The sequence below is a fragment of the Methylobacterium amylolyticum genome (assembly GCF_030700245.1).
Taxonomy (GTDB): domain Bacteria; phylum Pseudomonadota; class Alphaproteobacteria; order Rhizobiales; family Beijerinckiaceae; genus Methylobacterium.
Genome location: NZ_JAUYZI010000013.1, coordinates 1 through 55,950, shown reverse-complemented (window position 1 = coordinate 55,950; position 55,950 = coordinate 1). Strand labels below are relative to the sequence as shown.

The 55,950-nt window shown below is 71.6% G+C and carries 50 protein-coding genes (1 of these 50 only partly in view); 29 read left to right on the top strand and 21 right to left on the bottom strand.

From position 1 onward, the window contains the following. Together Q8W71_RS11575 and Q8W71_RS11570 are read left to right on the top strand one after the other, a co-directional pair. Nucleotides 1–1,156, top strand: partial view of an LTA synthase family protein gene (locus tag Q8W71_RS11575; RefSeq protein ID WP_305525520.1) — the 3' portion only. The gene continues 341 nt to the left of window position 1, outside the view; the window shows 1,156 of its 1,497 coding nt (coding positions 342–1,497); its start codon lies off the left edge, out of view; its stop codon occupies nt 1,154–1,156. Between the two features lie 190 nt (nt 1,157–1,346). After that, nucleotides 1,347–2,531: a polysaccharide biosynthesis/export family protein gene (locus Q8W71_RS11570; protein WP_305525585.1), complete on the top strand. Its 1,185-nt coding sequence runs from the start codon at nt 1,347–1,349 to the stop codon at nt 2,529–2,531. A 123-nt stretch (nt 2,532–2,654) separates the two neighbouring features. Here Q8W71_RS11570 and Q8W71_RS11565 read toward each other — a convergent pair whose 3' ends face one another. The 3 genes from Q8W71_RS11565 to Q8W71_RS11555 all read right to left on the bottom strand — a co-directional run bounded on the left by Q8W71_RS11565 (nt 2,655) and on the right by Q8W71_RS11555 (nt 13,162). Then, nucleotides 2,655–4,019 (bottom strand): aminotransferase class I/II-fold pyridoxal phosphate-dependent enzyme, encoded by a 1,365-nt coding sequence (locus Q8W71_RS11565; protein WP_305525519.1) that lies wholly within the window; start codon nt 4,017–4,019, stop codon nt 2,655–2,657. Continuing rightward, entirely contained in the window at nt 4,016–11,455 is a 7,440-nt protein-coding gene (locus tag Q8W71_RS11560; protein WP_305525518.1) for a type I polyketide synthase, read from the bottom strand. The genes Q8W71_RS11565 and Q8W71_RS11560 overlap by 4 nt, the downstream gene beginning before the upstream one ends. A gap of 375 nt (nt 11,456–11,830) precedes the next feature. Next, nucleotides 11,831–13,162: a UDP-glucose dehydrogenase family protein gene (locus Q8W71_RS11555; protein WP_305525517.1), complete on the bottom strand. Its 1,332-nt coding sequence runs from the start codon at nt 13,160–13,162 to the stop codon at nt 11,831–11,833. A gap of 375 nt (nt 13,163–13,537) precedes the next feature. On the opposite strand from Q8W71_RS11555, the gene argB reads away from it, so the two are divergent. The 6 genes from argB (at nt 13,538) to cuyB (ending at nt 18,010) form a co-directional block, all read left to right on the top strand. After that, complete coding sequence (gene argB / locus Q8W71_RS11550; protein WP_305525516.1) at nt 13,538–14,431, top strand: acetylglutamate kinase; 894 nt, start codon at nt 13,538–13,540, stop codon at nt 14,429–14,431. Between the two features lie 220 nt (nt 14,432–14,651). Beyond that, entirely contained in the window at nt 14,652–15,329 is a 678-nt protein-coding gene (locus Q8W71_RS11545; protein ID WP_305525584.1) for a pyrimidine 5'-nucleotidase, read from the top strand. Next, entirely contained in the window at nt 15,299–15,736 is a 438-nt protein-coding gene (locus Q8W71_RS11540; protein ID WP_370875390.1) for a metallopeptidase family protein, read from the top strand. Before Q8W71_RS11545 ends, Q8W71_RS11540 begins: the two co-directional genes overlap by 31 nt. Nucleotides 15,737–15,858: 122 nt before the next feature. Beyond that, on the top strand, nt 15,859–16,257 hold the full coding sequence (gene rplS / locus Q8W71_RS11535; RefSeq protein WP_305525514.1) for a 50S ribosomal protein L19: 399 nt from the start codon (nt 15,859–15,861) through the stop codon (nt 16,255–16,257). 95 nt (nt 16,258–16,352) lie between these two features. Next, nucleotides 16,353–17,240: a LysR family transcriptional regulator gene (locus tag Q8W71_RS11530; RefSeq protein ID WP_305525513.1), complete on the top strand. Its 888-nt coding sequence runs from the start codon at nt 16,353–16,355 to the stop codon at nt 17,238–17,240. Between the two features lie 59 nt (nt 17,241–17,299). Beyond that, on the top strand, nt 17,300–18,010 hold the full coding sequence (gene cuyB / locus Q8W71_RS11525) for a cysteate racemase (protein ID WP_305525512.1): 711 nt from the start codon (nt 17,300–17,302) through the stop codon (nt 18,008–18,010). Between the two features lie 9 nt (nt 18,011–18,019). Here cuyB and Q8W71_RS11520 read toward each other — a convergent pair whose 3' ends face one another. The 4 genes from Q8W71_RS11520 to Q8W71_RS11505 form a co-directional block, all read right to left on the bottom strand. Next, the gene (locus Q8W71_RS11520) at nt 18,020–18,622 is read right to left on the bottom strand and encodes a LysE family translocator (RefSeq protein ID WP_305525511.1); all 603 of its coding nucleotides are present in this window, start codon (nt 18,620–18,622) and stop codon (nt 18,020–18,022) included. Nucleotides 18,623–18,683: 61 nt separating this feature from the next. Further along, nucleotides 18,684–19,886, bottom strand: a complete 1,203-nt coding sequence (locus Q8W71_RS11515) for a lytic murein transglycosylase (protein WP_305525510.1) — start codon at nt 19,884–19,886, stop codon at nt 18,684–18,686. A gap of 222 nt (nt 19,887–20,108) precedes the next feature. Beyond that, the gene (leuD, locus tag Q8W71_RS11510) at nt 20,109–20,711 is read right to left on the bottom strand and encodes a 3-isopropylmalate dehydratase small subunit (RefSeq protein WP_305525509.1); all 603 of its coding nucleotides are present in this window, start codon (nt 20,709–20,711) and stop codon (nt 20,109–20,111) included. A gap of 68 nt (nt 20,712–20,779) precedes the next feature. Next, entirely contained in the window at nt 20,780–21,520 is a 741-nt protein-coding gene (locus tag Q8W71_RS11505) for a HisA/HisF-related TIM barrel protein (protein ID WP_305525508.1), read from the bottom strand. A 6-nt stretch (nt 21,521–21,526) separates the two neighbouring features. Here Q8W71_RS11505 and Q8W71_RS11500 point away from each other — a divergent pair, with 6 nt between their 5' ends. Together Q8W71_RS11500 and Q8W71_RS11495 are read left to right on the top strand one after the other, a co-directional pair. Then, nucleotides 21,527–22,570, top strand: coding sequence for a hydantoinase/oxoprolinase family protein (locus tag Q8W71_RS11500; protein ID WP_305525507.1), 1,044 nt, complete (start codon nt 21,527–21,529; stop codon nt 22,568–22,570). Beyond that, nucleotides 22,567–22,767 carry a hypothetical protein gene (locus Q8W71_RS11495; protein ID WP_305525506.1) on the top strand — a complete coding sequence of 67 codons (201 nt, stop codon included), beginning with the start codon at nt 22,567–22,569 and terminating at the stop codon, nt 22,765–22,767. The genes Q8W71_RS11500 and Q8W71_RS11495 overlap by 4 nt, the downstream gene beginning before the upstream one ends. A 58-nt stretch (nt 22,768–22,825) precedes the next feature. Here the strand turns inward: Q8W71_RS11495 and hpnH are convergent, their stop codons facing one another. Continuing rightward, complete coding sequence (gene hpnH, locus Q8W71_RS11490; RefSeq protein WP_305525505.1) at nt 22,826–23,989, bottom strand: adenosyl-hopene transferase HpnH; 1,164 nt, start codon at nt 23,987–23,989, stop codon at nt 22,826–22,828. A 539-nt stretch (nt 23,990–24,528) separates the two neighbouring features. Here hpnH and Q8W71_RS11485 point away from each other — a divergent pair. From Q8W71_RS11485 to Q8W71_RS11475, 3 genes are read left to right on the top strand one after another with little or no spacing between them, the layout of a single operon-like run. Further along, entirely contained in the window at nt 24,529–27,195 is a 2,667-nt protein-coding gene (locus Q8W71_RS11485; protein ID WP_305525504.1) for an MMPL family transporter, read from the top strand. 47 nt (nt 27,196–27,242) lie between these two features. Beyond that, the gene (locus tag Q8W71_RS11480) at nt 27,243–27,509 is read left to right on the top strand and encodes a type II toxin-antitoxin system Phd/YefM family antitoxin (RefSeq protein ID WP_305525503.1); all 267 of its coding nucleotides are present in this window, start codon (nt 27,243–27,245) and stop codon (nt 27,507–27,509) included. Further along, a complete protein-coding gene (locus Q8W71_RS11475) occupies nt 27,506–27,895 on the top strand; it encodes a type II toxin-antitoxin system VapC family toxin (RefSeq protein ID WP_305525502.1) in 390 nt (129 codons plus the stop codon). The genes Q8W71_RS11480 and Q8W71_RS11475 overlap by 4 nt, the downstream gene beginning before the upstream one ends. 12 nt (nt 27,896–27,907) lie before the next feature. Here Q8W71_RS11475 and hpnK read toward each other — a convergent pair whose 3' ends face one another. The 5 genes from hpnK to Q8W71_RS11450 all read right to left on the bottom strand — a co-directional run bounded on the left by hpnK (nt 27,908) and on the right by Q8W71_RS11450 (nt 33,407). After that, entirely contained in the window at nt 27,908–28,750 is an 843-nt protein-coding gene (gene hpnK / locus Q8W71_RS11470) for a hopanoid biosynthesis-associated protein HpnK (RefSeq protein ID WP_305525501.1), read from the bottom strand. Between the two features lie 121 nt (nt 28,751–28,871). Next, nucleotides 28,872–30,296 (bottom strand): hopanoid biosynthesis associated radical SAM protein HpnJ, encoded by a 1,425-nt coding sequence (gene hpnJ / locus Q8W71_RS11465; protein WP_305525500.1) that lies wholly within the window; start codon nt 30,294–30,296, stop codon nt 28,872–28,874. 45 nt (nt 30,297–30,341) lie between these two features. After that, nucleotides 30,342–31,550, bottom strand: coding sequence for a bacteriohopanetetrol glucosamine biosynthesis glycosyltransferase HpnI (gene hpnI, locus Q8W71_RS11460; RefSeq protein ID WP_305525499.1), 1,209 nt, complete (start codon nt 31,548–31,550; stop codon nt 30,342–30,344). A 163-nt stretch (nt 31,551–31,713) separates the two neighbouring features. Beyond that, nucleotides 31,714–32,322 carry an MlaC/ttg2D family ABC transporter substrate-binding protein gene (locus Q8W71_RS11455; RefSeq protein WP_370875389.1) on the bottom strand — a complete coding sequence of 203 codons (609 nt, stop codon included), beginning with the start codon at nt 32,320–32,322 and terminating at the stop codon, nt 31,714–31,716. Then, nucleotides 32,313–33,407 (bottom strand): flippase-like domain-containing protein, encoded by a 1,095-nt coding sequence (locus Q8W71_RS11450; protein ID WP_305525497.1) that lies wholly within the window; start codon nt 33,405–33,407, stop codon nt 32,313–32,315. The genes Q8W71_RS11455 and Q8W71_RS11450 overlap by 10 nt, the downstream gene beginning before the upstream one ends. A 211-nt stretch (nt 33,408–33,618) precedes the next feature. On the opposite strand from Q8W71_RS11450, the gene Q8W71_RS11445 reads away from it, so the two are divergent. Beyond that, nucleotides 33,619–34,791 (top strand): amidinotransferase, encoded by a 1,173-nt coding sequence (locus tag Q8W71_RS11445; protein WP_305525496.1) that lies wholly within the window; start codon nt 33,619–33,621, stop codon nt 34,789–34,791. A 76-nt stretch (nt 34,792–34,867) separates the two neighbouring features. Here Q8W71_RS11445 and Q8W71_RS11440 read toward each other — a convergent pair whose 3' ends face one another. Further along, nucleotides 34,868–35,890, bottom strand: coding sequence for an alpha/beta fold hydrolase (locus Q8W71_RS11440; protein ID WP_305525495.1), 1,023 nt, complete (start codon nt 35,888–35,890; stop codon nt 34,868–34,870). 150 nt (nt 35,891–36,040) lie between these two features. Here Q8W71_RS11440 and Q8W71_RS11435 point away from each other — a divergent pair, with 150 nt between their 5' ends. Together Q8W71_RS11435 and kdsA are read left to right on the top strand one after the other, a co-directional pair. Continuing rightward, nucleotides 36,041–36,532: a hypothetical protein gene (locus tag Q8W71_RS11435; protein ID WP_305525494.1), complete on the top strand. Its 492-nt coding sequence runs from the start codon at nt 36,041–36,043 to the stop codon at nt 36,530–36,532. A gap of 10 nt (nt 36,533–36,542) precedes the next feature. Continuing rightward, nucleotides 36,543–37,397, top strand: a complete 855-nt coding sequence (kdsA, locus tag Q8W71_RS11430; protein ID WP_305525493.1) for a 3-deoxy-8-phosphooctulonate synthase — start codon at nt 36,543–36,545, stop codon at nt 37,395–37,397. Nucleotides 37,398–37,403: 6 nt separating this feature from the next. Here the strand turns inward: kdsA and Q8W71_RS11425 are convergent, their stop codons facing one another. Next, nucleotides 37,404–38,075: a class I SAM-dependent methyltransferase gene (locus Q8W71_RS11425; RefSeq protein WP_305525492.1), complete on the bottom strand. Its 672-nt coding sequence runs from the start codon at nt 38,073–38,075 to the stop codon at nt 37,404–37,406. 382 nt (nt 38,076–38,457) lie between these two features. On the opposite strand from Q8W71_RS11425, the gene Q8W71_RS11420 reads away from it, so the two are divergent. Beyond that, entirely contained in the window at nt 38,458–38,766 is a 309-nt protein-coding gene (locus Q8W71_RS11420; protein ID WP_305525491.1) for a hypothetical protein, read from the top strand. A gap of 63 nt (nt 38,767–38,829) precedes the next feature. On the opposite strand, the gene queF is transcribed toward Q8W71_RS11420, so the two are convergent. Next, nucleotides 38,830–39,297: a preQ(1) synthase gene (gene queF, locus Q8W71_RS11415; RefSeq protein ID WP_370875388.1), complete on the bottom strand. Its 468-nt coding sequence runs from the start codon at nt 39,295–39,297 to the stop codon at nt 38,830–38,832. A gap of 221 nt (nt 39,298–39,518) precedes the next feature. Between queF and eno the strand changes: the two genes are divergently transcribed. Beyond that, nucleotides 39,519–40,808, top strand: a complete 1,290-nt coding sequence (gene eno / locus Q8W71_RS11410) for a phosphopyruvate hydratase (protein ID WP_305525489.1) — start codon at nt 39,519–39,521, stop codon at nt 40,806–40,808. 44 nt (nt 40,809–40,852) lie between these two features. Here the strand turns inward: eno and Q8W71_RS11405 are convergent, their stop codons facing one another. Next, nucleotides 40,853–42,037, bottom strand: a complete 1,185-nt coding sequence (locus tag Q8W71_RS11405) for an adenylate/guanylate cyclase domain-containing protein (protein ID WP_305525488.1) — start codon at nt 42,035–42,037, stop codon at nt 40,853–40,855. Between the two features lie 101 nt (nt 42,038–42,138). Between Q8W71_RS11405 and Q8W71_RS11400 the strand changes: the two genes are divergently transcribed. The 8 genes from Q8W71_RS11400 to lpdA all read left to right on the top strand — a co-directional run bounded on the left by Q8W71_RS11400 (nt 42,139) and on the right by lpdA (nt 49,641). After that, on the top strand, nt 42,139–42,450 hold the full coding sequence (locus Q8W71_RS11400; protein WP_305525487.1) for an FtsB family cell division protein: 312 nt from the start codon (nt 42,139–42,141) through the stop codon (nt 42,448–42,450). A 139-nt stretch (nt 42,451–42,589) separates the two neighbouring features. Continuing rightward, entirely contained in the window at nt 42,590–43,645 is a 1,056-nt protein-coding gene (pdhA, locus tag Q8W71_RS11395) for a pyruvate dehydrogenase (acetyl-transferring) E1 component subunit alpha (protein WP_305525486.1), read from the top strand. A 64-nt stretch (nt 43,646–43,709) separates the two neighbouring features. Continuing rightward, a complete protein-coding gene (locus tag Q8W71_RS11390; RefSeq protein WP_305525485.1) occupies nt 43,710–45,167 on the top strand; it encodes a pyruvate dehydrogenase complex E1 component subunit beta in 1,458 nt (485 codons plus the stop codon). A gap of 67 nt (nt 45,168–45,234) precedes the next feature. Beyond that, nucleotides 45,235–45,510, top strand: coding sequence for a DUF5076 domain-containing protein (locus tag Q8W71_RS11385; protein WP_305525484.1), 276 nt, complete (start codon nt 45,235–45,237; stop codon nt 45,508–45,510). Between the two features lie 13 nt (nt 45,511–45,523). After that, on the top strand, nt 45,524–46,141 hold the full coding sequence (locus Q8W71_RS11380) for a Uma2 family endonuclease (RefSeq protein ID WP_305525483.1): 618 nt from the start codon (nt 45,524–45,526) through the stop codon (nt 46,139–46,141). A gap of 17 nt (nt 46,142–46,158) precedes the next feature. Continuing rightward, nucleotides 46,159–47,589 (top strand): pyruvate dehydrogenase complex dihydrolipoamide acetyltransferase, encoded by a 1,431-nt coding sequence (locus tag Q8W71_RS11375; protein ID WP_305525482.1) that lies wholly within the window; start codon nt 46,159–46,161, stop codon nt 47,587–47,589. A gap of 123 nt (nt 47,590–47,712) precedes the next feature. After that, nucleotides 47,713–48,201, top strand: coding sequence for an endonuclease domain-containing protein (locus tag Q8W71_RS11370; protein WP_305525481.1), 489 nt, complete (start codon nt 47,713–47,715; stop codon nt 48,199–48,201). Then, nucleotides 48,202–49,641, top strand: coding sequence for a dihydrolipoyl dehydrogenase (gene lpdA / locus Q8W71_RS11365; RefSeq protein WP_305525480.1), 1,440 nt, complete (start codon nt 48,202–48,204; stop codon nt 49,639–49,641). It abuts the gene before it with no gap. Nucleotides 49,642–49,731: 90 nt separating this feature from the next. Here lpdA and Q8W71_RS11360 read toward each other — a convergent pair whose 3' ends face one another. After that, nucleotides 49,732–49,956, bottom strand: coding sequence for a hypothetical protein (locus Q8W71_RS11360; protein WP_305525479.1), 225 nt, complete (start codon nt 49,954–49,956; stop codon nt 49,732–49,734). 182 nt (nt 49,957–50,138) lie between these two features. On the opposite strand from Q8W71_RS11360, the gene Q8W71_RS11355 reads away from it, so the two are divergent. After that, a complete protein-coding gene (locus tag Q8W71_RS11355) occupies nt 50,139–51,128 on the top strand; it encodes a threo-3-hydroxy-L-aspartate ammonia-lyase (RefSeq protein ID WP_305525478.1) in 990 nt (329 codons plus the stop codon). A gap of 118 nt (nt 51,129–51,246) precedes the next feature. Then, on the top strand, nt 51,247–51,624 hold the full coding sequence (locus tag Q8W71_RS11350) for a HesB/IscA family protein (RefSeq protein ID WP_305525477.1): 378 nt from the start codon (nt 51,247–51,249) through the stop codon (nt 51,622–51,624). Between the two features lie 126 nt (nt 51,625–51,750). Here Q8W71_RS11350 and Q8W71_RS11345 read toward each other — a convergent pair whose 3' ends face one another. The 3 genes from Q8W71_RS11345 to Q8W71_RS11335 form a co-directional block, all read right to left on the bottom strand. After that, entirely contained in the window at nt 51,751–52,809 is a 1,059-nt protein-coding gene (locus tag Q8W71_RS11345) for a GGDEF domain-containing protein (protein WP_305525476.1), read from the bottom strand. A 106-nt stretch (nt 52,810–52,915) separates the two neighbouring features. Beyond that, nucleotides 52,916–54,451: a DEAD/DEAH box helicase gene (locus Q8W71_RS11340; protein WP_305525475.1), complete on the bottom strand. Its 1,536-nt coding sequence runs from the start codon at nt 54,449–54,451 to the stop codon at nt 52,916–52,918. Between the two features lie 191 nt (nt 54,452–54,642). Continuing rightward, entirely contained in the window at nt 54,643–54,975 is a 333-nt protein-coding gene (locus Q8W71_RS11335) for a hypothetical protein (RefSeq protein WP_305525474.1), read from the bottom strand. Nucleotides 54,976–55,394: 419 nt separating this feature from the next. Between Q8W71_RS11335 and Q8W71_RS11330 the strand changes: the two genes are divergently transcribed. After that, a partial coding sequence (locus tag Q8W71_RS11330; protein WP_305525473.1) for an outer membrane protein occupies nt 55,395–55,950 on the top strand: 556 nt, incomplete at its 3' end.

Below are 55,950 nucleotides of genomic sequence, written 5' to 3'. Positions count from 1 at the left end.
CTCGGTGCCGGTCCTGCTCACGCTCGCCGGCACCGTGCTCTGGTACCGCACCGAGCCGACCGTGCTGCCCGCCGCACACGGTCCCCGGATCGCGGCGCTGCTCGTCCTGCCCCTCGGGCTCGCGGCCCTCGCGCTGGCGTCGGTCCGGCCGCCGCTCGCGGGTCTTCTGGCGCGGGCCTTCCCGCGGGCGGACCTGGAGGCGGACGTGGCCCGGGTCGGATTGCCCGCGAGCCTGATGGCCTACGCGGCCCGCAGCTTCGTCGACGGCGCCCGCGCGCCCGAGGTCCCGGCCCTGCCGCCGGGCCCGGGCGACGACGTGCTGGTGCTGATCCAGCTCGAATCCTTCGTCGACCCGGAGCGCCTCGGCGGGGCGCCGCTGCCGCTGATGGACCTGATCCGCGCGCGGGCCGACCAGCACGGCCGCCTGCGCGTGCCCGCCCACGGCGCCTACACGATGCGCAGCGAGCACGCGGTGCTCACCGGCCGCCCGGCGGAGGATCTCGGCTTCGGCGTCTTCGATCCCTACCTCGCCCGCAGCGGCGACGAGCCGACGAGCCTCGCCCGCCTCGCCGGCGCGCGGGGCTACGCGACGCTGTTCCTGCACCCGTTCCACCGCGACTTCTTCCGCCGCGCGCGGGTGATGGAGGCGCAGGGGTTCGCCGATCTCGCGATGGGCGAAACCTTCGACGGGGCGGAGCGGGTCGGTCCCTATGTCGGCGACGTGGCGCTCGGGCGGCGCCTGCTCGCCGAGGTCGCCGCGCGGCCGGGGCCGCTGTTCCTGTTCAGCGTCACCATGGAGAATCACGGCCCCTGGAAGCCCGGCCGGCTTCCGGGCATCGACGACCCGCTCGCGCAGTACCTCCACCACGTGGTCAACACCGGCCGGATGGTGGAGGAACTGGTCGCGGGGCTCGAAGCCCATGCCCGGACCACGGGGCGGAGCGTCACGCTGTGCGTGTTCGGCGACCACGCCCCCGCGCTGCCGAGTTGCAAGCCGGGCTTCGGCGGCACCGCGACCGACTACGCCCTGTTCCGGTTCGGCGGGCCCCGCGCGGCCCCGCGCCGGGTCGATCTCGCGGCCGACGCCCTCGGACGACAGTTGCGCACGCACCTCACCGCCGCATCCTCGTCCCAGGCCGCCCCAACGCGGGCTTGAGTCGCCAAGCGTGGCCGTGCCACGGTGGTGACGCATTGGCGGCCGATGGTCCCGGCAGCGGACGTGCCGGCTCGGAGGGGGTCGCCCCGTCGGCGCGCCGTTAAAGCGATCGCAGCGTTTAGCGGCCACCATCGAGGCCCGGACCGAGCCGGCGATGGCGCGGCACCCGGCGAGGAGAGAGTTTCACGTGATGCTGCGTAAGACGGCGCTCGCTGGGCTGATGGCCGCGCTGGCGGCCGGATCGATGGCGGGCTGCACGGCGCTGCCGGCGGCGGGCCCGACCGCTTCGGCGATCGAGGCCGGGGCCGAGGTCGCCACCGCCGACGGCGCCCTGCTCGCCCGCTACGAGATCATCGACGTCTCCCCCGCCGCCGTCGAGGCCCTGCGCGGCCGGCCCCTCGACAGCCTGCTCGCCTCCTTCGGCGACCACAGACCCTCCACCGAGCCCGTCATCGGCGTCGGCGACATGGTCTCCGTCTCCGTCTGGGAAGCCGGGTCCGGCGGCCTGTTCTCCGGGCCGCTCGTCGCCGACCGCTTCTCCGCCGGATCCAAGTCCGCCCTCATCCCCGAGCAGCCGGTCGGGCGCGACGGCGCCATCTCCGTGCCCTACGCCGGCCGCATCCACGTCGCCGGACGCCGGCCCCAGGACGTGCAGGCGCTCATCGAGAGCGAACTCGCCGGCAAGGCCATCCAGCCCCAGGTGCTCGTCTCGGTCACCCGCCCGATCAGCCAGGCGGTCACCGTCACCGGCGAGGGCGCGGCCGGCGCCCGCCTGCCGCTGTCGGGCCACGGCGACCGCATCCTCGACGTGGTCGCCGCCGCCGGCGGCGTGCGCTCGCCGGTGTCGGAGACGTTCGTGCGGCTGTCGCGCGGCAAGGTCACGGCGACCGTGCCGATGACCACGGTGGTGTCGAACCCCAAAGAGAACATCTACCTGCGGCCCAACGACGTGCTCACGCTGGTGCGCGATCCGCAGACGTTCATCGCGGTCGGCGCGCTGGGCAACACCACCGAGCTGCCGTTCGCCGCCGACGGCATCACCCTGGCGCAGGCGCTGGCCAAGGCGCGCGGGCTGTCGGACTTCCAGGCGGACCCGGCGGGCACGTTCATCTTCCGGTTCGAGCCGGCCGCCGTGGTGCGGCGTCTGGCGCCGGACTCGAAGCTGCTGGGCACGCCTCTGGTGCCGGTGGTGTACCGGATCAACATGCGCGACCCCAACAGCCTGTTCACCAGCCAGGCGTTCCGGATGCGCAACCGGGATCTGGTCTACGTCTCGAACGCCCCCTTCACCGAGGTGCAGAAGGTCATCGGCGTCTTCTCCAGCGTCACCGGGCCCGTCTCGTCCGCGGCCCTCGCGTACAGCTACGCCAAGTAACGCTCCGGCTTCCCGGGCGGCTGCCGCCGTCCGGGGCCGCGCCGGGGGATGCGATACGACGAAAAGAAAGGGGCGCCGACCCGGTGGTCGGCGCCCCTTGTTCGATTCCGCGGCAGCGGAGTGTCAGCGCTTGGCGAGCAACTGCTCGATCAGCGAGCCGCCCTTGTCGATCGCCGAGAGTTCCTCGGCGACCGCGTTGACGGTGTCGCGGATCTGGTCGGCGGTGTGCTCGGAGGTCAGGAAGAAGCGCAGCCGGGAGGCCCGCTCCGGCACCGCCGGGTGGATGATCGGCTGCACGTTGATACCGCGGCGGAACAGCCGGTCCGAGAGCGTCACCGCCTTCAGCGAATCGCCGACGATGATCGGGATCACCGCAAGACCGAGGCTGAAGCCGGTATCGAGGCCGAGCTTCTTGGCGGTCGTCAGGAACAGGTTGCCGTTCTGGCGCAGGCGCTCGACCCGCTCCGGCTCGGCGTGCATCACCCCCAGCGCCGCCTCGGCGGCGGCGGCGAGCGGCGGCGACATGCCGACGCTGTACACGAAACCGCCGGCCGAGTGCTTCAGGTACTCGATCAGCGCGATCGGGCCGCAGATGTAGCCGCCGCAGGTCGAGAGCGTCTTCGACAGCGTGCCCATCCAGATGTCGACCTCCTTCGGGTCGACGCCGCAATGCTCGAACAGGCCCGCGCCGGTGCGGCCGGTGACGCCGAGGCCGTGGGCCTCGTCCACCATCAGCCACGCGTCGTAGCGCTTCTTGAGAGCGACGAAGCCGGCGAGATCCGGCGCGTCGCCGTCCATGCTGTACAGGCCCTCGATCACGATCAGCGCCCGGCGGTGCTCGTGCCGGGTCTGCTGGAGGAGGGTCTCCAGGGCGTCGAGGTCGTTGTGCGCGAACGAGCGGCGCTGCGCCCCGGAGAGCTGCACGCCGGTGACGATGCTGTTGTGGGACAGCGCGTCGTGGAACACCACGTCGCCCGGCTCCAGCAGGGCGCCGATGGTCGTGACGTTGGTGGCGTGCCCGCTCACCATCACCACGCAGCCCTGCGTGCGGTAGTGCTTGGCCAGCGCCTGCTCCAGGCTGATGTGGCCCGGCCGCTCGCCCGCCACCACCCGGCTCGCCGACGCGGAGGTTCCGTAGTTCTCGATCGCCTCGCGCGCCGCGTTGCTGACCCGCGGATGGCCGTTCAGGCCGAGATAGTCGTAAGAGGAGAAGTTGGTGAAGCTGCGCTGGTCGATGCGCGTCGTCGCGCCGGCCTTCGCGTCGTGGACGCGGAAGAACGGGTTGCCGAGGCCGATCAGCTCGGCCGCCGAGCGCTGGAGCTTCAGTTCCCGGTAGCCGGGGAGGTTCTCGAAGTTCTGGGCCGCGCTGGAGGCGGAAGCCTCCGGCGCCTTCACCGGGATCGGGCGCGGCGTGCTGCGCCCGAGTCGATTGGTCACGAAGCCGGCGAGCGCCGCGCGCCCGCCGTCAGGCCGTGCCGTCTGCGTCATTGCAAGGTCTCTTTGAACGCGTTGTCACCTGCCTCGATGAGATCCTTGAGCGGCGCAATCACCGCCGCATCGACCTCACCGCCGACGTGCTTCGCCACGAGACTCATCGCAACGCCGGCCGTCTCGTCCATGGGCGCCGAAACCGCCTGAATTAAGGACTCCGACAGTTCGTTCACCGTCATACCGGAGGAGAGTCCGGCGGGCGGCGAGTCGAGGCCGAAGCGCTCCTGCAGGCTCGCCCCCAGCTCCACGCCCATCAGGGAGTCGAGGCCGATCTCCGAGAGCTGGCGCACGCGGCTGATGTCGTCCTTGGGCAGGCGCAGGATCCGGGCGATGTCCTCGACGATCGCGTCGGCGACGGTCTTGCGGACCGCGTCGACGTCGCCGCCCTTGAGGAGCGCGGCGATGTTGATCGCCTGGACGCCGCCGGCCTCCGCCTGCTGGTCGGAGCCGAGTTCCGCGTAGCTCGGCGAGCGCATGGTGGCCAGCCGCTCGCGCGCCTTGCCCCAGTGCATCGCGGCGATGGCGATCACCGCCTCGTCCGGCGACGAGCCCTGGCCGGACAGCGCCTCCGCCATCAGGTCGAGGCAGCGGCGGGCCTCCATCGGCGTGACGCCGACGCGGCCGGCCAGACCCTCCATGACCGCCTTGTTGCGGGCGAGCATGCCGACATCGCCGATCGCGCCCCAGGCGACCGCGAGGGCCGGAAGACCGCGGCGGCGGCGCTGGCGGGCGAGGCCCTCCATGAAGCCGTTGGCGGCGACGTAGGAGCCCTGGCCCGGGTTGCCGATGAAGGTGGTCGCCGAGGAGAACACGACGAAGTAGTCGAGGCTCCGGTCGCGGGTGGCGGCGTCCAGGTGCTGGGCGCCGATCACCTTCGGCCCGATCACCGCGTCGAGCGCCGCGCCGTCGAGGTTGGCGATCAGGCCGTCCTGGAGCACCGCCGCCGCGTGGATCACGCCGGCGAGCTTCTTGCCGCCCTGCTCGATCTCCGCGAGCATCCGGTCGACCGCCGAGCGGCTGGTGATGTCCACCGCCTTGGCCTGCGCCTCCACGCCGCGCGCCGTCAGTTCCGCGAGGATCGCCTTGGCCTCGTCGCTCGCCGCACCCTTGCGGCCGGCGAGGACGATGCGCTTGGCGCCCTTGTCGGCGAGCCAGCGCGCCGCCTCCAGGCCGAAGCCGCCGAGGCCGCCGGTGACGAGGTGGACCCCGTCCGACGACACCGCGAAGGGCCGGTCGCGGTCGCGCAGGATCGTGCCGGCCTTGGGCGGGCTGATCACGATCTTGCCGACGTGGCCGGACTGCTGCATCAGCCGGAACGCGTCCGAGGTCTCGGCCGCGGTGAAGGGCTGGTACGGCAGCGGCTTGAGACCGCCGTCGTTGAACAGCGCCATCACCTCGCGGAACATCCGCGCGCCGTCGTCGCCCTGGTGCTGGATCACCTGATCGAGGTCGACGCCGAAGTAGCTGAGGTTCCGCCGGAACGGCCGCAGGCCGATATGGGTGTTGGCGACGTAGTCGCGCTTGCCGAGCTCCACGAACCGGCCGAACGGCCGCAGCGCGTTCAGCGAGCGCTCCATCGCCTCGCCGAACAGGCTGTTGAGGACGATGTCGACGCCGTCGCCGGTGATGGCGCGGACCTCGTCGACGAAGGCGAGCGAGCGGGAATCGAGCACGTGCTCGGCACCCAGCGCCTTGACCAGCGCCCGCTTCTCGCGGGAGCCCGCCGTGGCGATGACCCGAGCGCCCTTGAGCTTGGCGATCTGGAGCGCGGCCAAGCCGACGCCGCCCGCACCGCCGTGGACGAGCACCCACTCGCCGCGCCGCATCCGGGCGCAGCTCACGAGGCCGTAATAGGCGGTGAGGAAGGCGACCGGCACGGTGGCCGCCGCCATCGGATCGAGCCCGTTCGGCCGCGGGGCGACCACGAGGTCGGGCACGACGATGTGGGTCGCGAAACCCGACTGGGCGAAGGCGACGACGGGGTCGCCGACCTTGAAGCCCTTCACGCCCGGACCGACCGCGGTGATCGTGCCGGCGCATTCGAGGCCCAGTCGGGGACCGGCGAAGCCGTCCTCGAGGATCTCCTCGGGGAGCATCGACAGCGCCCAGAGCACGTCGCGGAAGTTGAGGCCGGTGGCCTCCACCGCGATCTCCATCTCGCCCTGGCCCGGCTGCCGGCGCTCGGCCGGCCCCCACACCATCTCGTTGAGGCCGCCGGTGTTGCTGCGCTCCAGCCGCGCGGCCTCGGCCGGCACGGCGTCGGCCGGATCGCGGTGCTTCGGCCGGCCGGCGTGGAAGCGGATCACCTGCGTGCGCTCGTCGTCGAGCACGATCTCGGTCTCCGGCGTGCCGGAGAGGATGAGATCGCGCAGGCGCTCCGAGGCGCGCTTCGAGGACATCTCGGGCGAGAGGTCGATGCGGCGCACGTCGAGGTTCGGGGCCTCGTTGGCCAGCGTGCGAGTGAAGGCCCACACGCCCGCCTCGACGTTGGTCGCCTGGCCGCCGCGGTCGCGGGTCGCGCCCGGGGCGACGACCCACAGGCGGGTCTGGCGTGCGCCGAGATGCTCGGTGCAGCGCTTGAGGCTCATGCAGCGGTCGCGCAGGCGCTCGGCCGCCTCGCCGCCCCGGGAGAAGGCGCCGGCCAGGAACACCACCGTGTCCGGCGTCTCCTTCTCCAGCTCCATCAGCGAGGTCTCGGAGTCGAGGATGATCGACACGTGGACCCCGCCCGCCACCAGCAGGGTGGCGAGCGACGAGGCGGTCTCGGCGGCGAACTCGTCGTCCGAGCCGATGACGAAGGCGAAGCTCTGGGCCGGGGCCGGGCCCGGACGCACCGGGGCCTCGGCGACCAGGAGCAGGTCGTCGCCGTTGGCGGAGGCGGCGCGCTCGACCGCGACGCTGACGAGACCGGTGGCGCTCAGGGAGCGCTGCCAGCCCTCGATGTCGTCGAGGCGGCCGACGGGCAGGCCGCCGACGCCCTCCTCGAACCACGCGGGGGTCAGGCCGAACACGAGGTCGCGGAACAGCGACGCGCCGGGCTCGACGGCGATCATCAGGCCGCCGGTGGCGAGCACGGCCGCGAGTTGACCGGTCAGGGCGCGGTCGCCGCGATGCAGGCTCCCGGCCGCGAGGATCAGGTCGAAGCTCGCGGAGGCCAGCTCCTCCGCCGTCTCCGCCACGGCCGTGCCGCGGGCGAGCGACAGGCGGGCGCGCTCGGCGAGGCGCCGGTCGGTCTCGAACACGGTCAGCCGCGCCTCCGCGGCGGCCGCGAACGCCGCGGCCTGGGAGGAGAGCGGGCCGAACCCGACCTGGAGCACGCGCAGGGCGCGCTCCTTCGGGAGCTGCTTGCGGGCCCGGTCGATCAGGCCCGCCACCACGTCTGCCGTGTGGCGCGCCGTTGCCGAGCGCAGCACGAAGGCGTCCACGGCGCCCTGCGGCAGGCTCGGCGCGGCTGTCAGCTCGCCGGCGAGCAGGCGGTCGACGGTCGCGCCGATATCGGCGATCAGCACCAGCTCGGCCGAGAGGTCGGGGTGGTCGCCCGCGATCCAGCGCATGATCTCGTCCGGCGCCGGCAGGGCCGAGCCGTCGCCCAGCGCCCAGCCGTCTCCGACGCGCTCGGCGAGGCCGCTGCTCTCCAGAGCGGAGAGGGCGTTGGTGAGCCAGAGGCGCAGATCGTCCGGCACCCGCTCGTCGGAGATGCGGACGGTGCCGCCATCGGCGAGGCCCGACGCCAGCCGGAAGGCCAGCGAGGTCGCCCAGCCCTCCAGCAGGAGGTGGCCCGGCGACAGCGCGGCGTCGCCCGAGGTCTTCGCGGTCTCGACGAGCGGCCGCAGGCGCGCGGCCACGCTCGGGCGGCGCTCCATCGGGATCGCGGTCGGCTCGGTGGCGAGTTCCGGCACCTGCGAGATCGCGTAGGCCGAGAGGTCGCCGCCGCCCTTGGCGCGCAGGGCCTGGAAGCGGCCCTCGCGGATCGTGGCGACCACCTCGCCCTCGGCGTCGAGGAGCGTGAAGTCGGCCAGGATCGAGCGCTCGTTGCAGCGGCGCGTGCGGATCACCGAGCGGGCGATGACGGCGCCGGGGCGCACGAGGCGGACCTCGCCGAACCGGACCGGGATGTAGGCCTTGCCCGCGCCTTCGCCGAGCAGGTCGGCGAACAGCAGGATCAGGCCGTGGAAGCAGGCATCGAGCCGCGCCGGCGACAGGGCGTAGCGCGGGTCGGCCTCGCCGGGGAGGAGATCGGAGACGATCGTCGCCTCGTCGAGGCGGGCGCTCATCGCGACCTGCCGGAAGCTCGGGCCGAAGTTGAGGCCGGAGGCCAGGGCGTTGGCGTAGAGCGCCTCGCCGGCCATCACGTGGTCGCCGGCGGAGTCGAAGTCGAAACCGTTCAGGTCCGGCTTCTTCGGCGGCGAGAACGTGCCCTCGACGATCTTGGCCTGGGCGTGGAGCTGCCAGGGGGCCTGGGTCAGGCGCGGGCGGCTGAGCACCTGGATGCCGTTGCCGCTGCCGGCGAGCCGCACCGTCACCTCGCGCAGGGCGTCCTCGGCGAACACCATCGGCGAGAGGATCTCGAACTCGGACAGCACGACGTGGTCGTCGTCCAGCGCGGCGCGGGCGGCCGACAGCACCATCTCGACGAAGCCGGCGCCGGGCATGATCACCTGCCCGTCGACGCGGTGGTCGTCGAGCTCGGGCACCGTGTCCGCGTCGACGTAGCCGTGCCAGTCGAGGCCGTCCGCCTCCTGGCGCGAGCCGATCAGCGGGTGGTAGGGGCGGGGGCTGGTGGCGCCGATGCTCTCGGTGGTGTCGGCGAGCTTGAAGGCCCGGCGCTGCCAGGGGTAGCTCGGCAGGCGCACGTCGCCGCGCGGGGCGGCTCCGAACAGCAGCGCCTCGTCGACCGCCGCGCCCTGCACCAGGGCCGCGCTCACGGCCTTGGCGATCGGGTCGCCGCCCGAGGCCTTGCGGTGCATGACGCCGACGGTGGCGGTCTCGATGCCGAGCGGCTCCACCGCGTCGCCGACGTGGGACATCAGGGTCGCGCGCGGGCCGACCTCGACGAACACCCGGGCGCCCTGGCGGGTCGCCTCCTGCACGGCGTCGCAGAAGCGGACCGGCTCGCGGATGTTGCGCCACCAGTAGGTCGGGCCGAAGGCGGCGCCGTCCAGCGCCTTGCCGGTCACGGTAGAGACCATCTTCGTGGTGCCGCCCCGCGGCTTCAGGCCGGCGAGATCGCGCAGCAGCGGCTTCTCGGTCGGGTCCATCAGCCGCCCGTGGAAGGCGTAGGCGAGGTCGAGCTTGCGGCCGCGGCGGCGGCGGCGCGACAGGGCCTTGAGCGCCGCGTCGACATCCTCCACCGGCCCGGCGACGGTGACCGCCTTCGGGCTGTTGATCGCGGCGACGTCGAGGGTCGGGAAGTCCTTCAGGAAGGCGCCGACCTCGTCGGCCGGCATCAGCAGCACCGCCATGGTGCCCTGGCCGTGGGTCGTCTCCTGGTGGTGGCTGCGGTAGTAGATGACCTTGACCGCGTCCTCGAGGCTGAGGATGCCGGCGGCCTCGGCGGCGGCGATCTCGCCGACGCTGTGGCCCAGCACGTAGGCCGGCGCGAGGCCCCGGGCGCGCAGCGCCGCCGTCGAGGCGCTCTCGATCGCGAAGATCAGCGGCTGCGAGACGCTGGTGAGCGCGAGCCGCTCGTCGAGGTCCTCGGCGTAGAGCGCGTCTTTCAGCGACCAGCCGGAGAGCGGGCGGAACAGCGCGTCGATCCGGTCGAAGGCCGCGCGGAAGATCGCGTTCTCCTCGTAGGCCTCGCGGCCCATGCCGGCCCACTGGCTGCCGTTGCCGGAATAGACGAAGGCCACCTCGGCGGCGCGGTCGACCGCCGTGCCGGTGAAGGCGTCCTGCGCGTCCTCGCCTTCGCCGACGGCCCGCAGCGTCGCGGCCACGTCGGCCTTGCCGTCGAGTGCGATCGCGAGGCGGGCCGGCATGCGCTCGCGGCGATGCGCGACCGCCGCGGCGACGGCGCCGACCTCGGCGGGCTTGCCCTCGAAGCGCTCGGCGTAGTCGAGGGCCAGCTCGTTGAGGGCGGCCCGGGTCTGGGCCGAGAGCAGCAGCACCTGCGCGGGCGCGCCGTCGGCCTTCGCGGCCGCCGGGGCGAGATCCGGGTCGGTGACGACGACGTGGGCGTTGGTGCCGCCGAAGCCGAACGAGTTGACGCCGGCGAAGCGCTGGCGCGCGCCCCGCGCGATCGGGCGGCCCTCGCGGACGACGTCAAGGTTCAGCTCGCCGAACGGGATGTCGGGGTTGAGCTCGGCCGCGTGGAGCGAGGGCGGCACGAGGTCGTGCTCCAGGGCCAGCGTCGCCTTCATCAGGCCGGCGAGGCCGGAGACCGGCTCGGTGTGGCCGATATTGGTCTTGATCGAGCCGATCGGCAGCGGCGCCTTGCGGCCCTTGCCGAGCTTCGTGCCGATGGCCGAGGCCTCGATCGGGTCGCCGACCGGCGTGCCGGTGCCGTGCGCCTCCATGAAGGCGAGGTCGTCGACGGAGATCTCGGCCTCGCGGTAGACCTTCTCCAGCAGGGCGGCCTGGGCGTAGCCGGAGGGCAGGGAGATGCCGGTGGTGCGCCCGTCCGAGTTGACGCCGGAGGCGGCGACCACGGCGCGCACGGTCGAGCCGGCGCGGCGCGCGGCCTCGGCCGATTGCAGCACCAGAACGACGCCGCCCTCGGAGCGGACGTAGCCGTCCGCGTTCGCCGAGAACGCCTGGCACAGGCCGGTGCGCGACAGCATCTGCGCGGCGGAGAAGCAGATGAAGTTGAACGGGCTCGCGAGCACGTTGACGCCGGCCACCACCGCGGTGTCGACGCGGCCCGAGCGAATCGCCTGCACGGCGTTGTCGAAGGCGACCAGCGAGGACGAGCAAGCGGTGTCGACCGTGAAGCTCGGACCCTTGAGGTCGTAGATGTAGGAGATGCGGTTCGAGAGGATCGAGAGCGTGTTGCCGGTCGCCGTGTAGGCATCGCCCGACGGCGCATCGAGGATGCGCAGGTTGCCGTAATCCAGCGACGAGGCGCCGACGAACACGCCGATGTGATTGCCGGCCACGTTCGACGGGCGCAGGCCCGCGTCCTCCAGCGCCTCCCAGGTCAGCTCGAGCAGGAGCCGCTGCTGCGGATCCATCTGCTCGGCCTCGCGCGGCGAGATGCCGAACACCGCCGGGTCGAACGCCCAGACGTCGTCGAGGACGCCCGCGGCGAAGGTGTAGCTCTTGCCGCGCTCATGGGCGCGCGGGTGGGAGAACCGTTCGAGCGAGAACCGATCGCCCGGCACGCGGCTCACGGCGCAACGTCCCTCGGAGAGGAGTTGCCACAGCCCGTCGACGCTCGGCGCCCCGGGGAGTCGGCACGCACGACCGACGATCGCGATGTCTGTACGTTGTGTCACGTTCGGTTCGCACACGCTCGTTAACGGGAGTCGCCCCGGCTTGCGCCGGACGGATACCGTATCGTCTCACCCCCTTAGTATGGCACCATTGCGGTGTCCAACCCGGTCCCGGCCCGCATCATCCCTGCACGCCGAGATTGTGGGAGGCTGTGACATGTATTCATCAGCGCCAACGGCAGTGCCTGTCCGCCTAACGCCAAGATAGTTCGGCTCAAGCGACCATCGAAAAGGCCGCGCTACCATGACAAAGCCACAATTGCGCAACCGCTGATCGCGGCGACCTGAAGACTCGGCCCTTGATCTTGCACGCGACTCGCGGTCACGTTCGCAGATCTGGCCGTATAATTCACCTGCTCTGCGAGCTCGGGCCCAGGCTCAAGATGCCTGCCCGGCTGTGCAATCCTTCACCCGGCCGATGCCTTGGTATGTAAAACCGTGGCGTTCGGCGCTGGCCGCGTCGTAGATGTTGCGCAGGTCGACGAGGACGGGCGTGCGCATCGCCGCCCGCAGCCGGTCGAGATCCAGCGCCCGGAACGCGTTCCATTCCGTCACGATCACGAGAGCGTCCGCCCCCTCCGCGCAATCGTAGGCGTCGCCGGTGAACGCCACGCCCGGCAGCAGCGCCCGCGCCTGGTCCATCCCCTCCGGATCGTAGGCCCTCACCCGCGCGCCGGCGTCCTGCAGGCCCGCGATCACCGCCAGGGCAGGCGCCTCGCGCATGTCGTCGGTGTCCGGCTTGAACGTCAGGCCCAGCACCGCCACCGTCTTGTCGCGCACGTTGCCCCCGCAGGCGCGGATCACCTTGCGCGCCATCGCCCGCTTGCGGCTGTCGTTGACCGCCACCACCGTCTCGACGATCCGCAGCGGGCTGGCCGCGTCCTGCGCCGTCTTGACCAGCGCCAGCGTGTCCTTGGGGAAGCACGAGCCGCCGTAGCCCGGACCGGCGTGCAGGAACTTCGTGCCGATGCGCCCGTCGAGCCCGATGCCGCGGGCCACCTGCTGCACGTCGGCCCCCACCGCCTCGCACAGGTCCGCGATCTCGTTGATGAAGGTGATCTTGGTGGCCAGGAAGGCGTTGGCGGCGTACTTGGTCAGCTCGGCCGTGCGCCGGCCTGTCACAAGGATCGGCGCGGCGTTGAGGTAGAGCGGCCGGTAGATCTCCCGCAGCACGGCCTCGGCGCGGGGATCCTCGGTGCCGACCACGATGCGGTCGGGGCGCTTGAAGTCGGCGATGGCCGCGCCCTCGCGCAGGAACTCGGGGTTCGACACCACCGCGACGTCGGCGTCGGGCGCGGTCTCGCGAATGATCCGCTCGACCTCGTCGCCCGTGCCGACCGGCACGGTCGACTTGGTGATCACGACCGTGTGGCCGGTCAGCGCCGCGGCGATCTCGCGGGCGGCGGCGAAGACGAAGCTGAGGTCGGCGAAGCCGTCGCCGCGGCGGGACGGGGTGCCGACCGCGATGAACACCGCGTCGGCCTCGGCCACCGCCTCGTGCAGGCGGGTGCGGAAGGCCAGCCGGCCCTGGCGGACGTTCTCGGCGACCAGCGCGTCGAGCCCCGGCTCGTAGATCGGCATGCGGCCGGCTTCGAGGGCGGCGATCTTGTCGGGATCGCGATCGACGCAGGTCACCGCGTGGCCGAAATCCGCGAGGCACGCCCCCGAGACGAGACCGACATACCCGGCCCCAACCATCACGATCCGCATCGGCATCTCCCGGTGTCGCGCCGAGCGGCTTGCTGCGTTGCAACATGAGCCGCGCGCCGATGGGTTTCAACCCGGGCCGCGCCGCGCGGCGCCGGGCGTGTCGCATCGCTGCAACACCGCGAAATCGCGACCCAATTTTGACGGCGCGGCCGTGGACGGGCCCGCATCCGCCCGAACCGGGTGCGGGGCCCGCGCCACGGCTTCGCAGGGGACGCGGCATCCTGTAGAAGCGCGCCGCCCGCTGGGCACGAAGTCCCGCATCTGCCGGGGAGCCGGTCGCGCCGCGGCGCCGCGCCGGAATCCCGATTTGTCGCGCCGCCCGCACGACCCGACACCCTGTCGCCGGGCCGCGCCGAAGAGGACAGCCGAAGGACGATGACCGAACTGCCGAACGTGCACGTGCGCGCCGAGATCCTCGCCCAGGCGCTGCCCCACATGCAGCGCTACGACCAGGAGATCGTGGTCATCAAGTACGGCGGCCACGCGATGGGCGATCCGGCGGCGGCCGAGACCTTCGCGCAGGACGTGGTGCTGCTGGAGCAGTCGGGCCTGAAGCCCCTGGTCGTCCACGGGGGCGGACCGCAGATCGGGCGGATGCTCGACCGGCTCGGCATCCAGTCCGAGTTCCGCGGCGGCCTGCGCGTCACCGACGCCGCCACCGTCGAGGTGGTCGAGATGGTTCTGGCCGGCTCGATCAACAAGCAGATCGTCGGCTGGATCTCGGGGCAGGGCGGCCGGGCGATCGGCCTGTGCGGCAAGGACGGCAACATGGTCCGCGCGCGGCGCGCCCTGAAGACCTACCGCGACCCCGACAGCCAGGTGGAGCAGGTGCTCGACCTCGGCCTCGTGGGCGAGCCCGAGCACGTCGAGCGCGGCGTCCTCGACGCGGTGCTGAAGGCCGAGCTGATCCCGGTGCTCGCCCCCGTGGCCTACGGGGCGGACGGGCAGACCTACAACGTCAACGCCGACACCTTCTCCGGGGCGATCGCCGGGGCGGTGCGGGCCAAGCGCCTGCTGCTGCTCACCGACGTGCCCGGCGTGCTCGACAAGGACAAGAAGCTGATCCCCGAGCTGACCGTGGAGGATTGCCGGCGGCTGATCGCCGACGGCACCATCACCGGCGGGATGATCCCGAAGATCGAGACCTGCATGTACGCCATAGACCGCGGCGTCGAGGCGGTGGTCATCCTCGACGGCAAGGTCAACCACGCGGTGCTGCTGGAGCTGTTCACCAATTACGGCGCTGGCACGCTGATTCGGCGGGCCTGACCGCGCCGCGGCAACCGCCGCGGGTCTCGCGCATTGTCGTCGCCCGGTCGTCACGATCGGGTGCGACACCCGCCGGCTCGGCCGCCCGGCCCCCACGGAACCTGAGAAGGGTACGGTGTACCGCTCCAGTCCAGATCCAAGCCCAAACCCGGATCGCGACCCGAATCCGGATCGCGGCCGGGACCACTTCACCACCCCCGCCGCCCGCGGCTTCGCCAAGGTGGACACCTGGGTGTTCGACCTCGACAATACGCTCTACCCGAGCGACGCGCGGGTCTGGCCACAGGTCGACGAGCGCATCACCCTCTACGTGATGCGCCTCTACGGCCTCGACGCGATCTCGGCCCGCGCCCTGCAGAAGTATTTCTACCACCGCTACGGCACCACCCTGAAGGCGCTGATGGTGGAGGAGGGCGTCGATCCGCACGACTTCCTCGACTTCGCCCACGACATCGACCACTCGGCGATCCGGCTCGACGCGAGCCTCGGCGCGGCGATCGAGCGGCTGCCCGGCCGCAAGCTGATCCTCACCAACGGCTCTCGCCGCCACGCCGAGAACGTCGCGGGCAAGCTCGGCATCCTCGACCATTTCGAGGACGTGTTCGACATCGCCGCCGCCGATTTCGTCCCGAAGCCCGAGCGCGCGACCTACGAGCTGTTCCTGCGCGTCCACGGGGTCGAGCCCGCCCGCGCGGCGCTGTTCGAGGACATCGCCCGCAACCTCACCGTGCCGCACGAACTCGGCATGGCCACCGTCCTTGTCGTGCCGCGGATCGCCGACCCCTACCGGGAGGCGTTCGAGCAGGAGGCGGTGCAGGAACCGCACATCGACCACATCACCGACGACCTCGCGGAATTCCTCGACCGATGCGTGATGCCGGAGACGCGGACGCCGTGAGCGGGCTGGCGGCGGCGCGGGCTCCGGACCTCGCGGCGATCGAGGCGCTGGCGGAGGCCGCCTTCGCCGCGCTGCCGGAGGACTTCCGGCGGCTCTGCGCGGGGGTGGCGATCCACGTCGAGGATTTCCCCGACGCCGACACGCTCGCCGAGATGGGCTGCGAGACCGAGTTCGACCTGCTCGGCCTGTTCCGCGGCGTCGGGCTCGCGCAGGGCGGGGACCTCGTCACCGGGCAGATGCCCAACGCGGTGTGGCTCTACCGCCGCCCGCTGCTCGACTACTGGGCCGAGTACGACGAGACGCTGGGCGACCTCGTCACCCACGTCCTCGTCCACGAGATCGGCCACCATTTCGGCCTGTCGGACGACGACATGGCCCGGATCGAGGCGGCCGCCGACCGCGACTGACCTCGGCAATCGACAAGCGGGCGACCGTGGTGTACGGAGCCGCCCAACTCACAACAGGATCGCCGAAATCCTGTGCCCGCGGCCCATCCGGGGCGGCGCGGCGCGACGGCCGGAGCATTGCCATGAACATCATCGAGCAGTTGGAGCGCGAGGAAGTCGCGCGTCTCGCCAAGACCGTCCCCGACTTCGAGCCGGGCGACACCGTGATCGTCAACGTGCGCGTCAAGGAGGGCGAGCGCACCCGCGTTCAGGCCTACGAGGGCGTCTGCATCGCCCGTTCCGGCGGCGGCCTCAACGAGAGCTTCACCGTCCGCAAGATCTCCTACGGCGAAGGCGTCGAGCGCGTCTTCCCCGTGCACTCGCCGATGATCGACTCGATCAAGGTCGCCCGCCGCGGCAAGGTCCGCCGGGCCAAGCTGTACTACCTGCGCGACCGCCGCGGTAAGTCGGCCCGCATCGTCGAGCGCACCGAGCGCACCAAGGCCGGCAAGGACGCCCCCGCGCCGGCCGCCGCCGAGTGATCTCTTCGTATTCGCCGCTCATAGCCTGGGCGGACCAGTCATAAGAAAGCCCGTCCCGGATCGACCGGGACGGGCTTTTTGCGATCACCGCACCCATGGAACTGAAATGGCTTGAGGACTTCGCCAGCCTCGCGCGGACGGGCAGCTTCTCGCGCTCCGCCGAGGCGCGGCACGTCACGCAATCGGCCTTCAGCCGCCGCATCCGCGCGCTCGAGGCGTGGCTCGGCGTCGCGCTCGTCGACCGCAGCACCTACCCGACGACGCTGACGGCGGAGGGCCGCGCCTTCCGCGAGACCGCCGAGGAAGCCGTGCGGATGCTGCACGCCAGCCGCGCCGCCCTCCAGGCCGGCGCCCGGCCGAGCGCGCAGGTCGTGTCGATGGCGGCCCTCCACACGCTTGCCCTGACGGTCTTCCCGCGCTGGTTCCGGCAGATCGAAGCGCGGACCGGCCCCCTCGGCAGCCGCCTCCTGCCGGACGACTTCCACGCCTGCCTACAGGCCTTGGCCGAGGGCGGCTACGACTTCCTGCTGACCTTCCACCACCCGTGCGTGCCGATCCCCCTCGACCCGGCCCTGTTCCCGCACCGGGTGGTGGGGTCGGACAGCCTCGTCCTCGTCCGCGCCGCGGGGGCGGCGGGGGACCTGCCGATGCTCGGCTACGCGAAGGACTCGTTCCTCGGACGGGTCGCGGCCTTCGCCGAGGCGCAGGCCGGCCTGGCGGCCGGCGCGCACGCCCACACCAACGAGAACGCGATGGCCGAGGCGCTGAAGGTGATGGCGCTCGAAGGCCACGGCGTCGCGTGGCTGCCCCGGAGCCTCGCCCTCCGCGACCTCGCGGAGGGCCGGCTCGTGGCGACCGGCCCGGAGACCGCCCTGGAGGTGCGCCTCTACCGCAACGCGGGCCATCGCCGCGGCGCCGTCTCGGCGGTCTGGGAGGCCGCCGGTACGACCGAGGTCATGCGGGATCGGACTGGGGTGGACTGACTCGGCATTGGACCGGGCGCCCGGGGCCGCGCATCGTCGCCGCGGATCGGGAGGCGGCGATGCTCGGTATACTCGGCGGGATGGGGCCGATGGCGACGGTGGACTTCATGGGCAAGATCGTGCGCGCCACGCCCGCCGCCCGCGACCAGGACCACATCCGCATCGTCGCCTGCTCGGCCGCCGACATCCCCGACCGTACCGCCGCGATCCTCGGCGGCGGCGCCGACCCGCTCCCGGCGCTGCGCGACGCCCTGCGCCGACTGGAAGCGGCCGGTGCGACCCGGGTCGCCATCCCCTGCAACACCGCCCACCACTGGCACGCGGCGCTCCAGGCGGAGACAGAGCTGCCGATCCTGCACATCGTGGCGGCGGTGGCCGACGCGCTGGCGGCAAGCGGGGCGGTGGGGGGCCGGGTCGGCCTGCTCGCCACCGACGGGACCCTGGCCACCGGCCTCTACCCGACCCGGCTGGCTCCGCGCGGCTACGCCTGCCGTGCCCCGGACGAGGCCGGGCAGGCCGAGGTCATGGGGGCGATCCGGCTGGTGAAGGCGGGGCGTGTCGCAGCGGCGCGCGCGATCCTGAGCAGGCAGGCGGAGGCGCTGGTCGAGGCCGGCTGCCGATCCGTGGTGATGGCCTGCACCGAGATCCCCGTGGCGCTGGCGGACGTGGAGGAACCCCTGCGCGGCCGGCTGCTCGACGCGACCGAGGCCCTGGCGGCAGCCTGCGTCGCCGCCTGCACGGGGGGCGATTCGGCCCGGCTCGCCGCCTGACTGATCACCTCAGGGCCCGCGCGTCAGCGCCAGCCCGAGGCCCGCGCCGGCGACAAACGCGGCGCCGATCCGGTTGCGCAGGCGCCCCGGCAGCGCCGCGAGGCCGCGCACCCGCCAAGCGAGCACCGCCCAGGTCGAATCGACCAGAAGCGCCAGGACGACGAAGGTGGCGGCGAGCAGGGCGAGCAGCCCCGTCGCGCCGGGGCCGGGCTCGACGAACTGGGGCAGGAAGGCGCCGTAGAACAGCAGCGTCTTCGGATTGGTCAGCGAGACGAGGAAGCCGCGCAGGACGATCCGCCGGACCGGGACCGGCGGCGAGGCCTCGGGCGCGGGGGCCCGCCACGCGGCGACCGCGAGCCAGAGCAGGTAGGCGACGCCGAGCCAGCGCAGGGCCTCGAACCACGCCGCGGAGGCGGAGAGCAGGACGCCCGCGCCCAGAACGGCGAGGGCGAGCTGCGGGATCATCGCCAGCGTCGTGCCGGCGACCGCCGCGAGGCCGGCACGGACACCGCGGGTGAGGCTGGTGCCGACGATGAGCGCCACGTTCGGGCCCGGCAGGAGCAGAAGGCCGACCGAGGCGGCGACGAAGGCGGCGTAGAGGGTCGGCGACATCCGCGGGCTCCGGCTGGCGGAACGCTACGCGATTCGCATCGACGCGTGGAAGCCTGAAGCCTCAGCCGCGCCGCAGCGCCTCCAGCACCTTGCCGCCGGGACGTCCGGTCGGCGTCATGCCGAGCCGGCGCTCGATGTCCTTGATCGCGTCGCGGGTCTTCTGGCCGACCTTGCCGTCCGGCTCGCCGACGTCGTAGCCGCGCGCGGCCAGCCGCGTCTGGAGATCGCGGCGCTCGGCCCGGGAGAGGGGCGGGTCGTCGGTCGGCCACTCGGCCTGGACGCCGGCCCGGCCGCGCAGGCGGTCGGACAGGACCGCGATGGCGAGGCCGTAGGATTCGGCGGCATTGTAGGAGTAGATCGCGTCGAAGTTCTTCGTGACGAGGAAGGCCGGCCCGTTGGCGCCGGCGGGGGCGATGATCCCGGCCGGGCCCTCGCCCGAGAGCGGCCGGCCGTCGATCCGGGTCACGCCGAGCGAGGTCCAGTGCCCGACCGGCTTCTTGTTCTTCCGCCCGGCGGCGGCGACGTTGAAGCCCGCCGGGATGCGCACCTCGTAACCCCAGGGCTGGCCGTTGTGCCACTTGGCGACGCGCAGGAAGTTGGCGGTGGAGCCGACCGCGTCGGCCACCGAATCGACCACGTCGCGGCGCCCGTCGCCGTCGAGGTCGACCGCGAGGCGCTGGTAGGTGGTCGGCATGAACTGGGTCTGGCCGAAGGCCCCGGCCCAGGAGCCGGTCAGCCGCTCGGGGGCGATGTCGCCGCGGTCGATGATCTTGAGGGTGGCGATCAGCTCGCCCCGGAAGAAGTCGCGGCGGCGGTTGTTCGAGCAGGCGAGCGTGGCCAGCGACTGCACCAGCGGCATCTTGCCGAGGTTCTTGCCGAAATTCGACTCGACGCCCCACACCGCGGCGATGGTGTACCGGTCGATGCCGTAGCGCGCTTCCGCCTGGGCGAGCGCCGCCGCGTGCTGGCGCATGGCCGCGCGTCCGTCCTCGACGCGCTCGTCGTCGACCAGCGCCGCCATGTAGTCCCAGATCGGCGTCTTGAACTCGGGCTGGGCTTGGCTCAGCTCGATCACCTTGTCGTCGTAGCCGATCCCGGCCGTGGCGGCCCGGAACGCCTGCGCCGAGACCCCGGCCGCGGCGGCCTGCACCTGGATTCCGGACAGGCACGACGCGAAGTCGGCCCGGGCCGGCCCGGCCGCGGCGGCGCCCGCCAGCAGGCCGAGCCCGAGCGCGATCTGCGGTGCTTTCGGCGGCCTGGGCATATGAACGCTCCCCGGATGTCGCTTTGGAATCTGCGCGCGGATTCAGGCGACATGACGGTTAACGAAGCGTGAGCACCGGCCGTCCACGTCCCCATCGACGGCACGGCGTGCCGACTTGGCGCCGTGCCCGATCGCGTTGCAATCGATCAAGGCTCCAAGTCCGTGTTTTGACGCGCTCTCTTTCGCCGAACCGGCATCCAATTCGGCGGCGAGCGCTCCAGCTCAGACCCAGCCCCGCTCGGCGAGCTTGTCCTCGTAGGTCGAGATCGCGGCGTCGCGCTGGAGCGTGGTGCCGATCTCGTCGAGCCCGTTCAGCAGGTTGTGCTTGCGGCCGGGCTCGATGTCGAAGTGCAGGGTGCCGCCGTCGGGGCCCTTGATGGTCTGCGCTTCGAGGTCGATCGACAGGGTGGCGTTCGCGCCGCGCTCGGCGTCCTGGAACAGCTTCTCCAGATCCTCCGGCGAGACGGTGATCAGCAGCAGGCCGTTCTTGGCGCTGTTGTTGAAGAAGATGTCGGCGAAGCTCGTCGAGATCACGCAGCGGATGCCGAAATCGGCCAGCGCCCAGGGCGCGTGCTCGCGCGAGGAGCCGCAGCCGAAATTGTCCCCCGCCACCAGGATCTTGGCGTTCCGGTAGGCCGGCTGGTTGAGGACGAAGTCCGGATCCTCCGAGCCGTCGTCCCGATAGCGCACGTCGGCGAACAGGCCCTTGCCGAGACCGGTGCGCTTGATCGTCTTCAAATACTGCTTCGGGATGATCCGGTCGGTATCGACGTTGATGATTCGCATGGGCGCCGCGACGCCCTCCAGATGCGTGAATTTTTCCATAATGCTTGGACTCGGGGCCGTGTCTGGGTCGGGACGGGTTTAGCAGCCGATTCGGCGCGTCGGAAGCGTCAGGCGAGAGCGGGGGCGTGCGCGCGGCCCAGCGTGCCGTCGTGCAGGGCCGAGGCGACGAGGGCGCCGGCCGCGCCCGCCCCCCTCAGCGCCCGCAGGTCGTCGATCCCGCGCACGCCGCCCGCAGCGTAGAGGCGGACGCCCGGTGCCCGCCGGCGCAGGGCCGCGAGCCCGGCGAGGTCGGGGCCGGCGCCCGCGCCGACCTGGGCGAGCGTCATCGCGATCACGTCCGCGGGCCAGAGCGCGGGGTCGTCGTGCAGGGCGGCTGGCCCGAGGCGCGCGCTGCCGCGCGTGTCGAGGGAGAGCACCGCCCGGTCGCCGAGACGGGCGGCGAGACCGGGATCCGACTGGCTCTCGCTGCCGATCACCGGCCGCCCGAGCCCGGTCTCCAGGAAGGCGGCGACGGCCTCCGGCGCGCTGAACCCCGCGTCGACCCACAGGACGACGCCGGGACACGTTTTCGCGATGGCCGAGAGCGCGGCGCGGTCCGGCGCAGTCCCGTCGACGATGGCGTCGAGATCGGCGACGTAGAGCGTGTCGGCGGGCCACGCGTCGAGCAGACCCCGGGCGATGTCCCCCGGCGCCGAGCCCTTTGCCAACGGGGTCTCGATCGGGGCATAGGAGGCGCGCTCGCCCCGCCGCGCCCGCACCACGCGGCCGCCGCGCAGGTCCAGCACCGGAATCACCGCGAACCGGGGCGCCACCGCCCCGCCTGTCTCCGAGTCGCCCGAGCCCGTCATCCGCGCATGCCGATCGAGAAAGTCATCGGGTGGGACCTGGGTGGGGTCCACGTCAAGGCCGCGCTGGTGGAGGGCGGCCGGGTGAGCGCCGCCGTGCAGGCCTCGTGCCCGCTCTGGCGCGGGCTTCCGGCCCTGGACGAAGCCTTCGCCGGGCTGCCCGGCTGGGCACGGGGCGAGGCGCACCACGCCGTCACCATGACCGGCGAGCTGACCGACTGCTTCGCCGACCGCGCGGCGGGGGTGGCGGCGCTCGCAGGCTGGGCGGCGACGCGGCTCGCCGGTCCGGTCCGCGTCTATGCCGGCCGCTCGGGCTTCGTGGCTCCGGAGGCGGCGGCCGGGCTGTCCGCGGACGTGGCCTCGGCCAACTGGCACGCCACCGCGTCCCTGGTCGGGCGCCATCGCGGCGACGGCCTCCTCGTCGATGTCGGCTCGACCACCGCCGACCTGATCCCGGTCGTCGCGGGCCGTCCGGCCGCCCGGGGCTACAGCGACGCCGAGCGGCTGGAGACGGGTGAACTCGTCTATACCGGGGTGGTGCGCACCCCGCTGATCGCGCTCTGCGACCACGCGCCCTTCGCCGGCCGCCGCACCCGGCTGATGACCGAGACCTTCGCGCACGCCGCCGACGTGTACCGGATCACCGGCGACCTCGGCGCGGACGCCGACCAGCAGACGACGGGGGACGGACGGGGCAAGTCGCTGCCCGAGAGCGAGACCCGGCTGGCACGGATCGTCGGCCGCGACCGCGGGGAGGGGAGCGTTGCCGCGTGGCGGGCACTCGCCGACCACTTCGCCGAGGCGCAGGTGCGGCTGCTGCACGACGCCGCCGCGGCCCTGCTGTCGCGGCCCGACATGCCCCCCTCCGCGCCGGTCGTCGTCTGCGGGGCGGGCGCCTTCCTGGGCCGGCGCCTCGCGGCCCGGCTCGGGCGGGAGGCCGTGGACCTTACCGACCTGCTCGGAGCCCGCGTCGCGGGCGAGCACGACCCGATTTCCACCTGCGGGCCGGCGGCGGCCGTCGGCCTCATCGCCGAGGAGGCATGTTCCCGATGAGCGCGCTCAAGATGCTGGACCGGATCCTGGCGACCCGCGTCGGGCCGCATATCGAGCTGGCCATCGAGGCGCGCACCGGCGAGGTCCTGAAGGTGCTCGCCACCGAGGATCAGGTCGACCGCCTCGTCGACGAGTTGGAGGATCTGCTGAACTCGCCCGCCGCCCCGGACGACGGGGGGCCGCCCGAGGCCGCCTGACCACGAGAAAACCCGCGGCCTCGACGGCCGCGGGTTCGAAAGCAAGGCCCCGACGCGATCAGGCGGCGGTACGCTTGCGGGCTTCCTGCTTGGTGTCGACGCCCGAGGCTTTGATCTCGGAGAGCTTCTGGGCGACGTTGCGCGAGAATACGAACTCGGCCGGGCGCTGGTTCTCCAGGCTGACGTCGGGCGCCATCTCGCCCTCGGTGCGGATGCCGCGGATCGCGTGGACGAGGGGCTTCCAGGGCTTGCGGACCGAATCGACCACCGAGGACGCCTCGTAGCCCGAATGGACCATGCAATCGGCGCACTTCTCGTAGTTGCCGGTGCCGTAGGAATCCCAGTCGGTGGTCTCCATCAACTCCTTGAAGGTCGCCGCGTAGCCCTCGCCGAGCAGGTAGCAGGGCTTCTGCCAGCCGAACACGGTCCGGGTCGGGTTGCCCCACGGGGTGCAGTGGTAGGTCTGGTTACCGGCCAGGAAGTCGAGGAACAGGCCCGACTGCTGGAAGGTCCACTTCTCGCGGCCCTTCTCCTTGCCGTGGCGGAACACGCCGCGGAACAGGTCCTTCGTCGCCTTGCGGTTCAGGAAGTGCTTCTGGTCGGGCGCGCGCTCGTAGGCGTAGCCGGGGGAGACGGTGATGCCGTCGATCCCCATCCGGGTCACGCTGTCGAAGAAGTCGGCGATCTTCTCGGGGCTGGAGTTGTTGAAGAAGGTGCAGTTGATGGTCACGCGGAAGCCCATCTCCTTGGCCTTCGCGATCGCCGCAACCGCCTTGTCGTAGACGCCGCGCTGGCACACCGAGTGGTCGTGCATCTCCTGGTCGCCGTCGAGATGGATCGACCACGTGAAGTACGGGCTGGGCTTGTACTCCTTGATCTTCTTCTCGAGGAGCAGCGCGTTGGTGCAGACGATGGCGAACTTCTTCTGCGCGATGATGCCCTCGACGATCTGGGGCAGGTCCTTGTGCAGCAGCGGCTCGCCGCCCGCGATCACCACGACCGGTGCACCGCACTCGCGCACCGATTCGAGCGCGTCGGCGACCGGCAGGCGCTTGTTGAGGATCTCTTCCGGGTAGTCGATCTTGCCGCAGCCGGCGCAGGCGAGATTGCAGCGGAACAGGGGCTCCATCATCATCACGAGCGGGTAACGCTTGCGGCCCGTGATGTGCTGCTTGAGGATGTAGCCGCCGATCTTCGCGACGTACCGGAGGGGGATACCCAAGTTGCGGCTCCTTCTTTCGTCGGCCCCGGATCGATCGGGGGTGCTTACCGTGAAAAAATCCCGATTTCCAGCGACGTAGCTTGGAACAGATCTCAAACAGGGCCGTCGCGCGCCAGGATTTGCTTGTTCGTCCGGGGCTGACGCAACGGCGCCACAGCGGGCGGCCGCCGGGAGCCCGGTCCGGTTCGTCGGCACCCTTGAAGAGGCGGGCATTGCGACCGGATTGAGACCGGAAGCCGGGGATTCCGAGGCTGCCCCCATTGCAGTGCGAAAGCGCACCTGCACCGGGGGGCGCGGTGCCGGGACCGGCCTCGCGTTGCAATCCTGCGCCTGCCTCTTTACTGAGCCTTGCGGTCGCCGCGCAAGGCGGGCGCGCCGGACGGGCGCCGTCCGAGCGCGGCAGGGCACGCCGCAACCGGGACCGGACGCGGTCCCGACGGGTATCGCGCGGCGGCCATCCGATCGGGCCGGGCCGCGCGGCGTTTCCCGGATCGAGGCGTGGACCGGTCGCAGGGACCGGGCGAACAGGCAGGGTACTCGTGATCGAAGGTCTCGTCGCGTTCTCAGTCCGCTACCGCTGGATCGTGATCGCCGTGATCGCGGCACTGACGGTCGCGAGCGCCGGCATGGCGGCCCACCTGTTCCGCATCAACACCGACGTCGAGCGGCTGATCGACCCCAAGGAGCCGTGGCGGCAGGACGAGATCAACTACGAGAAGGCGTTCCCGCAGCGGACCAACACCATCGTCGCGGTCATCACCGGCCAGACGCCGGAGGAGGCCGAGGAAGCGGCGTCCGAACTCGCCAAGGCCCTGTCGGTCCGCAAGAACCTGATCGAGACGGTCTACCGGCCGGACGGCGGCCCGTTCTTCGACCGCAACGGCCTGCTGCTGATGCCGGAGGCCGAGCTCGAGAAGACGCTGGACCAGCTCACCCAGCAGCAGGGGCTTCTAGGGCCGCTCGCCGCCGACCCGTCCCTGCGCGGGGTGATGCGCGTCCTGACGCTCGGCGCCCGCGGGGTGAAATCGGGCGACGCCACGCTCGAACAGCTCGACAAGCCCATGAGCCTGATCGAGGCGACGCTGCAACGGGTGCTGAAGGGGGAGCCGGCCCGCCTGTCCTGGCAGGCCCTGCTCGCGGGCGGCAAGACCCGCGTCACGGACACGATGAAGTTCGTGATCATCCAGCCGGTCCTGGACTTCAACGCCCTCGAACCCGGCCACGCGGCGACCCGGATGATCCGGAGCGTCGCCGCGGACCTCAAGATCGACGCCGCGCACGGCATGACCATGCGCCTGACCGGCACGGTGGCGGTGGCCGACGAGGAGTTCGCCACCCTCGCCGACGACGCCGTGCTGAACAACAGCATCATCGTCGGCGCGATCGTCCTGTTCCTGTGGCTGGCGCTGCGCTCCGGACCGCTGGTGGTGGCGGTGATCATCACCACCTTCGCCGGCCTGATCGTGACCGCCGCGCTCGGCCTCTACATGGTCAAGGAGTTGAACCCGATCTCGGTCGCGTTCGCCGCGCTGTTCGTCGGGCTCGGCATCGATTTCGGCATCCAGTTCTCGGTCCGCTACCGGGCCGACCGCTACGAGCAGCCGAGCCTGGAGGAGGCGATCCGCGCGGCCGCCCGCGGGGTGGGTTGGTCGCTGACGCTCGCCGCGGTCTCGCTGATCGCCGGCTTCTTCGCCTTCCTGCCCACCGCCTTCCGCGGCGTGTCGGAGCTCGGGCTGATCGCCGGCGTCGGCATGGTCGTGGCCTACCTGTTCTCGCTGACGCTGCTGCCGGCCCTGATCGCCGTGTTCCGGCCGCGGGGCGAGAAGGCGGCGGTCGAGACGACCTGGCTCGTCGGAGTCGATCCGTGGATCATCCGCAACCGCAAGCCGATCCTGGCGGCGGTCGGCCTCGTCACCCTCGCGGGGGTGCCGCTGCTCTGGTACCTGCCGTTCGACTCCAACCCGATGCACCTGCGCAGCACGAAGGTGGAGTCGATCGCCACCTACCTGGACCTGATCAAGAACCCGGAGACGAGCCCCAACGTCATCGACGTGCTGGCCCCGAACGTGGCGGCGGTGCCCGAGTTGTCGCGCAAGCTGGCGGCTTTGCCCGAGACCTACTCGGTCAACAGCATCGATACCTTCGTGCCGCGCGACCAGGACAAGAAGCTCGCCCAGATCGCCGACACGGCCCAGCTCCTAGACCCGGTGCTCAACCCCACGCGCAAGCCGCCGCCGCCGACGGATGCGGAGAACGTCAAGGCCCTGAAGGACGCCGCCACGGCGCTCGGCGGCGTCGCGGGCGACAACCCGAGCGCGCCGGGGGCCGCCACGGCCAAGCAGCTCGCCGGCACCCTCGACAAGATCGCGGCCGGCTCGGTCCAGCTCCGGGAAGCCGCCTCGGTCGCCCTGACCCGGGATCTCGGGCCGCTCCTGGCGCGGCTGCGCGACCTGATGCATCCGGAGAAGATCACCCTCGCCAACCTGCCGCCGCAGTTGAAGGCCGACTGGGTCGCGGCCGACGGGCGGGCGCGCATCGAGGTCCATCCGAAGGGGGACTCGAACAACGACACCGTGCTGCGCAACTTCGCCGACGCGGTGCTGAAGATCGCGCCGCACGCCACCGGCGCGCCGGTCTCCACCACCCGGTCGAGCTACACGATCCTCGGCGCTTTCGTGCAGGCCGCGGTCACGGCCTTCGTCCTGATCTTCGTCATCCTGTCGGTGGCCCTGCGCAAGCCGTGGGACGTGGCGATGACGCTCGGCCCGCTGGTGATCGCGACCCTGTGGACGCTGATGGCGATGGAGATCATCGGCATGCCGCTGAACTTCGCCAACATCATCGCCCTGCCGCTGATGCTGGCGGTGGGCGTGGCCTTCCACATCTACTACGTCATCGCGTGGCGGGCCGGGGTGACCGACATGCTGGCCTCCAGCCTCACCCGGGCGATCTTCTTCTCGGCGATGACCACCGGCACCGCCTTCGGCTCGCTGGTGCTGTCGAGCCACCCGGGTACGGCGAGCATGGGCAAGCTGCTCGCCCTGTCGCTGTTCTTCACCCTGCTCGCGGCCTTCTTCGTGGTGCCCGCGACCCTGGGCGAGCCGCCGGAGCAGCCCGACGCGGACCGGCCCGAGGGTGCCGAAGCCGCCCGCAATCCGCTGATCGGCAAGCCGAAGAAGGCGGTGGAGGCGGTCGCGGCGAAGTAGGCGGGTGGACGCTGGACGGCGGGATGACCCGCCGCTAGCCTCCGCGCATGACGGAGATCGCGATCGAGACGCTGGGGTGCGAGTTCGATGCCCTCGCGCAGCGCGCGGAGGCCGGCGAGGCCGTGACCGTGACGCGCGCGGGCCGGCCGGTGCTGGATCTCGTGCCGCGTCCTCGCAAGCCCGGGGTCGATCTGGAGGCGGGGGCCGCATTCCTGCGCGCGCAGGGTATCGACAATCCCTTTCCCTTCATCGCCGACGATTTCGACACTCCGCTTCCAGAGGACTTCCTGCTGCGGCCGTTGCCCGAGCCGTGAGACTGATCCTCGACACCCACATCCTGCTCGCGCTGCTCACGGAGCGACTCCTCGTTGTCGCCCCGTCGGTGGCGCGCGCCCTCGGGGAACGCGACGTAGATGCCTGCGCGAGCGTCGAGAGCCTCTGGGAGATTGCGATGAAGACGCGTCTCGGCAAGCTCGATCCCGGCATGTCGCTCGACCTGCTACCGGAGAGCCTGGAAACTATGGGCGTCGGGATGCTACCGATCACGGCATCCCACGCGCTGGCGCCCATCGAGCCGCTTCCGCCGACGCGGGATCCGTTCGATCGCCTGCTGTTGGCGCAATGCGCCCTTGAGAACCGGCAGCTCGTCACGATCGACCGTGCGCTGGTCGGTCATCCCCTCGCGGCCCGCTTCGATTAAGAGGCGGGCGCCCTATCCGAGGAAATCCGAGAACCCGCCCCGGACCGCCCCGGACGCCTCCGCCGCGGCGCGGGCCTCCGGATCGATCAGGGCGTCGCGCTCGGCGGCGTACCGGTAGCCCGGCGCCTCGCAGGGGAAGCCGCCGCCGGTGGCGGGGTGGGTGTAGAGTTCGGTCAGCCCGTCGGGCAGGTGGCGCAACAGGCCAGTCACCCGCTCCGGCGTCATCGCGCCGGACCACGCGAGCCCGAGCGTCCGGTCGGGGATCAGCAGCCCAGCCTGCCGGGCGCGGACCGCCAGCAGGGCTGCCCAGGGGGCGATGTCCAGCGCCGGCCGGGGCCGCGAACCGGGCTCGGCCAGCCTCAGGATCTCGCGCGGCTCGCGCGGGACGCGGAGCGCCCGCATCCCGAAGCCGCGGCCGATCCGCAGCACGGCGCCGGCGATCAGCGGATGGACGTGGAAGTGCTTGTGGGCGTTGACGTGATCGAGGGGCAGCCCGGTCGCCCGGTAGGCCTCGAACTGCGCCGCGATCTCCCGGGCGAGCTGGCGGCGGGCGGCGGGGCGGCGGGCGAGGTCGAGGCCGAGGCGGCCCATGTCGGCGCGCAAGAGCCCGTCCGGGCCGGCAAGGTCGGGAAGCTCCGCGGCCGGCAAGGTCGGCCACGCCTCGACGAGGACGAGATGCAGCCCGACGCGTAAGGAGGGCATCCGCCGCGCCCGAGCCACCGCGTCGGCGGCGGCCGGCGCCGCCACCATCAGGCTCGCGGCGGTGAGGATCCCCGCGCGGTGGGCCTGCTCGACGGCCTCGTTGACCTCATGGCTGAGACCGAAATCGTCGGCCGTGACGACGAGACGCTTCAACGTGCCCTCGATCAGGGGTGTCGAGAGGGCGAGCCCTCTCGCGGGTCCAGGGCGGAGTCCTGGGAAGGACGCGGGGCTTCGCCCCGCACCCTGCAGGGGCCGCGGGCCCCTGACCCCGGATTTACGCCGCGGCCTTGCGGTCGCGCAGGAAGTGCCAGAACTCGACGCCCTCGCGCAGGCGGCGCTTCATCATGTCGGGGGAGCGGACCATCTCGCCGACGATCGAGGCGATCTTCGGGGCGCGGAAGTAGAACTTCTTGTAGAAGTCCTCGACCGAGGTGAAGATCTCGGTGTGCGACAGGTGCGGGTAGTGCAGCGGCGCGACCTGCACGCCGTTCTCGTCGACCAGCTCCGCGTTCTCGACGTCGAGCCAGCCGTTCTCCACCGCCTGCTTATAGAGGAAGGTGCCCGGGTATGGCGCAGCGAGCGAGACCTGGATGGTGTGCGGGTTGATCCGGGTGGCGAACTTGATCGTCTCCTGGATCGTCTCCTTCGACTCGCCCGGCAGGCCGAGGATGAAGGTGCCGTGGATGGCGATGCCGAGCTCGTGGCAGTCCTTGGTGAACTTCTCGGCGACCTCGACGCGCATGCCCTTCTTGATGTTGTGCAGGATCTGCTGGTTGCCGGACTCGTAGCCGACGAGCAGCAGGCGCAAGCCGTTGTCGCGCAGCACCTTCAGGGTCTCGCGCGGCACGTTGGCCTTGGCGTTGCACGACCACGTCACGCCGAGCTTTCCGAGTTCGCGGGCGATCTCCTCGGCGCGCGGCAGGTTGTCGGTGAAGGTGTCGTCGTCGAAGAAGAACTCCTTCGTCTGCGGGAACGCCTTCAGGCAGTACTTGATTTCCTCGATCACGTGACCGACCGAGCGGGTGCGGTAGGTGTGGCCGCCGACCGTCTGCGGCCACAGGCAGAAGGTGCAGCGGCTCTTGCAGCCGCGGCCGGAGTAGAACGAGATGTAGGGGTGCTTGAGGTAGCCGATGAAGTAGTTCTCCATCACGAGGTCGCGCTTGTACACGCTCGTGACGAAGGGGAGCTGGTCCATGTCCGTCATGATCGGACGGTCCTCGTTGTGCACGACGACGCCCGAGGAATTCCGGTAGGACAGCCCCTTGATCTTCGACATGTCGACGCCGTCGGCGACGTCCTTGATCGTGAAGTCGAACTCGTTGCGAGCCACGAAGTCGACGGCCGGCGCCTGCGCGAGGCTGCCCGCCGCGTCGACCGCGACCTTGGCGCCGATCAGGCCGGCCTTCAGGTTCGGGTTCTCGGCCTTCAGCGCCTCGATGGTCTTCACGTCGGACTTGAACGACGGCACCGACGTGTGGAGCACCACGAGGTCGAAGTCCTTCGCCTGGCCGCGGATCTCGTCGAGCTTGGTCTTGTGGGGCGGCGCGTCGATCAGCTTGGAGTTCTCGACGAGGGCCGCGGGCTGGGCCAGCCAGGTCGGATACCAGAACGACTTGATCTCGCGCTTGGCCTGGTAGCGGGAACCGGCGCCGCCGTCGAAGCCGTCGAAGGTGGGGGCCTGGAGGAACAGGGTGCGCATGGGGTTCAAGGCCTCAGTGCAGAGCCGGGGGAAGGAAGGGCGGGGTCAGGCGCTGGGGGCCTTGGCGTCGCGGCCGAGGTCGGCGTCCGGGATCAGCGTACCGTCCGCAACCACGTGATAATCGTGACCTTTCCATGTCACCGCCCCGGACCCGAAGGCGAAGGCGAAGTTCGCGAAGGCCAGGGTGTCGCGGATCGGCAACAGCCAGTAGGCGTGCGGCGCCAGCCCGAACGCGCGCTCCAGGCTGCGGCAGAGCAGGATCCGGCAGGCCAGGGCCGCCGCGGCGACGCCGAGCGCGCCGAGGCCCGCGCCCGGCAGCAGGGCGCCGATCAGCGCCAGCGGGAAGGCGTGGGTGACGACGGAGCCGGCGTAGCCCGCCGGATCGACGGTGCGGATCGTCCGGTTCCAGCGCAGCTCGTGCCGCCACAGGCCGGCGAGGTCGGTATCGACGCAGGTGTGGCCGATGGTGAAGTTCGGGATCGCCACCCTGCCACCGAGCCCGCGCAGGGCCGCGCCGATCGCGTAGTCGTCGGCGAGGTCGTTGCGGAAGCGGCCGAAACCGCCGACCGCGTCGAGGCTCGCCCGCGTGAACGCCACGGTCGAGCCGAAGCAGGGCTTGGCGAGCCCCAGGCTCACGCCCATCACCACGTTGGGCAGGAATCCCGCATCGATGGCGAGCACCGAGAGGCGGCCGAGAAGCCCGGGGAAGGCCGGCACGCCGTGGTAGAGGCAGGTGACGCCGGTCACGCCCGGACGCGACAGCTCGACCACCACCCGCTCCAGGTAGTCGGGGGCGACGGTCATGTCGCTGTCGGCGAGCACCACCACCGGCTCGGCGATCCGCTCGGCCATGTTGATCAGGTTCGAGACCTTGCGGTTCGAGCCGTGCTGGCGGGCGTCGACCACGAGGTCGATGCGGGCGGCCGGGTAGGCGGCCTCCAGCCGGCGCACGACGCCGATGGCCGGATCGGCCGGGTTCTGGACGCCGAACACGACCTGGACCGGGCCCGCGTAATCCTGCCGGAGCACGGTCTCCAGGTTCTCGTAGAGATTGGGTTCGAGGCCGCAGAGCGGCTTGAGCACCGTCACGCCCGGCCGGTCCCCGCCCGCAGGCAGCGTCGGCACGGGCCGCGCGCCGTAGCGGCCGGCGAGCCGCGCGGCGATGAGGGCGTACAGGCAGCCGGCGGCCGCGATCAGGAGGCAGAGCGGCGAGAGCCAGGACAGGGCTTGCGTCGCCAGCGCGGTGAGGTCCATCCGTCGGGTCCGTGCGATCGTCCGGCCGCTCCGGGCGGCGATAGCCGGCGCCGCCGGCCGGAAGCGTCAGGCCTGCTGACTCCCTGTGCCTCTCCCACATGTCACGGTCGCCGGGAACCCTCCCGGCGCCGGATGCGGCGAGGCCGGTCCCCGCGCGGGGCGCCTACTGTGCTTTCTTGGCCGCGAGCATGCCGTCGGCGCGCTCGCGGAGGAACTTGACGGCGCCGTCGGCCCCGCCGGATTTCAGCGGCGCGGCGAGGATCGTGCGCTGGCTGGCGATCTCGCTGACGTCGCCGTTGAGCAGGATGTCCTGGACGCGGTCCTCGGCGTTGACCACGAAGTCGACGTCGGAATCGTCGCCGTCGGCTGTGACGCGGGTCGGGACGACGCGCTGGGAACCGCGGGTCTCGACCTTCGGGGTCACCTCGAACTTGCCGCCCGCGGCGCGGGCGAGGCGGTTAGCGTAGGTCACCGTCAGGTTGCGCCGGAACGCCTCCGTCAGGGCTTCCTGCTGGGCGGCCGTGAAGCTCGACCACTTCGCGCCGACCGCGACGCGCGTCATCGCCGGGAAATCGAAGGCCCGGTCGAGGGCCGGCCCTACGGCCGCCACGCGGGCGGGCAGGGCGCCGGCGCCGTTCTTCAGCGTCTCGGAGAAGGACGCGTAGAGGTCCTGCACGGTCTTCACCGCTGCCGCATCGTCGGCGCGAACCGGGCCGACGGCCATCGCCGCGGCCAGAGCGGCGGCGAGGGTGAGTCCACGGATCACGCGCACTTCTTCAACTCCTCGCCCTCGCCGAGGCGGGCGACCATGCGGGGGGGTGCGTAGCTGTAGAACGGACCGAGCGTCACCGTCTGGGCCGCCGCGCGTTCGGCCCTGACCGGAGCCGACGTCTCGGCCTCGTCGCCGAGCCGCGCCTCGATACGGTGCCAGAGCAGCAGGCTCGGGACGCCGACGCCGAGATCGGCGAAGCGCTTGACCAGCGACAGCGCCAGCGCGGCCTCGGCCGGGATGCCGAACACGGCGCACAGGGCGATCAACCCGCCCTCCTGCGCGCCCAGCGCCCCGGGCACCGCGAAGGCGGCGCCGCGCACGGCCTGCGCGAGGCTCTCGATCACCAGGGCGTGGGTGAAATCGATCGGGTAGCCCATGAAGCGCAGGCAGACGTAGACTTCGAGGGTGCCGATGATCCAGCCCGCGAAGTGGATCGCGACCGCCGCCGTCACCCGGCCGTGATGGCCGTAGAGGCGGCGCAGGCCCTCGTAGAGCTGGTCGATCGCCCCGAGCGCCCGCCACTCGCGGCCGGAGGCGAAGCGGCTGAGCAGCCCCTGGACGAGCCGGTGACCCGCTCGCCGCTGGATCAGGTAGAACGCGAACAGGGCCGGCACCGCGACCGCGAGGCCGGCGGTCACCGTGCGCGCGACCGGCCCGTCGCCGGCGATCCAGAGCAGCAGGCCGAGGCCGAGCACCGTGAACAGGAGCTGGGTCAGCGCCTGGGTCATCAGGTCGACGAACATGCTGGCGCCGGCGAGGCCGCCCGGCACGCCGCGCTTGGTCAGGAGGCGCGCGCCGACGAAATCGCCGCCGACGGTGGCCACCGGCAGGAGGGTGTTGATGCCCTCGCGCACGAACCGCAGGCTGACGCAGTCGGCGAGCTTCGGGGCCAGGGCAGCCGGGAAGACCACGTGCCAGCCGAGCCCCGCCCACGCCACGGCGGCGAAGCGCAGGACCACCACCAGGGCGGCACCCCAGCCGGCACTGACCACGGCGGCCGACACGTCCTCCAGGCCGGAGGACATGAACAGGCCGACGACCGTGCAGAGGCCGGCAATCGATGCCAGGGTCGTCAGACGCTTCATGATCGTCTTTCAAGCTCGCGAAAGGCTTGATGCGGGAAATCGGTCACGGTCGCGGCGGAATTAGGTCGGCGTGGCCGGTTAAGTCGGCCATCACGTTGCCGCAGAGTCAGGCGATGTCTATCACCCGTTAGACACACCGAGAGCCAAAGCGGCGGCGGAGCGGGGGCTTCCGCACACGAGACCGCGGCGCGTCGCAGAAGAGGCACATGTCATGGACCGCGAATCGACGATCACGGCCGCCGAGGCCGTGAGCGAGGACCTGCACGCCTATACCGACCGGGGGACGGGCACCGGCGTGCCGGCGCCGCACTCGCCGGTCATGGCCTGGAACGAGTGGGACCCGCTGGAGGAGGTGATCGTCGGCTCGCTGGACGGCGCCACGATCCCGACCCACCACCTGACCGTGATCTTCAACCTGCCGCGGGCCGCGCAGCCGTTCTACCGCTTCGCCAGCGGCTTCAAGTATCCGAAGTTCATGAAGAAGCTCGCGCAGGCGGAGCTCGACAACTTCATCACCATCCTGGCCGGCGAGGGCGTGAAGGTCCGCCGCCCGGATTCGGTCGACTTCTCGAAGAAGTACAAGGCGCCGCGCTGGTCCTCGCGCGGCTTCTGCGTCGCCTGCCCGCGCGACCCCTACCTCGTCATCGGCGACGAGATCATCGAGAGCCCGATGTGCTGGCGCTCGCGCTATTTCGAGGGCGACGCCTACCGGTCGCTGTTCAAGGAATACTTCCGCGCCGGCGCCCGCTGGACCTCGGCCCCGCGCCCGCAGCTCACCGACGACCTCTACAACTACGACTACCGGGTGCCGAACCTGAAGGCCGGCGAGCCCATGCAGTTCACGGTCAACGAGTTCGAGCCGGTGTTCGACGCGGCCGACTTCGTGCGCTGCGGCCGCGACCTGTTCGTCACGCGCTCGAACGTCACCAACCTGATGGGCATCGAGTGGCTGCGCCGCCACCTCGGTCCCGGCTTCCGCATCCACGAGATCGAGAGCCGCTGCCCGCAGCCGATGCACATCGACTCGTCGTTCATGCCGCTCGCGCCGGGCAAGGTGCTGGTCAACCCGGACTACGTCGATGTCGAGCGGCTGCCGGCCGTGCTCAAGAAATGGGACGTGCTCGTCGCCCCGCGCCCCGACCCGGTCGAGGGCTTCATGAGCAAGATCTCGATGTGCTCGCCCTGGACGTCGATCAACGTGCTGGCGATCACCGAGAAGAAGATCGTCGTCGACCAGAGCCAGCCGACGCTCATCAAGGCGCTCAAGGACTGGGGCTTCGATCCGATCCCGGCGCCGTTCCTGAGCTACGGCCCGTTCGGCGGCTCGTTCCACTGCGCCACGCTCGACGTGCGCCGCCGCGGCACGCTGCAATCGTACTTCTAGAATCCCGCGGCGCCCTCCCTCATCGGGAGTGCCCAGCGATAGTCCAAGGCGGCGGACCGGACGGCCCGCCGTCCGGTCACGGCGCGGCGATCCCCGCGATCAGCGCCCGGTTGAACGCGTCAGGATCCGACATCTGCGGCGCGTGGCCGAGGTCCGGAAACTCGACGAGCTTGGCGCCCGGAATCGCCCGGGCCGCGGCTTTGCCCAGCTCCGGGTAGTTGCCGAGCTTCGCCCGCAGTTCCGGCGGGGCGAGGTCCTTGCCGATCGCCGTGGTGTCCTTCTGGCCGATCAGCAGCAGGGTCGGCACCGCGATCTGCGGGAAGCGGTAGACCACCGGCTGGGTCAGGATCATGTCGTAGAGGAGCGCCGAGTCCCAGGCGACCGCCTCGCGCCCCGGGCCGCGGTAGAGCCCGGCCAGCATCTCGACCCAGGGTTCGTAGCGCGCCTCCCACTGGCCGGCGTAGTAGGTCGCGCGCTCGTAGGCGCGGATCGAGTCGGCCGTGGTCTTGAGGTCGCGCTGATACCATTGCTCGACCGAGACCGGCGGCACGCCCTTGGCGCTCCAGTCCTCGAGACCGATCGGGTTGACCATCACGAGTTGGCCGACGTCCTTGGGATAGAGCAGGGCGTAGTGTGCCGCGAGCATCCCGCCGGTGGAGTGCCCGACGAGAATCGGACGCTCGACGCCGAGCTTGTCCAGGAGCGCGTGGGTGTTCTCGGCGAGCTGCCGGAAGGTGAACTGGTAGGCGGCGGGCTTCGACGACTTGCAGAAGCCGATCTGGTCGGGCGCCACCACCCGGTAGCCGGCCGCGGCGAGCGCCCGGATCTGGCTCTCCCAGGTCGCGGCGCAGAAATTCTTGCCGTGCAGCAGCACCGCGGTCCGCCCGTTCGGGTGCTCGGGCCGGACGTCGAGGTAGCCCATCTGAACGGGCTGGCGCTGCGAGGTGAAGGTGAAGCGCTCGACCGGGAACGGGTAGGCGAAGCCTTCGAGTTCTGGCCCGTAGGCCGTGGCGGGGCCGGGATCGGCGCGGACGGGTCCCGCGAGGGCGAAGGGGACGGCGAAGGCGAGGGCGGCGGAAGCGAGGAGCGAGCGGAGCATGGGCCTCGGCGGAGCATCGGGCGGGTTCGGCCGGGATCGACCATCCGCGCCGCCCTGTCCATCCCGGTCGGAGTCCGCGGCTTCGCGACGGTCCGCGCCCGCGCTATGGAACGCCGTCCCCGGCTCCGGGCCGGACCGCAGGAACCCCGCATGCCGCGCGCCCTCATCCTGGCCGGTCTCCTCCTCGCATCCGCCGCACCTGCCGCGCCGGCCCGGGCCGCCGACGCCTGCGACGCGCTGGCGGCACGGGTGATCCGCGTCACAGGCGCCTCGCTCGCCGGCCGGGCCGGATCGGGGGCGGTGTTCCGCGCGCAGGACGCCGAGCGGCTGAGCCTCGACTGCCGCGCGCCGGCCCGGATCACGCTCGCCTCGCGCGACCGCGAGCCGCCGCGCGCCTACTTCGCCCTGGTCGGGCTCGCCGCCCGGGCGCTGACGGGCGCGGATGCGGCCTACGCCGAGACCCTGGCGCTCACCCTGCACCAGGACAGCCTGCTGGCCGACGCGCCGCGGCGGGGGGCGACCGGTCCCGTCCTGATGCTGTGCGAGACCGGCCCGCGCATCGACGCGCTGGCGGGGGATCTGACGGTCTGCCGCCTCGCCCGGACCGGGCGCGGGGTTTCGCCGATCCGCAGCAAGGGCTAGACCGCGTGCCATGTCGACCCCCGAGAGCCCTGGCGCCGTCGTCCCCGTCGGGACTGCGCGCTTCGCCAATCATCTGCCGCTCGCGCTGATCGCCGGGCCCTGCCAGCTCGAAGGGCGCGGCCACGCCCTGGAGATCGCCGCGGCGCTGAAGGAGATGGCGGCGGGGCTCGGGATCGGCCTCGTGTTCAAGTCCTCCTTCGACAAGGCCAACCGCACCTCGGGGGGCGCGGCGCGCGGCATCGGCCTCGACGGCGCCCTGCCGATCTTCTCCGAGATCCGCGAATCCTTGGGGCTGCCGGTGCTCACCGACGTCCATGAGGCGGGCCAGTGCGCGCGCGTCGCGGAGGCCGTGGACGTGCTCCAGATCCCGGCCTTCCTGTGCCGCCAGACCGACCTGCTGCTCGCCGCCGCCGCCACCGGCCGGGCGGTCAACGTCAAGAAGGGCCAGTTCCTGGCGCCCTGGGACATGAAGCACGTGGCCGCCAAGATCACCGAGGCGGGCAACCCGAACGTGATCGTCACCGAGCGCGGCACTTCGTTCGGCTACAACACCCTGGTCACCGACATGCGCGGCCTGCCGACCATGGCGCGGGTGACGGGCGGGGCGCCGGTGGTGTTCGACGCCACCCACGCCGTGCAGCAGCCGGGCGGGCAGGGAGCGAGCTCCGGCGGTCAGCGGGAGTTCGTGGCGGTGCTCGCCCGCGCCGCGGTGGCGGTGGGGGTCGCCGGCGTGTTCATCGAGACCCATCCCGATCCGGACCGCGCCCCCTCCGACGGGCCGAACATGGTGGCGCTGAAGGACCTGCCGGCGCTCTTGGAGGAGTTGATCGCCTTCGACCGTCTGGCGAAGGTGCGGCGTGGCTGAGCCGGATCACCCGGCCGGCACCAGCACGTGGATCCGCAACGGCTGGACGAGGGTGAAGCCCCCGTCCGGCCCGCGCGCGGCCGCCGCCGTGAAGGCCGCCTCCACGGTCTCCCGGCGCGCGCGGATCGTCTCGGCGCGGGCCGGATCGACGGCGGTGACGCGGGCGAAGTAGGCCTCGGCGTCGGGAAACGTCTCGCTCCGGTCGAGCGTCACGTCGCGGGTGCAGGCGAACGCGCCCGCAGCCACGGACGCGGCGATGGCGGCCTGCGCCGCGGCCCGGATCTCCGTCTCATCCTCGATCGGCCGCAGGGCGTCGAAGAAGCTGCCCTCCGCCAGCGGTTCGACCACCACGAGGGCGCAGCCCGGCCGCAGCACCCGCGCCGCCTCCGTCAGGGCCTTGGCCGGGTCCGGCACGTGGTGGAGGGCGTTGAGCAGCACGGCGCCGTCGAAATGCGATGCCGGGAAGGGGAGGGCCTCGCCCGACGCCGCCTCAAAACGGGCGCCCGGGACCGCCGCGCGGGCACGGGCGAGGGCCGCCTCGCCGGGATCGACCCCCGTCACGGCGGCTCCCTCGGCCGCGAGGGCCCTGGCGAGCGCGCCCGGCCCGCACCCGATATCGAGGATCTGCCGGCCCGGCAGCGGCGCAAATGTCTCGCGGATGAGGGTGAGGGCGTCCATGTCTCGCTCCGGCCGGGGACGGGATTCCCGGCGCTCCGACCGTCCATACGGTGTTTTGATGCCCCGACGGAGCCTGCTCCCTTTCCAGCCTTGCGGAGCGACGCGGGCGATCCCCATCTCACGGTCGCGCACCGTTCCGGCCGCACCTCGACCGACACGCCGACATCGGAAAATATTCGCAAGTCTAATCGCCCCGCGTGCCAGTTCGGGGGCCGATCGTATCGTGACGTCGATAATGCTCGTGATGGTTCGTCGCGATGAACACCTGTTCATGTAACGGTTGCAAGCGCGAAACCGGGCGGACCGCGCGCGATTGTCCGGAACCGTTCGGCTCCCGGTCACGTTGAAGGGTCACATTCGATCGAGGATCGAGAAGGAACCCATGCGCAAGTTTGCTCTCGTCACCGCCGCCGCCGCCATGACCCTTGGCACGCTCGCCGTCACCAGTAGCGCCGAGGCGCGCCCCTACGGCTGGCGCGGCGGTTACGGCAACCATTACGGCTACTACGGCGGCCGCCGCGGCATCGGCACCGGCGCGGCGGTCGGGCTCGGGATCGCCGGCCTCGCCGCGGGCGCCATCGCGGCCGGCGCCGCCAACAACTACTACCGCGGTGGCTACGCCCCGGCCTACGGCTACGGCGGCTACGGTGGCTACGCCCCCGGTTACGGCGGCTACGGCTATCCGTACTGAGGTCCTCGGACCGCGGACGAAAGGGGCGACCGGCGCGAGCCGGTCGCCCTTCGCATGTCCGGCTCAGCGGCCGCGGTAGGGAGCCACGCCGGGATCGGGCAGCCACACGCTCCTGGGCGGCTCGCCGGTCTGCCAGAACACGTCGATCGGGATGCCGCCGCGCGGGTACCAGTAGCCTCCGATGCGCAGGTAGCGCGGTTCCAAGAGGTCGCGCAGGCGCTTGCCGATCGCGACCGTGCAATCCTCGTGGAAGGCGCCGTGGTTGCGGAAGGCGCCGAGATAAAGCTTCAGCGACTTCGATTCGACCAGCCAGCGGTCCGGGACATAGTCGATCACCAGGATTGCGAAGTCCGGCTGCCCCGTGACCGGGCAGATCGAGGTGAACTCGGGCGCCGTGAAGCGGGCGAGGTAGTCGGTGTCGGCGTGCGGGTTCGGCACCCGATCGAGCTGCGCCGTCTCGGGGGAGGTGGGCGGCGGGGTCTGGCGGCCGAGCTGAAGGGCGTGCGTATCCATGTGGTCATGCGTGTCCATGCCGGGCCTATAGCCTGCCGGAAGCCCCCGTGCATCGGCCGCCGCGGTCGCGGGCCGTGCGCGGGACGCGTTTGGGCACCGCGTCGTATCCCCTCCGCCTCCTCCGCGAGCCGGCTACCGACGCTTGCCGGGGCCGGCGGCTTGGCGGATAAGCCGCCGCGCGGTGCGCGAGCCTCGGCTCCCGCGCCGTCGACGGCCGGCGGCCCCCGGTGGAGAGAATCATGACCGCGATCACCAACATCAGCGCCCGCGAGATCCTCGACAGCCGCGGCAACCCGACCGTCGAGGTCGACGTGATCCTGGAGGATGGCTCCTTCGGCCGCGCGGCCGTGCCCTCGGGTGCTTCGACCGGAGCCCACGAGGCGGTGGAGCTGCGCGACGGCGACAAGGGCCGGTTCGGCGGCAAGGGCGTGCTCCGGGCGGTCGAGGCCGCCCAGACCGAGATCCTCGACGCGGTCGGCGGCATGGACGCCGAGGATCAGGTCGCCGTCGACGAGGCGATGATCGAGCTCGACGGCACCCCCAACAAGGCCCGGCTCGGCGCCAACGCCATCCTCGGCGTGTCGCTGGCGGTCGCCAAGGCGGCGGCCGAGGCCTCCGGCCTGCCGCTCTACCGCTACGTCGGCGGCGTCCAGGGCCGCGTCCTGCCGACCCCGATGATGAACATCATCAACGGCGGCATGCACGCCGACAACCCGATCGACTTCCAGGAATTCATGATCATGCCGGTCGGCGCGTCCTCGCTCGCCGAGGCCGTGCGCATGGGCGCCGAGGTGTTCCACACCCTCAAGGGCGCCCTGAAGAAGGCCGGGCACAACACCAATGTCGGCGACGAGGGCGGCTTCGCCCCCAACCTCCCCTCGGCGGAGGCCGCCCTCGACTTCGTGATGGACGCGATCAGTCAGGCGGGCTTTAAGCCCGGCACCGACATGGCCCTGGCGCTCGACTGCGCGGCGACCGAATTCTTCAAGAACGGCGCCTACGCCTACGAGGGCGAGGGCAAGACCCGCTCGATCGAGAGCCAAGTCGACTACCTCGCCGAGCTGGTGGGCAAGTACCCGATCGTCTCGATCGAGGACGGCATGTCCGAGGACGACTGGGAGGGCTGGAAGCTCCTGACCGACAAGGTCGGCGCGCGCTGCCAACTGGTCGGCGACGACCTGTTCGTGACCAACGTCGAGCGGCTGTCGCGCGGCATCGCGAGCGGCACGGGCAACTCGATCCTGATCAAGGTCAACCAGATCGGCTCGCTCACCGAGACGCTGGCCGCCGTCGATATGGCGCAGCGTGCGGGCTACACTGCGGTGATGTCGCACCGCTCGGGCGAGACCGAGGACGCGACGATCGCGGATCTGGCGGTGGCCACGAACTGCGGGCAGATCAAGACCGGCTCGCTCGCCCGTTCGGACCGGCTGGCCAAGTACAACCAGCTCATCCGCATCGAGGAGGGACTGGGCCCGCAGGCGATCTACGCCGGTCGCGGCGCGATCAAGCAGCTCGCCGGCCGCTGAGGGGTACGGTCCGCGCCCGGTCCGGACCGGGCGCGGGGTTCCGGTCAGCCGAGGCCCGGCAGCGTCCAGACCCGCTGCGGGCTCGCGAGGCCGCGCAGGGTCACCGACCCGACTGGCTCCAGCGCGCCGCCGCAGCGCGCGGCGAACACGTCGGAGATCAGCAGGGCGCGGCCGAGCCGCTCGCAATGGCCCTCGATCCGGCTCGCCTCGTTCATCGCCCGGCCGATCAGGGTGAAATCGAGCCGCCGGTCGGTGCCGACATTGCCCTGGACCACCTCGCCGTAATGCAGGACGAGGTCGGCGGTCAGTTCCGGCGCACCCGCCGCCCGGCGCCGGGCGTTCAGCGCGGCGTTGGCCGTCAACGCCTCGGCGGCGGCGGAGAGCGCCGCGCCGCAGCCGGCGCAGGACGGGGCGGCCGCGTCCGGAACCGGGAAGGTCGCGAGGAAACCGTCGCCGAGGAACTTCAGGATCTCGCCGCCGTGCCGCGCCACCGGCTCGCCCAGCGCGTCGAAATGCTCGTTGAGCCAGCCGGCCACGGCCAGGGGATCGGCCCGGTCCGACAGGGCCGTGAAGGCGCGCAGGTCGGCGAGCAGGATCGCCGCCGGCACCATGCGGCCCTGGCCGCGCTGGATGTCACCGTCGAGCACCCGATCGGCGGTGGCGGGCCCGAGGTAGGTGCCCAGCACGTCGCGCAGGGTGTGGGCGAGGATGAGCTTGGACATCGCGAGGCCGAGGACCGGCAGCAGCGCGTCGAGGGCCGCGATCTCGGCCTCGGCGAAGCCGTCCGGACGGCGCGTGGTGAAGGACAGGGCCGCCCCGCGCAGGGCGGTGCCCGGGGCGAAGGCGACCACCCGCAGCACGTAGTCGGTCCCGCCCTGCGCCCGCAATTCGCGCAGGATCGGGAACGCGTCCCCGGCGTCCGCGGCTTCGAGCCGCCACCGCCCGGCATGCTCGCCCCGGTGGAGGAGCGCGTGGATCGGGCTGCGCAGCCACACGGCTTCCTGCTCGGTCCCGTGCGGATTGAGTTCGAAGTCGAAGTCCCGGTCCGCGTACCAGTTCAGGCTGACGCCGCGGTGGAGCGGGTCGATGGTGGGCGCCGAGACGCTAAACCGCCACAGCGGCAGGCCGGCCTCGACGAGGGCCCGGCACAGGCTGTCGACGAGGCCGTCGCCGTCGTCCGAGACGGTGGCGCGGTCGGCGATCCAGGCGGAGAGGCGGGTGGTGTCCATGGGGATCGGCACGCGGGCGCAGGAGGCCTTACGGGACCGGCCGCGCGCGGCGCAAGGGGCGGCGCAAGGGGCGGTTAACCTTTCCGCGCCAGGGTGCCGGCATGGTCGTCCGCCGCCGCGTCAGAATGGTCGTGTTGCCGCTGGGTCTGTGGACCCTGTCGGCGCTGGTATGCGGCTACTTCGTCGTGCAGGCCGAGAGCGGCAACCGCGGCCTGGAGGCCAAGAAGGCCCTGAAGATCAAGGCCTACGGCCTCAACCAGGACCTCACCGCCGCCAAGGCGGAGCGGGCTGTCTGGGAGCACCGCGTCGCGCTCCTGAAGAGCGACCAGATCGACCGCGACCTCTTGGAGGAGCGCGCCCGGATCGTGCTCGGCCGGGTGCACGCCAACGACGTGGTGATCATCGAGCCCTGAGCGCTCTCCGCCCGGCTTCGGAGGCCGCGCGCCGGGTCTGACATCGCCTGTGGCCTGTCAGAACGCCGGCCCTCGCTTTCCGCGCGGGGCTGCCCTACACCCCTGATCACTGTCGAGTGAAGCACGGGGAAGAGCGCCGATGGATGCTGCCAAGGAGGCCGCGCAGCCGACGCCCGCGAGCCCGGAGGCCGAGGCCGCCCACAAGCCGGCGCCGAACATGCCGCAGTTCACCCGGGACGAGGATCTCCACGCCTACCACGAGATGCTGCTGATCCGCCGCTTCGAGGAGAAGGCCGGGCAACTCTACGGCATGGGCCTCATCGGCGGCTTCTGCCACCTCTACATCGGCCAGGAGGCCGTGGTGGTCGGCATGCAGATGGCCGCCGAGGAGGGCGACCAAGTCATCACCGGCTACCGCGACCACGGCCACATGCTGGCCTGCGGCATGGACCCGAAGGGCGTGATGGCGGAGCTGACCGGGCGGCGCGGCGGCTACTCGCGCGGCAAGGGCGGCTCGATGCATATGTTCAGCCGCGAGAAGCAGTTCTTCGGGGGCCACGGCATCGTCGGCGCGCAGGTCTCGCTCGGCACCGGGCTGGGCTTCGCCGACGCCTACCGCAAGAACGGCAAGGTCAGCCTGACCTACATGGGCGACGGCGCCGCCAACCAGGGTCAGGTCTACGAGAGCTTCAACATGGCGGCCCTGTGGAAGCTGCCGGTCGTCTACGTGATCGAGAACAACCGCTACGCGATGGGCACCTCGGTGGCCCGCGCCTCGGCGCAGACCGACTTCTCGAAGCGTGGCCTTTCCTTCGGCATCCCCGGGGAATCCGTGGACGGCATGGACGTGCGCACCGTGCGCGAGGCGGCGGGCCGGGCGATCGAGCACGCCCGCTCCGGCCAGGGCCCCTTCATCCTGGAGATGCAGACCTACCGCTACCGCGGCCATTCCATGTCCGATCCGGCCAAGTACCGGACCAAGGACGAGGTCTCGAAGATGCGCGACGAGCACGACCCGATCGAGATGGTGCGCAAGCGCCTGCTCGAACTGCACGGCGTGCCCGAGGCCGAGATCAAGGCGACCGACGCCAAGGTGCGCGAGATCGTCAACGCCTCGGCGGAGTTCGCCACCAACGACCCCGAGCCCGATCCGTCGGAGCTGTGGACCGACATCCTGCTGGAGGCGCGCGCCTGACGGCGCGCCTCCCGTCACCCCTCAAGGCCGCCCCCGACCCAAGAAGACGACCGCAGAGCAGAGCATGGCGACCGATATCCTGATGCCCGCCCTCTCACCCACCATGGAGGAGGGCAAGCTCGCCAAGTGGCTCAAGAAGGTCGGCGACCCGGTCAAGTCCGGCGACGTGCTGGCCGAGATCGAGACCGACAAGGCGACGATGGAGGTCGAGGCCATCGACGAGGGCGTGCTCGCCAAGATCCTCGTCGAGGAGGGCACCGAGGGGGTGGCGGTCAACACGCCCATCGCGGTCATCGCGGAGGAGGGCGAGGACGTCGAGGCCGCCGCGGCGGCCGGCGGGAAGGGCGCGCCGAAGGCCAACGGCCAGGACCAGGACGGCCAGGGCGCGCCGACGCCGGACATGCAGGCGGAGGGGCAGGCCAAGGCGCCGGCCCCGGCTGCGAAAACGGGCGAGGACGCCCCCCGCGCCCCGGCCGCGCCCGCGAAGATTTCCAACACGGCGCAGGCGCCGGTGATGGACGAGTTCCCCGCCGACACGCCGATGACGACGATGACCGTCCGCGAGGCCCTGCGCGACGCGATGGCCGAGGAGATGCGCCGGGACGGCGACGTGTTCGTGATGGGCGAGGAGGTCGCCGAGTACCAGGGCGCCTACAAGGTCACGCAGGGGCTGCTGCAGGAGTTCGGTGCCCGCCGCGTGGTCGATACGCCGATCACCGAGCACGGATTCGCGGGTGTGGGCGTCGGCGCGGCGCTCGCCGGCCTGAAGCCGATCGTCGAGTTCATGACCTTCAACTTCGCCATGCAGGCGATCGATCAGATCATCAACTCGGCGGCCAAGACCCTCTACATGTCCGGCGGCCAGCTCGGCTGCCCGATCGTGTTCCGCGGGCCCAACGGCGCCGCCGCCCGCGTCGCCGCCCAGCACAGCCACGACTACGCCGCGTGGTACTCGAACGTGCCGGGCCTCAAGGTGATCGCCCCTTACACGGCGAGCGACGCCAAGGGCCTGCTCAAGGCCGCGATCCGCGACCCGAACCCGGTCATCTTCCTGGAGAACGAGATCCTCTACGGCCAGTCCTTCCCGGTGCCGCAGCTCGACGACTTCGTGCTGCCGATCGGCAAGGCGCGGGTGCACCGCCCCGGCACGGACGTGACGATCGTCTCCTTCGCGATCGGCATGACCTACGCCCTCAAGGCGGCGCAGGCGCTCGCCGAGCAGGGCATCGAGGCGGAGGTGATCGACCTGCGCACGCTCCGGCCGATGGACACCGACACGGTGGTGGAATCGGTGAAGAAGACCGGCCGCTGCGTCACCGTCGAGGAGGGTTTCCCGCAATCCGGCGTCGGCGCCGAGATCGTGGCGCGGCTGATGGTCGATGCCTTCGACTACCTCGACGCGCCGGTGCTGCGCATCACCGGCAAGGACGTGCCGATGCCCTACGCGGCCAACCTCGAGAAGCTCGCCCTGCCGACGGTCGCCGAGGTCGTCGAGGCGGCCCGCAGCGTCTGCTACAAGTGAGGGGATCGCCGACGGACACGCGCCGATCCGGCCATGGTCCCGCGCGGCGATGCACCCGAGGCGCGTCATGAGCAACGACTTCGCCGAACTCTCCGTCCCCCCGGACGCCCTGGAGCAGGGCGGGGTCGAGGTCCTGCGCGCCGCGGTGGTGGACGGGGCGGTCAGCGTCGCGCTCCGCCGCTCCTTCGACGACCCGGCGACCTGGGGCCGCCTGCTGAGCGATCTCGCCCGGCAGGCCGCCCGCGCCTACGCGCTGGAGACCGACCTGTCGGAGGAGGAGGCGTTCGAGCGCATCCGCGCCGGGTGGGAGGCCGAGAGCCTCGACCCCGGCGGCCTCAACTAGCGGCGGCGCGACCATGGCCGGGGCCGCGCGCCGTCTCGCCACCTACGCCGACCTGGAGGCGGTCCCGGCCCACCTCGTGGCCGAGATCGTCGACGGGGTGCTGGAGACGCACCCGCGTCCGCGGCCCCGGCATGCCTCAGTCTCGCTCAAGCTCGGCGGAGAATTGGACTTCCCGTTCGGGCGCGGCCGCGGCGGTCCGGGCGGGTGGGTCTTCATGTCGGAGCCCGAACTGCATCTCGGGCACCACGTCGTCGTCCCCGATCTTGCTGGCTGGCGACGCGAGCGGATGCCGGTCGAGCCGGACACGGCCTTCGTCGAGACGCCGCCGGACTGGGTCTGCGAGATCCTCTCGCCCTCCACCGCGCGGCTCGACCGGGGGCCCAAGCGCCGCATCTACGCGGAGGCCGGAATCGGTCACCTCTGGCTGCTCGATCCGGGGGACGGCGTGCTCGAAGCCTTCGCGCTCGTCGACGGCCGGTGGCTCCTCCTCGGCACGGTTCAGCGCGGCGAGACGGTGGCGATGCCGCCCTTCGACGCCGCCCCGTTCCCGCTCGACGACCTCTTCCCCTTCGACGATCCGGCCGCGCAATCCGCACAGACCGCCCCGCCGACCGCCCCGCCCGAGACCTGAGCCCGAGATCCGAGCCGATGCCGATCAACGTCCTGATGCCCGCCCTCTCGCCGACGATGGAGAAGGGCAACCTCGCCAAGTGGCTCAAGAAGGAGGGCGACCCGGTCAAGTCCGGCGACGTGCTGGCCGAGATCGAGACCGACAAGGCGACCATGGAGGTCGAGGCCATCGACGAGGGCGTGCTCGCCAAGATCGTCGTGCCGGAGGGCACGGCGGACGTTCCGGTCAACGACCTGATCGCGCTGATCGCCGCCGAGGGCGAGGATCCCGGCAGCGTGCAGGCGCCGGCCGGAGGGGGCGGAAAGGCGGCTGAGGCGCCCCCGAAGGCCGAGGCGCCCAAGGAAGCGTCCAAGTCGGACGCGCCGAAATCCGAGGCGAAGGCGGCCGGCGACGGGCAGATGTCCTACGCCCGGGCGAACGAGGCCCCCGACGCCGCCAAGACGGTCAACCCGGCGGCCGGCTCCGCCCCGGCGCAGCGGGAGTCCGGCGAGCGGGTGTTCTCCTCGCCGCTCGCCCGGCGGCTCGCCAAGATGGAGGGCATCGACCTCTCCGCCGTGACGGGCTCGGGCCCGCACGGCCGGGTCATCGCCCGCGATGTCCAGGCAGCCAAGACCGCCGGCACCGGCAAGGGGGCGCCCGGCGCGGCGCCCGCTGCCGCGCAGGCGCCGGCGCCGAAGGCCGCCCCGGCCGCGGCCATGCCCGTCGGCATGACCACCGATCAGGTCAAGGCGCTGTTCGAGCCGGGTTCCTACGAGGAGATCACCCTCGACGGGATGCGCAAGACCATCGCCAAGCGGCTGGCCGAGTCGAAGCAGACGGTGCCGCACTTCTACCTCGCCCTCGACGTCGAGCTCGACGCGCTGCTGGCGCTGCGCGGGCAGGTCAACGCGGGCGCGCCCAAGGACAAGGACGGCAAGCCGGCCTACAAGCTCTCGGTCAACGACTTCGTCATCAAGGCTCTGGCGCTGGCACTCCAGCAGGTGCCGAACGCCAACGCCGTCTGGGCCGGCGACCGGGTCCTGAAGTTCAAGCACTCGGATGTGGGGGTCGCGGTGGCGATCGAGGGCGGCCTGTTCACGCCGGTGATCCGCCGCGCCGAGCAGAAGACGCTCTCGACCATCTCCGCCGAGATGAAAGACCTCGCCGGCCGCGCCCGCACCCGCAAGCTGAAGCCGGAGGAGTATGCCGGCGGCTCCACCGCGGTGTCGAACCTCGGCATGTTCGGCATCAAGAACTTCCAGGCGGTGATCAACCCGCCCCACGGCACCATCCTGGCGGTCGGCGCCGGCGAGGCGCGGATCGTCGCCAAGGGCGGCCAGCCGGCGGTGGTGCAGGCGATGACCGTCACGCTCTCGGTCGACCACCGCGTGGTCGACGGCGCGCTGGGCGCCGAGCTGCTCCAGGCGTTCAAGGGGCTGATCGAGAGCCCGATGGGGATGCTGGTGTGAAGGTCGCCGCCTGGCGCGAGGCGCTCTCCTCCCCCTTGTGGGGAGGAGTTGGAGGTGGGGGTGGTGCCGCCTGCCGCTGCGGTTGCGGGCGGATCACCGAGCATAAGGATCTGCGACCCTCTGATGTCCTGGAACGCGCCCCGCCTGCTGGCTCCGACCGCACGCGCTTCGAAGAACGCGCGTGTCCTGCGTCGGACTCTGACCGAGCCGGAACGGCGCCTCTGGTGGCATCTGCGGCATCGCTTGCCCGTGCCGGGATCGCATTTTCGTCGGCAGGTGGCGCTGGGTCCCTATGTCGTAGACTTCTGCTGTCTCGCCGCACGGCTCGGGGTCGAAGTCGACGGCGACCAGCACGGCCGGGCGGTTGACGCGGCGTATGACGCGCGGCGGACGGCCGCCCTGGAGGCGCAGGGCTTCCGGGTCCTGCGCTTCAGCAACGCCGAGATCATGCGCTCCATGGATACCGTGCTCGACACCATCTTCTCGGCCTTGGCCGCACGGACGGACGGAGAGTTCGAAGCCGTGATCTTTCCGGTCGCCGATCAGGCCGGCCGCACCACCCCCACCTCCAACTCCTCCACACAAGGGGGAGGAGAGCCCGCGGAGCGCTGAATGCCCGACACCTACGACGTCCTCATCATCGGCGCCGGGCCCGGCGGCTACGTCACGGCGATCCGCGCCGCGCAGCTCGGGTTCAAGACGGCGGTGGTCGACCGGGAGCACCTGGGCGGCATCTGCCTGAACTGGGGCTGCATCCCGACCAAGGCGCTGCTGCGCTCGGCCGAGATTTTTCATTATTTCCAGCACCCCGGCGATTACGGCCTCACCGCGGAGAAGGTCGGGTTCGATGTCGGCGCCATCGTGAAGCGCTCGCGCGGCGTGTCCGGCCGGCTCAACGGCGGCGTCGGCATGCTGCTGAAGAAGAACAAGGTCGACGTGATCTGGGGGGAGGCGTCGGTCGATTCGGTCGCCAAGGGCAACGCGCCGGGCCAAGTCACGGTCAAGGAGACCAAGCGGGCCGAGGCGCCCAAGGGTGCCAAGGGTGCCGGCACCTACGGGGCCAAGCACATCATCGTCGCCACCGGCGCCCGGCCGCGGGCGCTGCCGGGCATCGAGCCCGACAAGAAGCAGATCTGGACCTACTACGAGGCGATGGTCCCCCAGACCATGCCGAAGTCGCTGCTTGTGATGGGCTCGGGCGCCATCGGCATCGAGTTCGCCTCGTTCTACCGCACCATGGGCGCCGAGGTGACGGTGGTGGAGCTGCTGCCGCAGATCCTGCCGGTGGAGGATGCCGAGATCGCAGGCCTCGCCCGCAAGCGCTTCGAGAAGCAGGGCATCAAGATCCTCACCGGCGCCAAGGTGACGAAGGTCGAGAAGGGCGGGGATACCGTCACCGCCACGATCGAGACGGGCGACGGCAAGTCCCAGACCATCACGGCGGAGAAGCTGATCTCGGCGGTCGGCGTCGTCGGCAACATCGAGGGGATCGGGCTGGAAAAACTCGGGGTGACGATCGACCGCGGCTGCGTCGTCACGGACGGGCTCGGCCGCACCAACGTGCCCGGCCTCTACGCGATCGGCGACGTGGCCGGCCCGCCGATGCTCGCCCACAAGGCCGAGCACGAGGGGGTGATCTGCATCGAGACCATCAAGGGGCTGCACACCCACCCGATGGACAAGGGCAAGATCCCCGGCTGCACCTATTGCCAGCCGCAGATCGCCAGCGTCGGCCTCACCGAGGCGAAGGCCAAGGAGCAGGGCTTCGCCGTCAAGGTCGGCCGCTTCCCGTTCGCCGGCAACGGCAAGGCGATCGCGCTCGGCGAGCCGGACGGGCTGATCAAGACCGTGTTCGACGCCAAGACCGGCCAGTTGCTGGGCGCCCACATGGTCGGGGCCGAGGTCACCGAGCTGATCCAGGGCTACGTGGTGGCGATGAACCTGGAGAGCACCGAGGAGGAGCTGATGCACACGGTGTTCCCGCACCCGACGCTCAGCGAGATGATGCACGAGAGCGTGCTCGACGCCTACGGCAAGGTGATCCACACGTAGCGTCCGCCCGCGGCCCGCTGTGGAGGATCGGGCCGGCTCCAGGCGCCGCCGTCCGGAACCGGCGTCGACGTGCGGGCATGTCCCATGCCGTCAGGCCTGTTGCGCGGTCTCCCCGACCAGCTCGATGTCATCGGGCGACGGCTCGTAGGCGCACCACTCGCAGACGCCGCGCTCCGTCCCCCGGCGGCCGTTGCGCTGCGAGCAGTGCGGGCACACGAGGAGCAGCAGGCGGCCGCCCGTCCGCGTCGCCAGCCCGCGCCCGCGGAAGGTGACCGCGGTGCCGGGCGCGTCCCCGGATGCTCGGCGCACGCGCATCGCCCGCCTCACCGCGAGGCCGGCGGCGCCGGCCCCATCCGCGTTCCCGTCCGCATCAATCCCCGCCCCCGCTGGCCCGTGGACATAAGCGGCCAGCGCGCAAATGGCTCCGCTTCATGGCTCGACGCGGGGTGCGCGGTCCGCGGCCCGGGCCTATGAAGGGGCGCCCACAGGAGCGCGCGATGCAGGACCCGACGAGCCCATCCCCCGAGCGGCCGACCTTCGCGGACGTCGCCCGCGCCGCCGAGCGGATTGCCGGGGCCGCCCACCGCACGCCGGTGCTGACCTCGCGCACCGCCGACGCGATCACCGGCGCGCGGCTGTTCTTCAAGGCGGAGAACCTCCAGCGGGGCGGCGCCTTCAAGTTCCGCGGCGCCTACAACGCCATCAGCGCCCTGCCGGAGGCGGTCCGCGCCCGCGGCGTGATCGCCTTCTCGTCCGGCAACCACGCCCAGGCCATCGCCCTGGCGAGCCGGCTGCTCGGCGTCCCGGCGACGATCGTGATGCCGCACGACGCGCCCGCGGTTAAGGTCACGGCGACTAGGGGCTACGGGGCCGAGGTGGTCTCTTACGACCGCTACACCGAGGATCGCGAGGCGCTGGGCCGCGAGATCGCGGCGGCGCGCGGGCTCAGCCTGATCCCGCCCTACGACCACCGCGAGGTGATCGCCGGGCAGGGGACGCTCGCCCTCGAACTGATCGAGGAGACCGGTTCGCTGGACATGCTGGTGGCCTGCCTCGGCGGCGGCGGCCAGCTCGCGGGCTGCGCGCTGGCCGCGGCGGAGTGCGCCCCGGATTGCCGGGTGGTCGGCGTCGAGCCCGAAGCGGGCAACGACGGGCAGCAATCCTTCCGCGCGGGCCGGATCGTCACGATCCCGGTGCCGCGCACCATCGCGGACGGGGCACAATCCACCTATCTCGGGCAGCTCACCTTCCCGATCATCGCCGAGCGCGTGGACGACATCGTCACCGTGACCGACGCGGAACTCGTCGAGACGATGCGCTTCTTCGCCGCCCGGATGAAGCTCGTGGTCGAGCCGACCGGCTGCCTCGCCGCCGCTGCGGTGCTGCACGGGCGCCTCGACGTGCGGGGCAAGCGCGTCGGGGTGGTGATCAGCGGCGGCAACGTCGATCTGGCGACGTTCGCCCGACTGGTCGGGGAGGGCGCCTGAGCGCCACTTGCCGCCCGGGTGTGTTCCCGCCGCGGTGGACCCTCCGGCCCGGCATGCTTATCTTGAGATCGCCACAACAGCCCCCGGGCCTTGAACCCGGCCGGGCCGGAGAGCGACGATGTCTGCAGGTTTCAAGGTTCTCTCGCTGACCGACCGCGCCGCCGAGCGCATCAAGGCGATCATGGCGGATGCCGACCGGCCGATCGCCGGCCTGCGTGTCGGCGTGAAGAACGGCGGCTGCGCCGGGATGTCCTACACGATGGAGTATGCCGAGGCGCAGAAGCCCGGCGAGGACGTGGTCGAGGATCGCGGCGTGCGGGTGTTCGTCGAGCCGAAGGCGGTGCTGTTCCTGCTCGGCACCGAGATGGACTTCACCACCAACAAGCTCGCGTCGCAGTTCGTGTTCAACAACCCGAACCAGACTTCGGCCTGCGGCTGCGGCGAGTCGGTGGCGATCACCCCGGTGTCGCCCGAGCGGCTGGCCGCCTCCGCCTAGAGCATCGTCCCGAAAGGTGGCCCTCGGCTTTCGGAAAAGATGATGCAATAACAAACCGCCAGCGCATCGTCCTGGATTCGATATCCAGGACGATGCGCTGGCGCGCGGCGACCGACCAGAGCCCGGTCAGGCGACCTGCGTCAGCGCGCCGGACGCGTCGTCCACGGTGCGGTTGCGCCCGGCCCGCTTGGCCGCGAACATGCACAGGTCGGCCCGTTCCAGGAGGGAGGCGGGCGTGTCACCGGCGCGGTGCACGGCCACGCCCAGCGACACCGTCACCTTGCCGAGCGACTCGCCGGTCGAGCGCTTGACGAGTTCGCGCCCCATCACGCTGGTCCGGACGGTCTCGGCGACCCGGTGCGCCGCCGCCCGATTCACGCCGGGCAGGACGATGCCGAATTCCTCGCCGCCGAAGCGGGCGAGCAGCGCCTGCCGGCCCGCGTTCTCGCGCATCACAATCGCCACCAGCCGCAGCACCTGATCGCCGGTGAGGTGGCCGAACCGGTCGTTGAACCGCTTGAAATAGTCGATGTCGAGGACGACAAGGCTCACGGCCTCGCCCCGGGCCCCGGGGCCGTCGACGGCCGCCTTCAGCGCTTCCTCGAAATGCTTGCGGTTCGACAAGCCGGTGAGCGGGTCGGTGAGGCTCTCGATCCGGGTCGCCTCCAGCTTCTCGCGCAGCGTCTCGATCTCGGTCCGCTTCTCGCGCATGCGCGCTTCGAGGACCCGGTTGTTGGCCGCAACCTCGCGGGTGGCGGAGGCGAGCGTCGAGACGATCTCGCCGAGTCTGGCCGGGGTCAGCGCGCCCTGAGCGAGGTCCTGGGACAGGCCGCGCAGGGCCTCCCCGTACTGGGCCGTCGATCCGAGCGAGAGATCCAGGGTCTCGGTCACCGCTGCGATCTCGGCGAGCACCGTCCGGCTGACATCGCTCGCGGTGGCCGCAAGACGATGCTTGTCGACGTAGGTCTCGTGCAGGCCCTCGATGTCGGCCTCGGTCAGGCAGCCGTTCTGGCCCGTCAGGCGCTTGACCGCGTCGTTGAGGAGCGGCTCGGTGCCGCCGACATAGGCGTACCACACCGCGTAGGCGCGCGGGCAGGCCGAGGGCCCGTAGTCGCGCATGAGTTCCTGCGTGCGCTTCGCCAGGGCGAAGCTGTGATCCCGATCCGAGGCAGGCCCCTGGCTCATCGCGTCCCGTCGTCCCGGCGGCTCCGCGCCTCGTCCGCGCGTGCACCTCTGCCGTCACTCTAGAACGCGGGGCGTAGCCGGACGGTTAAGCCGGCGCGGCGGGGGTCTACTTCTCCTTCTTCACCACGGCCGGCCGGAGCAGGAAGGCCGGAACGTGCGCGCCAAGACCCACGGGCGTCTCACCGTCCTCGCGGTCGCGGCTGCGGACCTCGCGCCCACCCTCCCGATGTCCCCCGTCCCGGCGCGGCGACGCGCGGCGCGCGGTGTCGCGCGGCGCGGACTCGCGCGGCGACGGCTCCCGCGGAGGAGACGGCTCGCGCGGGGCCATCTCCCGGGCCGGGAGGTCCTGCGCCGGGTCGGCGGCTTCGGGCCGCGGGGCCGAGCGGGCCTCGCCGCGGCGACCGCCGCGCCCCCGGGGAGCCGGCTCGGCAGCGCTCTTGCGCCCGCCCCGGCGGCCGTCGCCGGAGCGCCCGCGGTGGCGGGTGCGCGGCTCGGCATCGGCGGCGGGGAGCGCCGACAGGTCGCCGTCGAGCCACGGGATCGGCTGGCCGATCAGCGTCTCGATCGCCCCGAGCGAGCGATCGTCGTCGGGGCTGACGAGGGTGAAGGCTTGGCCGGTGCGCCCGGCCCGTCCGGTGCGGCCGATGCGGTGCACGTAGTCTTCCGGGTGATGCGGCACGTCGAAGTTGAAGACGTGGCTCACGGCCGGGATGTCGAGGCCGCGGGCGGCCACGTCGCTCGCCACCAGGAGCGCGGTGTCGCCGCTGCGGAACCCGTCGAGGGCGGCCATGCGCGCCCGCTGGTCCATATCGCCGTGAAGGGCCACCGCGTCGAAGCCGTGGCTGACCAGCGATTTCTGGAGCACCGCCACATCGCGCTTGCGGTTGCAGAAGATGATGCCGTTCTTCAGCTCGTCCTCGCCGCGGATCAGTGTCCGCAGCCGCTCGCGCTTGGCGTGGCCCTCGGAACCGGTGGCCACGAGCCGCTGGGTGATGGTGGCCGCCGTCGAGGCCGGGCGCGCGACCTCGACCCGCTGCGGGTTGGACAGGAACATGTCGGCCAGCCGCTCGATCTCCGGCGGCATCGTCGCCGAGAAGAACAGCGTCTGCCGGGTGAACGGCACCATCTTGGCGATGCGCTCGATGTCGGGGATGAACCCCATGTCGAGCATCCGGTCGGCCTCGTCGATGACGAGAAGCTCGACGCCCGTGAGCAGCAGCTTGCCGCGCTCGAAATGGTCCAGCAGCCGCCCCGGGGTGGCGATCAGCACATCGGTGCCCCGGGTGAGCTTGGCGTCCTGGTCGGCGAAGGAGACGCCGCCGATGATCAGCGCCACGTTGAGCTTGTGGTTCGTGCCGTAGCGCTCGAAGCTCTCCTCCACCTGCGCGGCCAGTTCCCGGGTCGGCTCGAGGATCAGCGTGCGCGGCATCCGGGCGCGGGCGCGGCCGGACTCCAGCAGCGTCAGCATCGGCAGGGTGAACGCCGCCGTCTTGCCGGTGCCGGTCTGGGCGATGCCGAGGACATCGCGGCGCGCCAGCACGTGCGGGATCGCCTGCGCCTGGATCGGCGTCGGCTCGGTGTAGCCGGACGCGGTCACGGCTTGCAGGACTTTCTCGCTCAGTCCCAGATCGGAAAAAGGCATCTCGGGTCGGGTTACCGTTGCGCCCCCGGCCGGCGCGAAGGACATCGTCGCGGCAACGGCTCCGGCAGCCTGTCGTCGGCGCCAGGCGCCGGGGCCGCCCAGGACGGGCATCGTTCAGTTAGGGTCTTGGAGCGACTTGTCAATCTCGACGCGCGCCGGTCAGCCCCGCGGCACACAGGGGATCCGGGGTATCAGGGGTGCCGGGCTCCCGGCGCGACGGCGCACGGGTCGGGGCGCGGGGCCGCACGGGCGAGCGAACCGGTGGTCTCGGGTTCGGCGTTCAGGACGCGCGTCGCGGCGACCCGCGTGGCGGCGACCTCGCCCGGGCCGGTGATCCGGACCAGGTACTGCGCGGCCAGAACCCCGGCGAAGCCGACGAGAGCCGCGGTCCGCAGCGCCCAGAGCAGCGCTCCGGCGGGTCGCGGCTCGCTCGCCGCGGCGGGGACGGGCTCCGGCACCGGCCCGTCGCCGGGGGGACGGCGGCGGCCGAACGGCCGCGTCTCCCGCTCGCCGCGATCCAGCATGAGGGTCTCTCCCGCCGGTCCGCGTGCCGGCCATAGCGCGATGACCGCAACTGTCCGTGAACAGAGTTAACCGCGCCTTTCGCGCGCGACGTGACGCCGCTCGCTGCCCGGCGCCGAAATAAAACACCCCGCGCCCGCCTGCGCATGGCAGCCCCAGCAGATGTCGCACCTGAGCCGCCCAGCTTCTGCCGCATTCCGAGAACCTCCGCGCGATTATCCACCCGAACTGTATTCCGTGTCGCCGAATGTGCGCTGGAACACATCCCTGCGAAACAGACCGACACGTCGGCCTAATCTTCAGCCTTCATAATCTGGACCGGCTTCATCTCGCCGAGCTTGTTGCAGGAAAGCGACAGACCCGCCGGCCACCAGCGCCTAGAAGGCCCGCGGCTTCAGCCAACCCAGGACCCATGCACACGATGAAAAAGCTTCTCCTCGCATCGACCGTTCTCACCGGCATGACCGTCGCCGCCTCGGCGGCGGACCTTCCGCGCCGCGCGGCGCCGCCGCCGGTGTTCGCGCCGGTGCCGGTGTTCACCTGGACGGGCGCCTACTTCGGTATCAACGCCGGCTACGCCTTCGACGCCAGCAGCCGCAACACCGGCTCGGCCTTCGGCGTCCCCGCCCCCTTCGCCGCCCCCGGCACCATCGCCGTCTTCCGCAACCGCAGCCAGGACGGCTTCTCCGGCGGTGGCCAGGTCGGATACAACTTCCAGTTCACCCCGGGCTCGGGCGTGGTCGTGGGCATCGAGGCCGACGCCCAGTACCTCGACTTCGGCCGCAACCGGAACAGCGCCTTCATCGCCGGCGGCCTCGCCCCGGGCTACTACGTCACCGACCCGCGCGGCCTCTCCAGCCTCGACTTCTTCGGCACCGTGCGCGGCCGCCTCGGCTACGCCTTCGACCGCACCCTCGTGTACGGCACCGGCGGCTTCGCCTACGGCTCGGGCAGCGCCGACCGCTCGTTCGGCGGCT

What these genes read in the sequence shown, in the direction of transcription:
- Q8W71_RS11570 (WP_305525585.1), top strand. Translation starts at nt 1,347, where the DNA reads ATGCTGCGTAAGACGGCGCTCGCTGGGCTGATGGCCGCGCTGGCGGCC.
- Q8W71_RS11565 (WP_305525519.1), bottom strand. Translation starts at nt 4,019, where the DNA reads ATGACGCAGACGGCACGGCCTGACGGCGGGCGCGCGGCGCTCGCCGGC.
- Q8W71_RS11555 (WP_305525517.1), bottom strand. Translation starts at nt 13,162, where the DNA reads ATGCGGATCGTGATGGTTGGGGCCGGGTATGTCGGTCTCGTCTCGGGG.
- argB (WP_305525516.1), top strand. Translation starts at nt 13,538, where the DNA reads ATGACCGAACTGCCGAACGTGCACGTGCGCGCCGAGATCCTCGCCCAG.
- Q8W71_RS11540 (WP_370875390.1), top strand. Translation starts at nt 15,299, where the DNA reads ATGCGTGATGCCGGAGACGCGGACGCCGTGAGCGGGCTGGCGGCGGCG.
- rplS (WP_305525514.1), top strand. Translation starts at nt 15,859, where the DNA reads ATGAACATCATCGAGCAGTTGGAGCGCGAGGAAGTCGCGCGTCTCGCC.
- Q8W71_RS11530 (WP_305525513.1), top strand. Translation starts at nt 16,353, where the DNA reads ATGGAACTGAAATGGCTTGAGGACTTCGCCAGCCTCGCGCGGACGGGC.
- cuyB (WP_305525512.1), top strand. Translation starts at nt 17,300, where the DNA reads ATGCTCGGTATACTCGGCGGGATGGGGCCGATGGCGACGGTGGACTTC.
- Q8W71_RS11520 (WP_305525511.1), bottom strand. Translation starts at nt 18,622, where the DNA reads ATGTCGCCGACCCTCTACGCCGCCTTCGTCGCCGCCTCGGTCGGCCTT.
- Q8W71_RS11515 (WP_305525510.1), bottom strand. Translation starts at nt 19,886, where the DNA reads ATGCCCAGGCCGCCGAAAGCACCGCAGATCGCGCTCGGGCTCGGCCTG.
- leuD (WP_305525509.1), bottom strand. Translation starts at nt 20,711, where the DNA reads ATGGAAAAATTCACGCATCTGGAGGGCGTCGCGGCGCCCATGCGAATC.
- Q8W71_RS11505 (WP_305525508.1), bottom strand. Translation starts at nt 21,520, where the DNA reads ATGACGGGCTCGGGCGACTCGGAGACAGGCGGGGCGGTGGCGCCCCGG.
- Q8W71_RS11500 (WP_305525507.1), top strand. Translation starts at nt 21,527, where the DNA reads ATGCCGATCGAGAAAGTCATCGGGTGGGACCTGGGTGGGGTCCACGTC.
- Q8W71_RS11495 (WP_305525506.1), top strand. Translation starts at nt 22,567, where the DNA reads ATGAGCGCGCTCAAGATGCTGGACCGGATCCTGGCGACCCGCGTCGGG.
- Q8W71_RS11480 (WP_305525503.1), top strand. Translation starts at nt 27,243, where the DNA reads ATGACGGAGATCGCGATCGAGACGCTGGGGTGCGAGTTCGATGCCCTC.
- hpnJ (WP_305525500.1), bottom strand. Translation starts at nt 30,296, where the DNA reads ATGCGCACCCTGTTCCTCCAGGCCCCCACCTTCGACGGCTTCGACGGC.
- hpnI (WP_305525499.1), bottom strand. Translation starts at nt 31,550, where the DNA reads ATGGACCTCACCGCGCTGGCGACGCAAGCCCTGTCCTGGCTCTCGCCG.
- Q8W71_RS11450 (WP_305525497.1), bottom strand. Translation starts at nt 33,407, where the DNA reads ATGAAGCGTCTGACGACCCTGGCATCGATTGCCGGCCTCTGCACGGTC.
- Q8W71_RS11445 (WP_305525496.1), top strand. Translation starts at nt 33,619, where the DNA reads ATGGACCGCGAATCGACGATCACGGCCGCCGAGGCCGTGAGCGAGGAC.
- Q8W71_RS11440 (WP_305525495.1), bottom strand. Translation starts at nt 35,890, where the DNA reads ATGCTCCGCTCGCTCCTCGCTTCCGCCGCCCTCGCCTTCGCCGTCCCC.
- Q8W71_RS11435 (WP_305525494.1), top strand. Translation starts at nt 36,041, where the DNA reads ATGCCGCGCGCCCTCATCCTGGCCGGTCTCCTCCTCGCATCCGCCGCA.
- kdsA (WP_305525493.1), top strand. Translation starts at nt 36,543, where the DNA reads ATGTCGACCCCCGAGAGCCCTGGCGCCGTCGTCCCCGTCGGGACTGCG.
- Q8W71_RS11425 (WP_305525492.1), bottom strand. Translation starts at nt 38,075, where the DNA reads ATGGACGCCCTCACCCTCATCCGCGAGACATTTGCGCCGCTGCCGGGC.
- Q8W71_RS11420 (WP_305525491.1), top strand. Translation starts at nt 38,458, where the DNA reads ATGCGCAAGTTTGCTCTCGTCACCGCCGCCGCCGCCATGACCCTTGGC.
- queF (WP_370875388.1), bottom strand. Translation starts at nt 39,297, where the DNA reads ATGGACACGCATGACCACATGGATACGCACGCCCTTCAGCTCGGCCGC.
- eno (WP_305525489.1), top strand. Translation starts at nt 39,519, where the DNA reads ATGACCGCGATCACCAACATCAGCGCCCGCGAGATCCTCGACAGCCGC.
- Q8W71_RS11405 (WP_305525488.1), bottom strand. Translation starts at nt 42,037, where the DNA reads ATGGACACCACCCGCCTCTCCGCCTGGATCGCCGACCGCGCCACCGTC.
- Q8W71_RS11400 (WP_305525487.1), top strand. Translation starts at nt 42,139, where the DNA reads ATGGTCGTCCGCCGCCGCGTCAGAATGGTCGTGTTGCCGCTGGGTCTG.
- pdhA (WP_305525486.1), top strand. Translation starts at nt 42,590, where the DNA reads ATGGATGCTGCCAAGGAGGCCGCGCAGCCGACGCCCGCGAGCCCGGAG.
- Q8W71_RS11390 (WP_305525485.1), top strand. Translation starts at nt 43,710, where the DNA reads ATGGCGACCGATATCCTGATGCCCGCCCTCTCACCCACCATGGAGGAG.
- Q8W71_RS11385 (WP_305525484.1), top strand. Translation starts at nt 45,235, where the DNA reads ATGAGCAACGACTTCGCCGAACTCTCCGTCCCCCCGGACGCCCTGGAG.
- Q8W71_RS11380 (WP_305525483.1), top strand. Translation starts at nt 45,524, where the DNA reads ATGGCCGGGGCCGCGCGCCGTCTCGCCACCTACGCCGACCTGGAGGCG.
- Q8W71_RS11375 (WP_305525482.1), top strand. Translation starts at nt 46,159, where the DNA reads ATGCCGATCAACGTCCTGATGCCCGCCCTCTCGCCGACGATGGAGAAG.
- Q8W71_RS11370 (WP_305525481.1), top strand. Translation starts at nt 47,713, where the DNA reads ATGTCCTGGAACGCGCCCCGCCTGCTGGCTCCGACCGCACGCGCTTCG.
- lpdA (WP_305525480.1), top strand. Translation starts at nt 48,202, where the DNA reads ATGCCCGACACCTACGACGTCCTCATCATCGGCGCCGGGCCCGGCGGC.
- Q8W71_RS11360 (WP_305525479.1), bottom strand. Translation starts at nt 49,956, where the DNA reads ATGCGCGTGCGCCGAGCATCCGGGGACGCGCCCGGCACCGCGGTCACC.
- Q8W71_RS11355 (WP_305525478.1), top strand. Translation starts at nt 50,139, where the DNA reads ATGCAGGACCCGACGAGCCCATCCCCCGAGCGGCCGACCTTCGCGGAC.
- Q8W71_RS11350 (WP_305525477.1), top strand. Translation starts at nt 51,247, where the DNA reads ATGTCTGCAGGTTTCAAGGTTCTCTCGCTGACCGACCGCGCCGCCGAG.
- Q8W71_RS11345 (WP_305525476.1), bottom strand. Translation starts at nt 52,809, where the DNA reads ATGAGCCAGGGGCCTGCCTCGGATCGGGATCACAGCTTCGCCCTGGCG.
- Q8W71_RS11340 (WP_305525475.1), bottom strand. Translation starts at nt 54,451, where the DNA reads ATGCCTTTTTCCGATCTGGGACTGAGCGAGAAAGTCCTGCAAGCCGTG.
- Q8W71_RS11335 (WP_305525474.1), bottom strand. Translation starts at nt 54,975, where the DNA reads ATGCTGGATCGCGGCGAGCGGGAGACGCGGCCGTTCGGCCGCCGCCGT.